This is a genomic window from Pseudomonas sp. ICMP 8385 (assembly GCF_002699915.1).
Taxonomy (GTDB): Bacteria; Pseudomonadota; Gammaproteobacteria; order Pseudomonadales; family Pseudomonadaceae; genus Aquipseudomonas; species Aquipseudomonas gessardii.
In genome coordinates this window covers 225,381-282,379 of record NZ_LKBY01000102.1, presented here as the reverse complement: position 1 = coordinate 282,379, position 56,999 = coordinate 225,381, and the positions used below count along the sequence as shown (strand labels likewise).

At 61.5% G+C, this 56,999-nt stretch carries 52 protein-coding genes (2 of these 52 cut by a window edge); 17 read left to right on the top strand and 35 right to left on the bottom strand.

Going from position 1 to position 56,999, the window contains the following annotated elements; genetic code table 11:
• The 9 genes from AO268_RS17015 to AO268_RS16975 all read right to left on the bottom strand — a co-directional run.
• On the bottom strand, positions 1-658 hold the 5' portion of the coding sequence (locus AO268_RS17015; RefSeq protein ID WP_099169335.1) for a MetQ/NlpA family ABC transporter substrate-binding protein. 152 nt of this gene lie to the left of the window's left edge; the window shows 658 of its 810 coding nt (coding positions 1-658); it begins with the start codon at positions 656-658; the stop codon falls past the left edge of the window.
• A gap of 145 nt (positions 659-803) precedes the next feature.
• A complete protein-coding gene (locus AO268_RS17010) occupies positions 804-2,156 on the bottom strand; it encodes an LLM class flavin-dependent oxidoreductase (protein ID WP_099169334.1) in 1,353 nt (450 codons plus the stop codon).
• Positions 2,156-3,349 carry an SfnB family sulfur acquisition oxidoreductase gene (locus AO268_RS17005; RefSeq protein WP_099169333.1) on the bottom strand — a complete coding sequence of 398 codons (1,194 nt, stop codon included), beginning with the start codon at positions 3,347-3,349 and terminating at the stop codon, positions 2,156-2,158. The genes AO268_RS17010 and AO268_RS17005 overlap by 1 nt, the downstream gene beginning before the upstream one ends.
• Before the next feature lie 23 nt (positions 3,350-3,372).
• A complete protein-coding gene (locus AO268_RS17000) occupies positions 3,373-4,614 on the bottom strand; it encodes an SfnB family sulfur acquisition oxidoreductase (protein ID WP_099169332.1) in 1,242 nt (413 codons plus the stop codon).
• Between the two features lie 183 nt (positions 4,615-4,797).
• Entirely contained in the window at positions 4,798-5,574 is a 777-nt protein-coding gene (locus AO268_RS16995; RefSeq protein WP_076962061.1) for a hypothetical protein, read from the bottom strand.
• Positions 5,575-5,941: 367 nt separating this feature from the next.
• Positions 5,942-6,688, bottom strand: a complete 747-nt coding sequence (gene tcyN / locus AO268_RS16990; RefSeq protein WP_076962062.1) for an L-cystine ABC transporter ATP-binding protein TcyN — start codon at positions 6,686-6,688, stop codon at positions 5,942-5,944.
• A 3-nt stretch (positions 6,689-6,691) separates the two neighbouring features.
• A complete protein-coding gene (tcyL, locus tag AO268_RS16985; protein WP_029299561.1) occupies positions 6,692-7,357 on the bottom strand; it encodes a cystine ABC transporter permease in 666 nt (221 codons plus the stop codon).
• Positions 7,357-8,151, bottom strand: coding sequence for a cystine ABC transporter substrate-binding protein (gene tcyJ, locus AO268_RS16980; RefSeq protein WP_099169331.1), 795 nt, complete (start codon positions 8,149-8,151; stop codon positions 7,357-7,359). The genes tcyL and tcyJ overlap by 1 nt, the downstream gene beginning before the upstream one ends.
• A gap of 443 nt (positions 8,152-8,594) precedes the next feature.
• Positions 8,595-9,587 (bottom strand): D-cysteine desulfhydrase, encoded by a 993-nt coding sequence (locus tag AO268_RS16975; protein WP_076962064.1) that lies wholly within the window; start codon positions 9,585-9,587, stop codon positions 8,595-8,597.
• A 167-nt stretch (positions 9,588-9,754) separates the two neighbouring features.
• On the opposite strand from AO268_RS16975, the gene epsC reads away from it, so the two are divergent.
• Positions 9,755-10,681: a serine O-acetyltransferase EpsC gene (epsC, locus tag AO268_RS16970; protein WP_076962065.1), complete on the top strand. Its 927-nt coding sequence runs from the start codon at positions 9,755-9,757 to the stop codon at positions 10,679-10,681.
• 407 nt (positions 10,682-11,088) lie between these two features.
• Positions 11,089-13,050 carry a choline transporter BetT gene (gene betT, locus AO268_RS16965; protein ID WP_176561386.1) on the top strand — a complete coding sequence of 654 codons (1,962 nt, stop codon included), beginning with the start codon at positions 11,089-11,091 and terminating at the stop codon, positions 13,048-13,050.
• Positions 13,051-13,063: 13 nt separating this feature from the next.
• On the opposite strand, the gene AO268_RS16960 is transcribed toward betT, so the two are convergent.
• The 9 genes from AO268_RS16960 to AO268_RS16920 form a co-directional block, all read right to left on the bottom strand.
• Positions 13,064-13,486 carry a type II toxin-antitoxin system VapC family toxin gene (locus AO268_RS16960; RefSeq protein WP_076962067.1) on the bottom strand — a complete coding sequence of 141 codons (423 nt, stop codon included), beginning with the start codon at positions 13,484-13,486 and terminating at the stop codon, positions 13,064-13,066.
• Positions 13,483-13,728: a FitA-like ribbon-helix-helix domain-containing protein gene (locus tag AO268_RS16955; RefSeq protein ID WP_076962068.1), complete on the bottom strand. Its 246-nt coding sequence runs from the start codon at positions 13,726-13,728 to the stop codon at positions 13,483-13,485. The genes AO268_RS16960 and AO268_RS16955 overlap by 4 nt, the downstream gene beginning before the upstream one ends.
• 85 nt (positions 13,729-13,813) lie before the next feature.
• Entirely contained in the window at positions 13,814-14,650 is an 837-nt protein-coding gene (tauD, locus tag AO268_RS16950; RefSeq protein WP_099169329.1) for a taurine dioxygenase, read from the bottom strand.
• A 12-nt stretch (positions 14,651-14,662) separates the two neighbouring features.
• Positions 14,663-15,490, bottom strand: coding sequence for a taurine ABC transporter permease TauC (gene tauC / locus AO268_RS16945; protein ID WP_099169328.1), 828 nt, complete (start codon positions 15,488-15,490; stop codon positions 14,663-14,665).
• Positions 15,487-16,266 carry a taurine ABC transporter ATP-binding subunit gene (tauB, locus tag AO268_RS16940; protein WP_099169327.1) on the bottom strand — a complete coding sequence of 260 codons (780 nt, stop codon included), beginning with the start codon at positions 16,264-16,266 and terminating at the stop codon, positions 15,487-15,489. The genes tauC and tauB overlap by 4 nt, the downstream gene beginning before the upstream one ends.
• Positions 16,267-16,282: 16 nt before the next feature.
• Positions 16,283-17,260 (bottom strand): taurine ABC transporter substrate-binding protein, encoded by a 978-nt coding sequence (gene tauA, locus AO268_RS16935; protein WP_099169326.1) that lies wholly within the window; start codon positions 17,258-17,260, stop codon positions 16,283-16,285.
• Positions 17,261-17,489: 229 nt separating this feature from the next.
• Complete coding sequence (gene gshA, locus AO268_RS16930; protein ID WP_099169325.1) at positions 17,490-19,073, bottom strand: glutamate--cysteine ligase; 1,584 nt, start codon at positions 19,071-19,073, stop codon at positions 17,490-17,492.
• Positions 19,074-19,288: 215 nt separating this feature from the next.
• Complete coding sequence (locus AO268_RS16925) at positions 19,289-19,672, bottom strand: PaaI family thioesterase (protein ID WP_076962074.1); 384 nt, start codon at positions 19,670-19,672, stop codon at positions 19,289-19,291.
• The gene (locus tag AO268_RS16920) at positions 19,672-22,008 is read right to left on the bottom strand and encodes a Tex family protein (RefSeq protein ID WP_076962075.1); all 2,337 of its coding nucleotides are present in this window, start codon (positions 22,006-22,008) and stop codon (positions 19,672-19,674) included. The genes AO268_RS16925 and AO268_RS16920 overlap by 1 nt, the downstream gene beginning before the upstream one ends.
• 335 nt (positions 22,009-22,343) lie before the next feature.
• On the opposite strand from AO268_RS16920, the gene ompR reads away from it, so the two are divergent.
• Positions 22,344-23,084, top strand: coding sequence for an osmolarity response regulator transcription factor OmpR (ompR, locus tag AO268_RS16915; protein ID WP_032856582.1), 741 nt, complete (start codon positions 22,344-22,346; stop codon positions 23,082-23,084).
• Between the two features lie 116 nt (positions 23,085-23,200).
• Positions 23,201-24,514 (top strand): ATP-binding protein, encoded by a 1,314-nt coding sequence (locus tag AO268_RS16910; RefSeq protein WP_076962076.1) that lies wholly within the window; start codon positions 23,201-23,203, stop codon positions 24,512-24,514.
• A gap of 129 nt (positions 24,515-24,643) precedes the next feature.
• Here AO268_RS16910 and rimK read toward each other — a convergent pair whose 3' ends face one another.
• Positions 24,644-25,549: a 30S ribosomal protein S6--L-glutamate ligase gene (gene rimK / locus AO268_RS16905; RefSeq protein WP_010567113.1), complete on the bottom strand. Its 906-nt coding sequence runs from the start codon at positions 25,547-25,549 to the stop codon at positions 24,644-24,646.
• A complete protein-coding gene (rimB, locus tag AO268_RS16900) occupies positions 25,546-26,028 on the bottom strand; it encodes a retropepsin-like aspartic endopeptidase RimB (protein ID WP_029299782.1) in 483 nt (160 codons plus the stop codon). The genes rimK and rimB overlap by 4 nt, the downstream gene beginning before the upstream one ends.
• Before the next feature lie 282 nt (positions 26,029-26,310).
• Between rimB and AO268_RS16895 the strand changes: the two genes are divergently transcribed.
• Entirely contained in the window at positions 26,311-26,718 is a 408-nt protein-coding gene (locus tag AO268_RS16895; RefSeq protein WP_099169324.1) for an RNA-binding S4 domain-containing protein, read from the top strand.
• 40 nt (positions 26,719-26,758) lie between these two features.
• Here AO268_RS16895 and AO268_RS16890 read toward each other — a convergent pair whose 3' ends face one another.
• The gene (locus AO268_RS16890) at positions 26,759-27,559 is read right to left on the bottom strand and encodes a phosphatase PAP2 family protein (RefSeq protein WP_076962077.1); all 801 of its coding nucleotides are present in this window, start codon (positions 27,557-27,559) and stop codon (positions 26,759-26,761) included.
• A gap of 125 nt (positions 27,560-27,684) precedes the next feature.
• On the opposite strand from AO268_RS16890, the gene hslO reads away from it, so the two are divergent.
• The gene (gene hslO / locus AO268_RS16885) at positions 27,685-28,587 is read left to right on the top strand and encodes an Hsp33 family molecular chaperone HslO (RefSeq protein WP_057437064.1); all 903 of its coding nucleotides are present in this window, start codon (positions 27,685-27,687) and stop codon (positions 28,585-28,587) included.
• A 179-nt stretch (positions 28,588-28,766) separates the two neighbouring features.
• The gene (locus tag AO268_RS16880; protein WP_057437065.1) at positions 28,767-30,308 is read left to right on the top strand and encodes a phosphoenolpyruvate carboxykinase; all 1,542 of its coding nucleotides are present in this window, start codon (positions 28,767-28,769) and stop codon (positions 30,306-30,308) included.
• Positions 30,309-30,461: 153 nt separating this feature from the next.
• Here AO268_RS16880 and AO268_RS33560 read toward each other — a convergent pair whose 3' ends face one another.
• Positions 30,462-30,818, bottom strand: a complete 357-nt coding sequence (locus AO268_RS33560; protein ID WP_099169323.1) for a DUF1493 family protein — start codon at positions 30,816-30,818, stop codon at positions 30,462-30,464.
• A 274-nt stretch (positions 30,819-31,092) separates the two neighbouring features.
• Positions 31,093-31,575, bottom strand: a complete 483-nt coding sequence (locus tag AO268_RS16870) for a hypothetical protein (RefSeq protein ID WP_099169322.1) — start codon at positions 31,573-31,575, stop codon at positions 31,093-31,095.
• 291 nt (positions 31,576-31,866) lie between these two features.
• Here AO268_RS16870 and AO268_RS16865 point away from each other — a divergent pair, with 291 nt between their 5' ends.
• The 3 genes from AO268_RS16865 (at position 31,867) to AO268_RS16855 (ending at position 35,863) form a co-directional block, all read left to right on the top strand.
• Positions 31,867-33,042: a tetratricopeptide repeat protein gene (locus AO268_RS16865; protein WP_099169321.1), complete on the top strand. Its 1,176-nt coding sequence runs from the start codon at positions 31,867-31,869 to the stop codon at positions 33,040-33,042.
• Between the two features lie 428 nt (positions 33,043-33,470).
• Positions 33,471-35,408, top strand: a complete 1,938-nt coding sequence (locus AO268_RS16860; protein ID WP_099169320.1) for a RecQ family ATP-dependent DNA helicase — start codon at positions 33,471-33,473, stop codon at positions 35,406-35,408.
• Positions 35,409-35,431: 23 nt separating this feature from the next.
• Complete coding sequence (locus AO268_RS16855) at positions 35,432-35,863, top strand: acyl-CoA thioesterase (RefSeq protein ID WP_099169319.1); 432 nt, start codon at positions 35,432-35,434, stop codon at positions 35,861-35,863.
• A 145-nt stretch (positions 35,864-36,008) separates the two neighbouring features.
• Here the strand turns inward: AO268_RS16855 and AO268_RS16850 are convergent, their stop codons facing one another.
• The 4 genes from AO268_RS16850 to AO268_RS16835 all read right to left on the bottom strand — a co-directional run bounded on the left by AO268_RS16850 (position 36,009) and on the right by AO268_RS16835 (position 40,926).
• Positions 36,009-36,494, bottom strand: coding sequence for a glycine zipper domain-containing protein (locus AO268_RS16850; RefSeq protein WP_076965053.1), 486 nt, complete (start codon positions 36,492-36,494; stop codon positions 36,009-36,011).
• A 262-nt stretch (positions 36,495-36,756) separates the two neighbouring features.
• Positions 36,757-39,105, bottom strand: coding sequence for an FdhF/YdeP family oxidoreductase (locus AO268_RS16845; protein ID WP_076965054.1), 2,349 nt, complete (start codon positions 39,103-39,105; stop codon positions 36,757-36,759).
• Positions 39,102-39,941 (bottom strand): formate dehydrogenase accessory sulfurtransferase FdhD, encoded by an 840-nt coding sequence (gene fdhD, locus AO268_RS16840; RefSeq protein WP_099169318.1) that lies wholly within the window; start codon positions 39,939-39,941, stop codon positions 39,102-39,104. Before fdhD ends, AO268_RS16845 begins: the two co-directional genes overlap by 4 nt.
• A 115-nt stretch (positions 39,942-40,056) precedes the next feature.
• Positions 40,057-40,926 carry a LysR family transcriptional regulator gene (locus AO268_RS16835; protein ID WP_076965056.1) on the bottom strand — a complete coding sequence of 290 codons (870 nt, stop codon included), beginning with the start codon at positions 40,924-40,926 and terminating at the stop codon, positions 40,057-40,059.
• A gap of 134 nt (positions 40,927-41,060) precedes the next feature.
• Here AO268_RS16835 and lysM point away from each other — a divergent pair, with 134 nt between their 5' ends.
• Positions 41,061-41,501: a peptidoglycan-binding protein LysM gene (lysM, locus tag AO268_RS16830; protein WP_099169317.1), complete on the top strand. Its 441-nt coding sequence runs from the start codon at positions 41,061-41,063 to the stop codon at positions 41,499-41,501.
• A gap of 121 nt (positions 41,502-41,622) precedes the next feature.
• Here lysM and yrfG read toward each other — a convergent pair whose 3' ends face one another.
• Positions 41,623-42,285, bottom strand: a complete 663-nt coding sequence (gene yrfG / locus AO268_RS16825; RefSeq protein WP_076965058.1) for a GMP/IMP nucleotidase — start codon at positions 42,283-42,285, stop codon at positions 41,623-41,625.
• A 91-nt stretch (positions 42,286-42,376) separates the two neighbouring features.
• Between yrfG and nudE the strand changes: the two genes are divergently transcribed.
• Positions 42,377-42,943 carry an ADP compounds hydrolase NudE gene (nudE, locus tag AO268_RS16820; RefSeq protein WP_076965059.1) on the top strand — a complete coding sequence of 189 codons (567 nt, stop codon included), beginning with the start codon at positions 42,377-42,379 and terminating at the stop codon, positions 42,941-42,943.
• A complete protein-coding gene (gene cysQ / locus AO268_RS16815; protein ID WP_076965060.1) occupies positions 42,940-43,776 on the top strand; it encodes a 3'(2'),5'-bisphosphate nucleotidase CysQ in 837 nt (278 codons plus the stop codon). Before nudE ends, cysQ begins: the two co-directional genes overlap by 4 nt.
• 131 nt (positions 43,777-43,907) lie before the next feature.
• Here cysQ and AO268_RS16810 read toward each other — a convergent pair whose 3' ends face one another.
• The 6 genes from AO268_RS16810 to rfbB are packed head-to-tail and all read right to left on the bottom strand — an operon-like array spanning position 43,908 to position 50,454.
• The gene (locus tag AO268_RS16810) at positions 43,908-44,363 is read right to left on the bottom strand and encodes a thioesterase domain-containing protein (protein WP_076965061.1); all 456 of its coding nucleotides are present in this window, start codon (positions 44,361-44,363) and stop codon (positions 43,908-43,910) included.
• A gap of 26 nt (positions 44,364-44,389) precedes the next feature.
• Positions 44,390-45,772, bottom strand: a complete 1,383-nt coding sequence (locus tag AO268_RS16805) for a sigma-54-dependent transcriptional regulator (RefSeq protein WP_076965062.1) — start codon at positions 45,770-45,772, stop codon at positions 44,390-44,392.
• Positions 45,769-47,577, bottom strand: coding sequence for a sensor histidine kinase (locus AO268_RS16800; RefSeq protein WP_099169359.1), 1,809 nt, complete (start codon positions 47,575-47,577; stop codon positions 45,769-45,771). Before AO268_RS16800 ends, AO268_RS16805 begins: the two co-directional genes overlap by 4 nt.
• A 35-nt stretch (positions 47,578-47,612) precedes the next feature.
• Positions 47,613-48,503 carry a dTDP-4-dehydrorhamnose reductase gene (rfbD, locus tag AO268_RS16795; RefSeq protein ID WP_099169316.1) on the bottom strand — a complete coding sequence of 297 codons (891 nt, stop codon included), beginning with the start codon at positions 48,501-48,503 and terminating at the stop codon, positions 47,613-47,615.
• On the bottom strand, positions 48,500-49,375 hold the full coding sequence (gene rfbA / locus AO268_RS16790; protein WP_057437086.1) for a glucose-1-phosphate thymidylyltransferase RfbA: 876 nt from the start codon (positions 49,373-49,375) through the stop codon (positions 48,500-48,502). The genes rfbD and rfbA overlap by 4 nt, the downstream gene beginning before the upstream one ends.
• Positions 49,372-50,454, bottom strand: a complete 1,083-nt coding sequence (gene rfbB, locus AO268_RS16785) for a dTDP-glucose 4,6-dehydratase (RefSeq protein ID WP_099169315.1) — start codon at positions 50,452-50,454, stop codon at positions 49,372-49,374. Before rfbB ends, rfbA begins: the two co-directional genes overlap by 4 nt.
• Positions 50,455-50,652: 198 nt before the next feature.
• On the opposite strand from rfbB, the gene AO268_RS16780 reads away from it, so the two are divergent.
• The 4 genes from AO268_RS16780 to AO268_RS16765 all read left to right on the top strand — a co-directional run bounded on the left by AO268_RS16780 (position 50,653) and on the right by AO268_RS16765 (position 56,184).
• Complete coding sequence (locus AO268_RS16780) at positions 50,653-53,562, top strand: aminotransferase (RefSeq protein ID WP_099169314.1); 2,910 nt, start codon at positions 50,653-50,655, stop codon at positions 53,560-53,562.
• Positions 53,563-53,737: 175 nt separating this feature from the next.
• Positions 53,738-54,616: an N-carbamoylputrescine amidase gene (gene aguB / locus AO268_RS16775; RefSeq protein ID WP_057437091.1), complete on the top strand. Its 879-nt coding sequence runs from the start codon at positions 53,738-53,740 to the stop codon at positions 54,614-54,616.
• A 5-nt stretch (positions 54,617-54,621) separates the two neighbouring features.
• Complete coding sequence (gene aguA / locus AO268_RS16770) at positions 54,622-55,728, top strand: agmatine deiminase (protein ID WP_099169313.1); 1,107 nt, start codon at positions 54,622-54,624, stop codon at positions 55,726-55,728.
• 243 nt (positions 55,729-55,971) lie between these two features.
• Positions 55,972-56,184 (top strand): hypothetical protein, encoded by a 213-nt coding sequence (locus AO268_RS16765; RefSeq protein WP_099169312.1) that lies wholly within the window; start codon positions 55,972-55,974, stop codon positions 56,182-56,184.
• A gap of 122 nt (positions 56,185-56,306) precedes the next feature.
• Here the strand turns inward: AO268_RS16765 and AO268_RS16760 are convergent, their stop codons facing one another.
• Positions 56,307-56,999 carry the 3' end of a TonB-dependent receptor gene (locus tag AO268_RS16760; RefSeq protein ID WP_099169311.1) on the bottom strand. The gene runs 1,380 nt beyond the window's last position, so the window shows 693 of its 2,073 coding nt (coding positions 1,381-2,073); the start codon falls outside the window, past its right edge — the gene reads right to left on this strand; the stop codon is at positions 56,307-56,309.

Genomic DNA, 56,999 nt, shown 5'->3' with positions numbered 1-56,999 from the left:
GGTGGTCAAGGCCATCGAACAGCAGCGCCGACTCGGCATTGAAGGTCTTGGACAGGCGGATATAGGCCGGGTAACCCTGCACTAGGTCGGCATCGTCATAGGCGCGCACCAGTTGCACCGCTTCGACTTGCAGGATTTTGAGCTTTTTCGGGTTGGCGACGATGTCGTCTTCGGTGGCCTTGTAGCCTACGCCCGGCTTGAGGCTGATCAAACCGGCCTTGGCCAGCAGTTGCAGGCCGCGCCCGCTGTTGATCGGGTCGTTGGCGATGGCCACGCTGGCGCCCTGGGGCAGTTCATCGAAGCTTTTGAATTTTTTCGAGTACAGACCCACGTTGTTGATGATCCCCGGCTTGAACGGCACCAGGTCAAAACCGGCGGCGGCCTTGGCGTTTTCCAGGAACGGAATGTGCTGGAAGTAATTCACGTCGATATCGCCGGCGGCGAGGCTGACATTGGGCGCGATCCAGTCGGTGAACTCCACCAACTCGACCTTCAGGCCCTGTTTGCCGGCCTCTTCCACGGCGGCTTCCAGGGGAATGGCGAAGGCCGCCGTGGTGCCGACTTTGAGCGGCGCCTCGGCGGCAAACACCGCCGAGCTGAACAGGCCGAGGGCCAGGGCCAGTGCTTTGACTGGGTGGGACAGCAGTGTTTTGTTCATGGTCGATTTCCAGTCATAAGGTGTTGGGAAAAACAACGAAGATCCAATGTGGGAGCTGGCTTGCCTGCGATAGCGGTGTGTCAGTGGCAACTGCATCAACTGACACACCGCTATCGCAGGCAAGCCAGCTCCCACATTTTTTGGTTCAGTGGCGGTAGGTGGAGCCGGTGTGTTGTTCGGGTAAATGCGCTTCGCGGTGGAAGACCTTTTCTCGCAAGGTTCCGGCCTCATAAGCGGTCTTGTACGACCCCCGTCGCTGCAACTCCGGGATCACTAACTCAATGAAGTCCACATAGCTCTCCGGCGTAACAATGCGCGTCAGGTTGAAGCCATCCAGCCCGGTCTCGCTGATCCAGGATTCCAGCTCATCGGCCACCTGCGCAGGCGAACCCACCAGGGTGATATAGCGCCCGCCCAATGCGTGCTGCTCCAACAACTTGCGCCGGGTCCAGTCGTTGTTCTGCAAGGCTTTGGTGGCCGATTGGATGGCGTTGCTCTTCACGTACTGGATGGGTTCATCCAGCTCGTATTGCGAGAAGTCGAGGGCGGTGGAGGCGCTGAAATGTGCCACGCCGGCCTCGGCACTGGCGTAGCCCAGGTACTCGGCATGCTTGGCCCAGGCCAGTGCCTCGGTGGCGCCGACAATCACGTTGAGGCCCATGAACACCTTGATATCGTCCGGGTTGCGCCCGGCCGCGACCGCGCTGGCGCGCACCTTGTCCACTTGCACCCTGGTCGCGGCCTTGTTCTGCCCGCTGATAAACACGCACTCGGCATGGCGCCCGGCGAACAGCAGGCCGCGCTCGGAACTGCCGGCCTGGAACAACACCGGCGTGCGCTGCGGCGAGGGCTCGCACAGGTGATAACCCTCCACCTGGTAGAACTCGCCATGGTGCTCGACCTTGTGCACCTTGCCCGGCTGGGCATAGATCCGCTGTTGCGGGTCGTTGAGCACCGCGTCGTCTTCCCAGCTGCCTTCCCACAGTTTGTACAGCACCTGCAGGTACTCGTCGGCCTGGTCGTAGCGCCGGTCATGCTCGACCTGCTCGGTGAGGCCCATGGCCTTGGCGGCGCTGTCCAGATAGCCGGTGACGATGTTCCAGCCCACCCGGCCACGGCTCAGGTGATCGAGGGTGGACATGCGCCGGGCGAACAGATACGGCGGCTCGTAGGTGAGGTTGGCGGTCAGGCCGAAGCCGAGGTTTTTCGTTACGGCGGCCATGGCCGAGACCAGCAGCAGCGGGTCGTTGACTGGCAGTTGGATCGACTCCTTGAGCGGCACCTCGACCGAGCCTTGATAGACGTCGTACACGCCAACGATATCGGCGATAAACAAGCCGTCGAACAGCCCGCGCTCCAGCAGTTGCGCCAGTTCGGTCCAGTATTCGACGGTCTTGTACTGGGTCGAGGTATCCCGTGGATGGGTCCACAGGCCATGGTTGATATGCCCGATGCAGTTCATGTTGAAGGCATTGAGCAGGATCTTTTTCTTCGCCATCAAATGGTCCCCCGCAGCGGCGGGTTTTCATCGTTGAGGTAGTAGTTGCCTACCGCGTGGTACTTCCAGCGCACCGGGTCGTGCAGGGTGTGCACCCGGGCGTTGCGCCAGTGGCGGTCCAGGCCATGTTCGGCGAGGGTCGCCTGGCTGCCGGCCAGTTCAAACAGGGTGCTGCCGGCGGCCAGGGAAATTTCGGTGCTCAGGGCGCGTACTTCGGCCACGGCAATCGAGGCCGCGGCGACGGTTTGTGCGGTGCTGTCGGCCTGGGCGCGGTCGAGGTATTCGCCGGCGCGCTCCAGCAGGGCTTCGCTGGCGTGCAGGCGGATGCTCAGGTGGCCGAAGCTTTTCAGGGTCAGCGGGTCTTCGCTGGCCTTGTCATTGCCCGAGTCGATCCACGGCCGGGTCTTGGTGCGCACAAAATGCAGGGCATCTTCAAAGGCGGCGCGGGCGATGCCGGTGTCGATGGCCGCGTGCAGGATCTGCGCCAGCGGGCCCACGGTGGTCGGGCGCTCGAAGGCGCTCTGGAACGGGATCACGTCTTCGGCACCGACCCACACATGGTCGAACACCACCGAGCCGCTGCCGGTGGTGCGCTGGCCAAAGCCGCTCCAGTCGTCGATCACCGTCAGGCCCTGGCTGTCACGCGGCACAAAGGCTAGTTGCTGTACACCGTGTTCATCCACCACCGAGGTGGGAATGCGCTGGGCGTAGATCGCGCCGGTGGCGTAGAACTTGCGGCCGCTGATACGAAATCCGTCACCATCGCGCACAAGTTGTGTCACCCGGTCATGGGCGGTCTTGGTGCCCAGTTCCGCCAGGGCATTGCCAAAGCGCTGGCCGGCCAGCACCTCGGCGTACAGGCGTTGTTGCTGCGCCGGGCTGCCGTTAACGCGCAGTACTTCCAGTGCATAGAAATGGTTCTGCGGGATCTGCCCCAGGGAGGCATCGGCCTGGGCGATCAGGGCGATGACCTTGGCCAGGGTGACGTTGGATACGCCAGCGCCGCCGTAGGCCTTGGGCACGCTGATGCCCCACAGGCCGGAGCGGGAAAAGGCTTCCAGCTCGGCGAGCGGCAGGCGGCGTTCGCGGTCGCGCAGGGCGCTGTCGCGGCGAAAGTCTTCGGCCAGGTCGCTGGCGACAATCAGGGCTTGCTCGTCGCTGGTGATGACCGCGACGGGATGGGAAAGCGTCATGTTTTTCTCCAGAGGTCTGGTCGTCAGATCCAGGAATGCCGGGCCGGCAAGGTTCCATTGAGGTGCCAGGCGCCCACCGCGTGATATTTCCAGCGCACCGGGTCGTGCAGGGTGTGCACCCGGGCATTGCGCCAGTGGCGGTCGAGGTTGAATTCGGCGAGGGTGGCGCGGCTGCCGGCCAGCTCGAACAGCTTCTCGCTGACCAGCAGCGAGACTTCGGTGGTCAGCACCTTGGCTTGCGCCACGGCGATCGAGGCCCGGGCGGCGGAGTGTTCGGTGATGGGCGCGGCGTTGACCTGGTCCAGCACTTGGCCGGCCTTGCGCAGCAGGGCTTCGGCGGCATGCAGTTCGATTTTCAGCTTGCCGATGTCGGCGATCACATAGAGGTCGTCGCTGGCCCGCTCGACCTTGGCATCGATCCACGGCCGCGAGCGTTCACGCACAAAGCTGATGGTGTCGTCGAGGGCGCCACGGGCGATGCCGGCGTCGATGGCCGCCTGGATCAATTGCGAGACCGCGCCCTGGATGCCCGGGGTTTGCCCCAGGCGCCAGGTGGGCACCACCAGCTCGGCGTCCACTGGCACGTTGTTCAGCAGCACGGTGCCGCTGGCGGTGGTGCGTTGGCCAAAGCCCGACCAGTCATCGACGATGCGCAATCCCTGTGTGCCACGGCGCACAAACGCCATGACCTGACGGCCTTCGTCGTCCAGGGCCTTGACCGCGACCCAATGGGCAAACAGCGCGCCGGTGGAGTAGAACTTCTGGCCGTTGATGACAAAGCCGTCACCCTTGGCGCTGATCCGGGCCTTCAGGTCCAGGGTGTTTTTGGTGCCACGCTCCGGGCCGCCATTGCCGATGCGCCAGCCATCCAGGATGCTTTGGAACAGCTGTTTTTTCTGTGCCTCGCTGGCGGCGCCTTGCAGTGCATGCAGGATGCCGAAGTGGTTCTGCGGGATCTGCCCCAGGGCGGGGTCGGCAGCGCTGATAATCGCGAACACCTCGGCCAGGGTCACGAACGACACCTGCGGGCCACCGTACTCACGGGGGATGGAAATGCTACCCAGGCCGCTGCGGGTGAACTGTTCGACTTCGGCCCAGGGCAATTTGCGCTGGCGGTCACGCAGCCCGGCTTGCAGGCGGGCGGCCTGGGCAAGCGCGTGGGCGGCGGCGAGGGCTTGGCTGTCGTTGCGCAGCACCTGGGTGGGCAACAGCAGCGGGGCGATATCCAGATCGCTCTGGAGGGGCGATTGCGCCAAGTTAGACATCGGTGCGCCCCTGCGTGGCGACGCGTAATGCCCTGGCGTTGTACACCGGGGTAATGTTGACCATACCTACCTCACATCCGTGGAAAGCTTAAAATCAGGAATGTCCGGTGGTCCGGTGCATATACCCTAAGCGTGTTTATTTTTTAAATAAACTAACTTTTAGGAATATGCATAGAAGGCCTGTTACCCCGGCTCGCAGGGCGAGCCAGGGCGGCGTGGCTGGTACACCGACAAAGCGTCGGCCGCGCCTGGGGCTTTGGCCTGGGCGATGCTCACGATACGTCCGGGCGCCCAGCGCGAGTTGTTGCCCACGCGGTCGATCACGCAGTAGGTGACCTCCTGGCGCGCGTCGTCCCCCGCTTCGAGGATCAGCGTCGACGGCACCCAGACTTGCACGGGGCGTCCCACCTCGGTGGCCTGGATGGGGGGCAGGTCCAGGCGCGCATCGCCCCAGCGCAGGGTGATTGCATCACCCGTGGCCATGTTCAGGTAAGGCTCGATGGTCAACGGCACGCCCCGGCGGATCTGGCTGGGGTTGACGCCATGGCGGCGGATGGTTTCAGGCAGGCCGACGGGGGCCAGGTTCTGGTTTTCTTCGCCACACAGCACCGATGGCTGGCCGCCCGGGCAGGCGGTCTTGACCTGCACCCGGGTAATCATGGAGCGCGCCGGGCCGCGCCCCACTTGCATGACCCGGTAATGAATGCGTGCGGCGCCATTCTGCACAAAGCTTTCTGGCACCCGCAGGCTGCTGGGCTGGCCGATATCGGCGGCGCTCACGCGCTTGGAGGCGGCAAAGCAGTTGTTCCAGAACAGCTCGATCAAGTCGCCCTTGCCCATGTCTGGGTAGGGGGCGATCTCGACCTGTAGATGGGTGGCGGCCTGCGCATTGATTCCTTGTTTGAGGGCCTGGGGCACTGTCGGCGCGGCGAGCATGGCCAGGGGGGTAATGTGCGTCATAAATAATCTCCTTGATGCAGCCAGCAGCGATCGTTCCGAACCTCGGCGTGGGGTTCAAAAAGGAACGATTTCTTGAAAAGCCAGGATAGGATCCAATCCTCTGGGCCTTAGATAAGAGGGTTGGCCAGGGGGCGTCAATGGCGGCAAAAGGCTAAACGGCGGGTTTGGGATTATTCAGAAGGGTCTGACTGGAAGGGGGGTTAAAGGCGGGTTTGGGTGGTGTGTTTTTCGAGGTGAGTCGCGCCGATCCCTGTAGGAGCGAGCTTGCTCGCGAAGAACGCCCAGACGACACGGTTAATCTGATTCTGCGCGTTATCGTTGACGTTTTTCGCGAGCAAGCTCGCTCCTACAGTAGGTCAGGGTTGTTTTAGTGGGTGAGGAATTTGCTGAGGAACTGCCGGGTGCGTTCTTCCCTGGGGTTGGCAAACAACGCCTTGGCTTCGCCTTGCTCGACGATCACGCCCTTGTCGAAAAAGATCACCCGGTTGGCCACATCCCGGGCAAAGCTCATTTCGTGGGTGACGATGACCATGGTGCGGTTTTCTTCGGCCAGGCTGCGGATGGTTGCCAGTACTTCGCCCACCAGCTCCGGGTCGAGGGCCGAGGTCGGCTCATCGAACAGGATCACCTCCGGCTCCATCGCCAAGGCCCGGGCAATGGCCACCCGTTGCTGCTGGCCACCGGACAGGCGCCGGGGGTAGGCGTCTTCCTTGCCTGCCAGGCCGACCTTGGCCAGCAGGGCACGGCCGAGGCGGTCGGCGGCGTCGTGCGGCATCTTTTTGACCACCAGTGGGCCTTCGATGACGTTTTCCAGCGCGGTGCGATGGGGGAACAGGTTGAAGTTCTGGAACACAAAGCCCACATGCTGGCGCAGGCGCCGCACCAGGCCCTGTTGCTGGTTGAGCGGACGGCTGCCGTCGATCTCGATCTCACCGACCTTGATCCGGCCACTGGTGGGCTCTTCGAGGAAGTTCAGGCAGCGCAGGAAGGTGGTCTTGCCGGAACCGCTGGGGCCGATGATGGCGACGACTTCGCCTTCCTTGACCTCCAGGTCGATCCCGTTGAGCACCACCTGGCCCTTGAATTGTTTGGTCAGTTTTTCAACCACGATCATGCTTCAAGACTCCAGGTCATGCCGGTTGACCCGGTCTTCCAGGCGGTTCTGAAAATGCGCCAGGATGCTCGCCAGGACCCAGTAGATCAGGGCCGCAGACAGGTACATGGTGAAAATTTCAAAGGTGCGCGCCGACACCAGTTGGGCCTGGCGGAACAGCTCGGGCACCTGGATGGTGGCGGCCAGCGCCGTGTCTTTTACCAGGGAAATAAAGCTGTTGCCCAACGGCGGCAGGGCCGTGCGCATGGCCTGCGGCAGGATGGCCCGGCGCAGGGTCTGCGCGCGGGTCATGCCGATACTGGCGGCCGCTTCCCACTGGCCGCGCTCGATGGAGCCGATGGCCGCGCGCAGGATTTCACAGGCATAGGCGGCCATGTTCAGCGAGAAGCCGATCATCGCTGCCGGGATCGGATCCAGCTCGATGCCTACCTGCGGCAAGCCGTAGTAGATCAAAAACAGCTGCACCAGCAACGGCGTGCCACGAAAGAACGAGACATAGACCCGGGCCGTCCAGCTCAAAAGCTTGAAGCGCGACAGGCGCATCAAGGCCAGGCCAAAGCCCAGCAGCAAGCCGAAAAACATCCCGCCGAGGCTGAGGATCACCGTGTAGTACGCGCCCTTGAGCAGAAAGGGCGCGGAGTCGAGCGCGAGTTGGAAACCTGCTTCCATTATTGAGTGACGTCAGCGTTGAAGTATTTCTCGGACAGCTTCTTCAAGGTGCCGTCGGCGCGCAGTTTGTCCAGAGCCTGGTTCACCGCTTCAAGCAGCTCAGGCTCGCCTTTGCGCAGGGCAATCCCGGCTTCCTGGCGCGAGAAGGCTGCACCGGCAGCGGCGGTGTCCTTGGCTTTTTTCGCATATTCCAGGGCGGCCAGGCGGTCGATCAGAATCGCGTCGATGCGGCCGATGCGCAGGTCCTGGAACTTGGTGGGGTCGTCGTTATAGGTCTTGATAATGGCTTTGGGCTGGTTGTCCTTGAGCCATTGCTCGTAGTTGGTGCCCAGGCCCACCCCGACTTTCTTGCCGGCCAGGTCGTCGGCGGTCTTGATGGTGTCGACGTTTTTCGCCAGGGTCAGCGCCTGGATCCCGGAGACGGTGTAGGGCTTGGAGAAGTCGTATTTTTTCTGGCGCTCTTCGGAGATCGTCACCTGGTTGACCACCGCGTCGAGGCGCTTGGATTCCAGGGCGGCGAGGATGCCGTCCCACGGGGTGGCCTGCAGCTTGACCTTGACCCCCAGCTCCTTGGCCAGGGCTTCGGCCAGCTCGACCTCAAAGCCGCTGAGCTTGCCGCTTTCATCGACGAAGCTGAACGGTGGGTAGGTGCCTTCCAGGCCGATCTTGATCTCGCCGGCCTTCTTGATATTGCCCAGTTGCTCGCCGGCAACTGCCTGGCCCAGCAACCCGGCGCCAAGGGCCAGGCCCAATGTGCCAACCAGCAACGTACGACGCAGTACAGAAATAGTCATGACAAGCCCCTGTGTTTTTTATGGTGTGCGAAGCAGGTGACGCAGTGGTCGTATCCTGCCCTAAAAACGCGGTGTGTGGGAGCGCGACTATAGGGCGGCTTTTAAAGTGTTAAAAATAATATAAATTAATTTTTATATTCCATTTTTGAATATGAAGTAGAGATTCAATAGGGGAGTGGGCTTGCCCGCGATAGCCGTGTGTCAGGCGCCCGATTCATCACAGAACCACCGCAATCGCGGGCAAGCCCTAATGCCAGTCAGTTAAGCGGATTCTGCTTTCTGTAGGAGCGAGCTTGCTCGCGAAGGACGTCAACGATAACGCGTGTTTGCTAGGTAACCGCGGCGCTCTCAAGTTCTTCGCGAGCAAGCTCGCTCCTACAAAAAGGCTTAACTGACTGGCATTAGGGCAAGCCCGCTCCCACATTTAATCCGCATGCCTTCAGTCAGAATGCTGAGTCATAGGCAAACAACGCCGGCGCCCCGCCGGTGTGCAGGAAGATGATCGGGCCGTCCTCGAACGCCCCACGCCCGATACCATCGAGCAAGCCGGCCATGGCCTTGCCGGTGTAGACCGGGTCCAGCAACAGGCCTTCTTGGCTCGCCAGCAGCTTGATTGCCGCCAGGGTGCCGGCGTTGGGTTCGCCATAGCGCGGGGCGAAGTATTCGTCCCACAACACCACCTTGAACGCGTCGGGTAGCGCCACCCCCAGCAGCTGTGCGGTGCGCTCGGCTAGGCCTTGGACCTTGGGCCGTTGCGCTTCGTCGGTGCGTGACACGGTGACGCCAATCACCGGCAAGTCCGGCAGCACTTCGCTCAACGCCAGGGCCAGGCCGCTGTGGGTGCCGGCGCTGCCGGAGGCCAGGACCACCGCCGCGAACTGCAGGCCGCTGTCTTCGATCTGCCCGGCCAATTCCAGGCCGGCGCGCACGTAACCCAGGGCGCCGAGGGCGTTGGAACCGCCAATAGGCACCAGGTACGGCTTTTTGCCGTTGTTGCGCAGGCGTTCGGCCAGGGCGTGGAGTTGCTCGTCGGCGTTATCCAGGTTTTCGACCTGTTCGACCTTGGCGTCGAACAGCTCCACCAGCAGGCGATTGCCATTGCCCAGGTAGTTGGGGTCGTCGGTCCCTGTGGGGTTTTCCAGCAGGGCGACACATCCCAGGCCTAGCCTGGCCGCCAGGGCTGCGGTCTGGCGCACATGGTTGGACTGGATCGCACCGGCGGTGATCAGCGTGTCGGCGCCCTGGGCCAGGGCATCGGCGGCGAGGTATTCGAGTTTGCGCAGTTTGTTGCCGCCCATGGCCAGCGGCGTGGTGTCGTCGCGCTTGATGTAGATATCACGGCCCAGCCAGGTCGACAGTCGTTCGAGTTTTTCCAGGGCGGTGGCGCCACCCAGCAGGTCCAGACGATTAAAACGCTCGAGCTGTTGTTTGATCATGGTTACGCACAGGTAATAAGAGATGGGAAGGACTATAGGCAGGGCTTTTTGCCGGGGCAACCGCCAGATGCTTATGCCAAAGTGTTATTAGCATCGCACCATTGGTTCTTAAGGGCCGCCCGGTTGCATACCGTAAAGTGATGGCCATTACCTCAGGAGGGAATACCGTGAGTGATCGTTCCAGTCATTGGCAATTACAGACCATCGTCAGCCAGTTGCGTGGCGCCCGGGATCAGTGGCGTACCCGCAACGGCCGGGTCAGCGGCGAACAGGGCGGGCGCGAGCTACCTTCCCGTGATGCGATGGCGCAGATTCTTGAAGCGCTGTGCGGCGCGCTGTTCCCCATGCGCCTGGGGCCGGTGGATCTGCGCGAGGAAAGTGAGGACTTCTACGTCGGCCATACCCTGGATGTGGCGCTCAACGCCCTGCTCGCCCAGGCCCGCCTGGAGTTGCGCTATGCCGCACGCCAGGGCGGCCGGGCCGACAATGAAGTCAATGCACTGGCCATTCGCCTGATCCAGGACTTTGCCCTGGCCTTGCCGGCGCTGCGCAGCCTGTTGGACACCGATGTGCTGGCGGCCTATCACGGCGATCCGGCCGCACGCAGTGTGGATGAGGTGCTGCTGTGCTATCCGGGGATCCTTGCGGTGATCCACCATCGCCTGGCCCACCATTTGTATCGCGCCGGGCTGCCTCTGCTCGCGCGGATCAGCGCGGAAATCGCCCATTCGGCCACCGGTATCGACATTCACCCAGGCGCGCAGATCGGCCCGAGCTTCTTTATCGACCACGGCACGGGTGTGGTGATTGGCGAAACGGCGATCATTGGCGAGCGGGTGCGCATCTACCAGGCGGTGACCCTGGGCGCCAAGCGTTTCCCGGCGGATGAAGATGGGCAGTTGCAAAAGGGCCATCCACGCCACCCGATTGTCGAGGACGATGTGGTGATTTACGCCGGGGCGACGATCCTGGGGCGGATCACCATCGGTAAGGGCTCGACCATTGGCGGCAACGTGTGGCTGACGCGCAGCGTGCCGGCGGGGGCGAATATCACGCAGGCGAATTTGCAGCATGATGATGGGACGCAGAAATAGCGACGATCTAATGTGTGCGGGCTTGTGTGGGAGCGGGCTTGCCCGCGATAGCGGAGTGCCGGGTTAGAGATATTTGGCTGACCCACCGCCATCGCGGGCAAGCCCGCTCCCACAATTTGACTGTATTCCAAATTCAATCTGCAATCGCTGAACGTTTTGCCTTTCCCGCCCGTCATACCCTTCCTTGAGCTAGTGTAGGAATTACCTACCACTCAGCCCTGCGATTAGTCCCAGACCGCCTATCCATGTTTAACTTGAACGTTCGTTCAAGTTAAACCGGTGGTTCGCTGCCCGCTCACAACAGGAGGCTTACCTTTGCTGAGTCCGTTTTACACAGCCATATCCAACACCTTCGAGGTGCACCGTTCATGAGTGCATCATCTACCCCTTCAAGCGGCCTGGTGCGCATGAATGCGCCGGTGTTTTACTTCGCCGCCAGTTTCATCCTGCTGTTTGGCCTCACCGTCATCGCGGCCCCCGAACAGGCCGGCGCCTGGTTGCTGGCCGCGCAAAACTGGGCGGCCAATACGGTCGGCTGGTACTACATGCTGGCGATGACCCTGTATCTGGTCTTCGTGGTGGTCACCGCGTTGTCTGGCTACGGCAAGATCAAACTCGGTGCCGACCACGACGAGCCCGAATTCAGTTATCTGTCCTGGGCCGGCATGCTGTTTGCCGCCGGGATCAGCATCACGCTGTTTTTCTTCTGCGTCTCGGAACCCTTGACCCACCTGGTGCAACCGCCCCAGGGCGAGGCCTTGAATGCCGACGCGGCGCGCCAGGCCATGCAGGTGCTGTTCCTGCATTGGGGCCTGCATGGCTGGGGGGTGTTTGCGTTTGTCGGCATGGCCCTGGCGTACTTCGCCTACCGGCATAACCTGCCGCTGGCCTTGCGCTCGGCGCTGTACCCGCTGATCGGCAAGCGTATCAACGGCCCCATCGGCTATGCAGTGGATGGCTTTGGCATCATCGCCACGGTGTTCGGCCTGGGGGCCGACATGGGCTTTGGGGTGCTGCACCTCAACTCGGGCCTGGACTACCTGTTCGGCATCGCCCATACCCAATGGATCCAGGTCGGCCTGATTACCCTGATGATGGGCGCGGCGATCCTGGTTGCGGTGGCCGGTGTCGACAAGGGCGTGCGGGTTATGTCCGACATCAACATGCTGCTGGCCTGTGCGCTGCTGCTGTTTGTATTGTTCGCCGGGCCCACCCAGCATTTGCTCAACACCCTGATCCAGAACATCGGTGACTACCTCGGCGCGTTGCCGAGCAAGAGTTTTGATGTGTACGCCTACGATAAGCCCAGCGACTGGCTCGGCGGTTGGACGGTGTTCTACTGGGCCTGGTGGATCGCATGGTCGCCGTTCGTGGGCCTGTTCATCGCCCGGATCTCCCGTGGCCGCACCATCCGCGAATTCGTCTTCGGCGTGCTGCTGATCCCGCTGGGCTTCACCCTGGCGTGGATGTCGATCTTCGGCAACAGCGCGATTGACCAGGTGCTCAACCATGGCATGGTCGCCCTGGGCCAGTCGGCCATCGACGACCCGTCGATGAGCCTGTACCTGCTGCTGGAAACCTACCCGTGGAGCAAGACCGTGATCGCGGTCACGGTGTTTATCAGCTTTGTGTTCTTTGTCACCTCGGCCGACTCCGGCACCGTGGTGCTGTCGACCCTGTCGTCCAAGGGCGGCAATGCCGATGAAGACGGGCCGAAGTGGCTGCGGGTGTTCTGGGGCGCCATGACCGCGCTGGTGACCAGCGCCTTGCTGTTCGCCGGCAGCATCGACTCGCTCAAGTCGGCGGTGGTGCTGACCTCGCTGCCGTTCTCGTTGATCCTGTTGTTGATGATGTGGGGGCTGCACAAGGCGTTCTACCTCGAATCCCAGAAGCAGATCGCCCAACTGCACTCCCTGGCCCCGGTGTCGGCATCCCGCAGGGGCCGTGGCGGCTGGCGCCAGCGCTTGAGCCAGGCGGTGCATTTCCCTTCGCGGGACGAGGTCTACCGCTTCCTCGAAACCACGGTCCGCCCGGCCATTGAAGAAGTGACCGCCGTGTTTGTCGAGAAGGGCCTGAACGTGGTCACCCAGCCCGACCCGTCCAACGACAGCGTCAGCCTGGAAATCGGCCACGGCGAAGAGCATCCGTTTGTCTACCAGGTGCAGATGCGCGGCTACTTCACGCCATCCTTTGCCCGAGGCGGCATGGGCTCCAAAGAGATGAACAACCGTCGCTACTACCGCGCCGAAGTGCACTTGAGCGAGGGCAGCCAGGACTACGACCTGGTGGGCTACACCAAGGAGCAGATCATCAACGACATCCTTGACCAGTACGAGCGGCACTTGCAGTTCTTGCATCTGGTGCGCTGAGGCGCAGGGCTTGCTAGCCCTCATCCCAGGGGTTGATGATTTCAACCCCTGTCTCTGCGAAATCCTTGATGTTTCTTGTGGCAAGGCCGGCCTGCTGCGAGCGGCAAATAGCTGCGATCTGCGCATCGGCCAGGGCTACAGGCTTGCCTGACTGCTCTCTGGCGGTCACTAATTGCGCATATGCAGCCGCTGCATCCGCATCAAATGGCAGTATGTGGTCGGCAAAGTCCTCTTCAAACATTTCCAGTGCTTGAACGGTCAAGTGTTGTTTGCGCTTTCCTTCGGGCAGACGCGCAATACCGTGCAGGATTTCTGCCATGGTAATGGCGCTGATAAACAGGTCTTCATCGGCCTGTTGTTCGATCCAGCGAAGAACTGCGCCTGCCGGTGCGGGTCGCATCAATTCAGACAATACATTGGTGTCGAGCACGATCATTTATCGAACTCCACCGTCCTCACCGATGCGTCGCGCGTTGGCAGGTCCAACTCCACTCCGCCCGCTGGTGCGAAACGCTCCTGGATTCGGCGTCCCAGGCCACGACCGCTACTGATTTTCACCAGCGATTTGCGCAGGATCAGTCGAGCCTCCTCTTCCATGGAGTGGCCGTTATGCGCAGCTTCAATGCGTAGCAGTTCTTTGATGGAGTCATCCAGATTACGGATGGTCAGGCTGGCCATTAGGCATAACTCCTTATGCAATCAATGAAATCATTGAGAGCATAGCCCCTCCAGTTAATCTGGGGTTAGTCCGTTCATCAGCTGTTTAGAACGGCACATCACCCAAAATCGTTGCCCGATGCATCACCCGCCGCTGTGGCCGATAGTCGTCCACGGCGTAGTGCTGGGTCACGCGGTTGTCCCAGAAGGCCACGTCGTTGGTTTGCCAGCGCCAGCGGAGAGTGAATTCCGGGCGCGTGGCGTGGGCGAACAGCAGTTTGAGGATGACCTCGCTTTCGGCCGGTTCCAGCTCGTTGATCTTGCTGGTGAAGCCGTCACTGACAAACAGCGATTTGCGCCCGCTGACCGGGTGCGTGCGGATCACCGGGTGCGACAGCGGCGGGTTCTTTCTGCGGGCTTCTTCCCAGCGGGCCAGGTCTTGGGCGCTGTTGCCGTAACGTTCCACGGGGAATGAGCGGGTGAAGTCGTGGGTCGCCGTCAGGCCGGTCAGAAAGCTCTTCATCGGTTCCGATAACGCCTCAAAGGCCGCAATGCCGCTGGCCCACAAGGTGTCACCGCCAAAGGCCGGCAGCAGCTTGGCACTGAGCACGGCGCCCATGGCTGGAGTGGGCAGGAAGGTCACGTCGGTGTGCCAGATGGCGTTGTCGCGCACGTCGGTGACGGCGGTGTCGAGCACCAGCACTTCAGGTTGCTCGGGCACGTTGGGGTAGATCGGATGAATATGCAGGTCACCGAAACTCGCCGCGAAACGCGCTTGCTGCTGCGGGGTGATCGGCTGGTCGCGAAAGAACAGCACCGAATGCTGGAGCAACGCCTGCTCGATGGCGTCGCGCTGTTCGAGGTTCAGCGCCTGGGTGATATCGACGCCACTGATCTGGGCGCCCAGGGCGGTGCTTAAGGGGGTAACGGTCAGGCGGCTCATGGTGTTCTCTTCTTAGTGTGCCTGGCCATGCCACGGCACTAATTGACGCTGCAGGGCGCGCAGGCCCATTTCCATGGCGAAGGCGATCAGCGCGATCACCAGGATGCCCAGGATCACCACATCGGTGACCAGAAATTGCGCCGCCGACTGCACCATGAACCCTAGACCGCTGGTGGCGGCGATCAGTTCGGCGGCCACCAGGGTCGACCAACCGACACCCAGGCCGATGCGCACGCCGGTGAGGATATCGGGCAGGGCGCTGGGCAGAATCACATGGCGGATCAACTGCGCCCGCGTGGCGCCCAGGGACTGGGCTGCGCGCAATTTGGCCGGGTCGACCGTGCGCACCCCGGTAGCCGTGGCGATCGCTATCGGGGCGAAGATCGCCAGGTAAATCAGCAACACCTTGGACAACTCGCCGATGCCGCACCAGATCACGATCAGGGGCAGGTAAGCCAGTGGCGGGATCGGCCGGTAGAACTCGATCAGCGGGTCGAGAATGCCGCGGGCGATGCGGTTGGCGCCGATGGCAATGCCGATTGGTACGGCGGTCAGCACTGCAAAGCCCAAGCCCAGGCCGATACGCCCAAGGCTGGCGCCCAGGTGCTGCCAGAGGGTGGCGTCCATATAGCCGCTGGTCGCCAGCAGCCAGCCTTTTTGCAGTACAGCAGACGGCGGCGGCAGGAACAGCGGCTCGATCAGCCCGCTGGCGGTCACGGCCCACCACAGTACGAGCAGCGCAACCAGGGTCAGCAGGCTGATCCAGCGCGTGCTCAGGCTGCGGCGCAACGGCGGGGTGATTGGGTTGGCGGCGGTGGCCGGGATTTCATAGCTGCTCATGCGGACACCTGCCGTTGCGAGAACACTTTGCCCAGCACGTGTTCGCGGGTTTCGATAAAGCGTGGGTCGGACTTGATCGCGCGGGCCGACTCGCCGGCGGCGTAACGCTGGCCGAAATCCAGGCTCAGGCGCTCGACGATGTGCCCGGGGTTGGGCGCCAGCAGCATCAGGTCGGTGGCGAGGAAGACCGCTTCTTCGATGTCATGGGTGATCAGGAACACTGGCTTGGCCGTGCGCCGCCAGACTTGCAGCAGCAGCTCCTGCATCTGTTCGCGGGTGAAGGCATCGAGGGCGCCGAAGGGTTCGTCCATCAGCAACACCCGTGGGTCGGCCGCCAGGGCGCGGGCCAGGCCCACACGTTGTTTCTGCCCGCCAGACAGCTGCCAGATGCGCCGGCTGTCAAAGCCGGCCAGGTCCACCAGGGCGAGCATTTCCCGGGCGCGGACGTGCCGCTGGGCCTTGGGCACGCCGGCCAGTTCCAGGCCGAAGCTGACATTGGCCAGCACGTCTTGCCAGGGCAGTAAGGCATCGTCCTGGAACACCACGCCACGCTCGGCACTCGGGCCCTGGACGGGCACGCCATCGAGGGTGATGCGCCCGGCGCTGGGTTCGACGAAGCCGGCAATCAGGTTCAACAGCGAAGTCTTGCCACTGCCGGAAGGGCCGAGGGCCACCAGCAATTGCTGGGGCCCAAGGTTCAAGGAAATATCCGCCAGCACGGGCGTGGTTGCGCCTGGGTACTGTGCGCTGATGCGCTCCAGCTGTAGCAAGGCCATCGCGGTGAACTCCTGATCAGTGGGTGATGAACTGGGCGCTGACGTAAGGGCCGTAGTCCGGCAGCACCGCCTCGACCTTGCCTTGTTCCTTGAGGAATGCGGCGGTGTCGGTCACGGCCTTGGTGGTCGGGGCGCCCAGCAGGGTCACCTGGTCGGCGGCCAGCGGGTAGACATTGCCTTGCAGCAGCAGCGGAATATCGCTGGCCTTGGCGCCAGAGAGCTTCACCAGTTTGTCGACATTGCCTTTGTCGGCCAGCCAGGCTTGTGGGTCTTTACGGTATTGGGCGTAGGCATCGAGGGTGACTTTGGCAAAGGCACTGACAATTTCCGGGTGCTTCTCGGCAAAGTCCTTACGCACGATCCAGGCATCGAAGGTTGGCGCGCCGAATTTGGCCAACTCGCCGGAGGTGATCAGCACTTTGCCGTTTTCCTTGGCCACGCCCAGGGCCGGGTCCCAGACATAAGTGGCATCGATATCGCCACGTTTCCAGGCGGCAATGATGGCCGGCGGGGCGAGGTTGAGCACGGTGACTTTCGATGGATCAATGTTCCAGTGCTTGAGCGCGGTCAACAGGCTGTAGTGGCCGGTGGACACGAACGGTACGGCGATTTTCTTGCCGACCAGGTCCTGCGGGCTATTGATCCCGGAACCGTTGCGCGCCACCAGGGCTTCGGCACCGCCGATCTGGGTGGCGACGAGGAAGGTCTGCACCGGTACTTTGCGGGTGATGGCCGCCGTCAGCGGGCTGGAACCGAGGTAGCCGATCTGCACGTCGCCGGAGGCGATGGCGGCGATGATATCGGCGCCATTGTCGAATTTGCGCCAGTCGATAGTGGCGTTTGTGGCTTTTTCATAAGCGCCGTCGGCCTGGGCGACTTTGGCCGGGTCAACGGTGGTCTGGTAGGCGATGGTCACGTCGGCCGCCTGGGCAAACAGGCTGGCGCCGGCCAGGGACAGGGCCGCCAGGAGGCGTAAAGGGGAAGGGCGTCGCATGGAAAAGCTCCTCATCAGGCGGCCGAGGGTCGGCGTGTGATGAGACTAAATGATCTAAGAATCCTAAAATAAATAACATTTTAGAATTAGCTTATGAGGAGAAAAGTGGAAGCAGCCCTGCAGGGCAATGAAATTAATGTGGGAGCTGGCTTGCCTGCGATAGCGGTTTGGCAGCCGACATCGTATTTGGATGTGGCGGCCTTATCGCAGGCAAGCTCCCACAGGGGGGTTAGTTACTGATCGCCAGGATGCTCGCCTGGTACGACCCGACAAACACATCAAAGTCACCCACTTCGTTCTGCTCCAGCTCTGCCTGCTGGGCCAGCGAACTGCGGGCCAGTTCCTCAAAGCGCGCCTGCTCGTCTGCCGGCAACGGCTCGCTACGGAAGTGCTCGGCATGCACTTCGCTCTGACGCAGGGAGAACTGGGCAAAGCTCTGCTTGTGCTCGCGCATCGCCGCCAGCACCTGGGCCGACGGGGTCAGGGACGCATCCTGGACCTTTGCCAACTGGGCATCCAGCGCCTGGCTGTGTTCATTGAGGCCCTGGCTCTGGTCCAGCAGTGCGGCCAGCGGGGCGATTTTTTCCAGCAGTTCGGTGGCCCATGCCTTCATTTCCACGGCCTGGCCACAGCGCTGCAATTGCAGGCCCGGACGCCGGCCTTCCTTGACCACGCTGAGGAAGTTCGACGTGGCATTGCCGCACTCGTTGTTTTCAAACAACGGGCTGTCGTTCAGCGCGCAGTACAGCAGGAAGGCGTCGAGGAAGCGCGACTCCGGCAAGTCGATGCCCATCGGCAGGAACGGGTTGATATCCAGGCAGCGTACTTCGATGTACTGGATACCACGGGCCATCAGTGCCTGGATCGGCCGTTCGCCGGTGTAGGTCACGCGTTTGGGGCGGATATTGGAGTAGTACTCGTTTTCGATCTGCAGGATGTTGGTGTTGAGCTGGACCCACTCACCGTCCTTGTGGGTGCCGATTTCGACATAAGGCGCGTAGGGCGTTGCCACCGCTTCGCGCAGGCTGTCGGTGTAGCTGAGCAGGTCGTTGTAGCAAGGGGTCAGGCCGGCCTGGGCGTTGCTCTGGTAACCCAGGTCGCTCATGCGCAGGCTGGTGGCATACGGCAGGTACAGGGTGTCGGCATCGAACTGTTCCAGTTGATGGGAACGCCCGCGCAGGAAACCTGCATCCAGGGCCGGCGAGGCACCGAACAGGTACATCAGCAGCCAGCTGTAGCGGCGGAAGTTGCGGATCAGCGCGATATAGGCCGTGGACTGGTAGTCACGGTCGGTGCCCACGAAGCCTTCGGTTGCCTTGAGCAACGGCCACAGTTCTTCCGGCAGGGAAAAGTTGTAGTGGATGCCGGCGATGCACTGCATGGTCTTGCCGTAGCGCAGGGCCAGGCCCTTGCGATACACGTACTTGAGCTGTCCGATGTTGGAGGTGCCGTAGTAGGCAATCGGAATATCTTCCTCGGCCGGCAACGGGCACGGCATCGATGGACTCCACAGGTACTCGTTGCCGAGCTTGCTGTAGGCAAAACGATGAATCTTGTCGAGGCTGCGCAGGGTATCTGCCGGGTTGGGCAAGGCCGGCGTGATGAACTCCAGCAGCGACTCGGAATAGTCGGTGGTGATCGATTCATGGGTCAATGCGGCGCCCAGGGCCTCTGGATGCGGCGTTTGAGCCAGGCGGCCTTCGCCGGTGACACGCAGGCATTCACGCTCGATGCCGTGCAGGCAATGCTCAAGCAAAGAGAGGTGTTCGCGCTTGCCGAGCAGTGCCAGGCGGCAGTTGAGAAGTTCGCTCAAGTTGGATTCCTTCACGCGTCAGTCGCCCCAATATGGGGGTGGGCAAGACGGTCTACAAGGGTGAAGTTAAAACTGGCGTTTTCGCCTGGTTTTCGAGCCGGAATAACCTGCTCTGAAAGTGCCTACTTCATTCCCTGAATTTGGCTATTGCGCAGGAAGAAAATTCCGACGCTGTTTTTGCAGCGCCGAAATTAACCCAAATTGATGACTGGGAGCTATAGGACAGCGAAGGTGCCTTGTGCTTTTGCGACGAGTCTTTCGCCCTGATACACCTCGGCCTCGACCACCAGCGTGCGCCGGCCGGGGTGGATGACCCGGGCGGTGCACAGCACATCACCGTCGGACACCGCACGGATGTAATTGATTTTGCACTCGATGGTCGCGCTCTGCTGGTCGAAACCGTGGGTGCTGGAACAGGCCAGCCCCATGGCAATGTCCACCAGGCTGAAAATCGCCCCGCCATGGAGCTTGCCCGCGCGGTTGCGCAAGTGTGGCTCAAGGCTCAGGGCTACCTCGGCAACGCCCTGGTCCAGGCGTTGCAGGTGGCAGCCGAGCAGTTCGCTGAAAGCGCTGTGGGTCAAGCCGGCTGGCAGCTCCATCAGCGCTTTTTCAGTTGCTTGGCGTTGGCGAACAGCGAAGCCATGGCGTTATTGGCCGGGGCTGCGGTGGCGGTTTCCTTGCGCGGTGCAGTGTTTTCCGAACGGTTTTGCGACTGGCGCGGGGCTGAACCCGGGCGTGCGCCACGGGCCCCGTCGATTTTCTCGCCGGGGGTATCGCTCATGCGCATCGACAGGCCCACGCGTTTGCGCGGGATATCGACTTCCATGATCTTGACCTTGACCACGTCACCGGCCTTCACCGCTTCACGGGGATCTTTGATGAACTTCTCCGAAAGCGCGGAAATATGCACCAAACCGTCCTGATGCACGCCGATATCCACAAAAGCGCCGAAGTTGGTCACGTTGGTCACCACGCCTTCGAGGATCATGCCCAGTTGCAGGTCCTTGAGGTCTTCGACGCCTTCCTGGAACTCGGCGGTCTTGAACTCGGGACGTGGGTCGCGGCCGGGTTTTTCAAGCTCTTGCAGGATGTCGGTGATGGTTGGTACGCCGAAGGTTTCGTCGGTGTACTTCTTCGGGTCCAGGCGCTTGAGGAACCCGGCATCGCCGATCAGCGAGCGGATATCGCGGTCGGTTTCGGCGGCAATGCGTTGCACCAGTGGGTAGGCTTCCGGGTGGACCGCCGAGGCGTCCAGCGGGTTGTCACCGTTCATTACACGCAAGAAACCGGCGGCCTGCTCGAAGGTTTTTTCGCCAAGGCGTGCGACTTTTTTCAGCGCCGCACGGGTCTTGAACGCACCGTTTTCATCGCGATGGGTGACAATATTCTGCGCCAGGGTAGCGTTGAGGCCGGAAATCCGTGCGAGCAAGGCGACCGAGGCGGTGTTGACGTCGACGCCGACCTTGTTCACACAGTCTTCCACCACCGCATCCAGGCCGCGCGCCAGTTTCAGCTGCGACACATCGTGCTGGTACTGGCCGACGCCGATGGATTTAGGGTCGATCTTCACCAGCTCGGCCAGTGGGTCCTGCAGGCGGCGGGCGATGGACACTGCGCCACGGATCGATACATCGAGGTCCGGGAACTCCTTGGAGGCCAACTCCGACGCCGAGTACACCGAAGCGCCCGCTTCGGAGACCATGACCTTGGTCATTTTCATGCCTGGGTATTTTTTGATCAGCTCCAGGGCCAGCTTGTCGGTCTCGCGGCTGGCGGTGCCGTTGCCGATGGCGATCAGGTCTACCGCGTGCTTGGCGCACAGGGCGGCCAGGATGGCGATGGTCTGGTCCCACTTGTTGTGGGGCACGTGCGGATACACGGTGGCGTGGTCCAGCAGCTTGCCGGTGGCGTCGACCACGGCGACCTTGCAACCGGTGCGCAGGCCCGGGTCCAGGCCCAGGGTTGCACGCGGGCCGGCCGGTGCGGCCAGCAGCAGGTCGTGCAGGTTGTGGGCGAACACGTTGATCGCCTCGGTCTCGGCGCCGTCGCGCAACTCGCCCAGCAGGTCGGTTTCCAGGTGGGTGTAGAGCTTGACCTTCCAGGTCCAGCGCACGACTTCACCGAGCCATTTATCCGCAGGACGATTCTGATTCTGGATGCCGAATTGTTGACCGATCATGCCTTCGCACGGGTGCATGGTGCCCGGCAGTTCGTCGCCGACTTTCAGGGCGGAGCTGAGAATGCCTTCGTTGCGCCCGCGGAAAATGGCGAGGGCGCGGTGGGACGGCATGCTCTTGAGCGGTTCGTCGTGCTCGAAGTAATCGCGGAACTTGGCGCCTTCCTCCTCTTTGCCGGCGATCACGCGGGCGCTGAGGGTGGCTTCCTGTTTCAGGTAGTTACGCAATTTTTCCAGCAGGTTGGCGTCTTCGGCGAAGCGCTCCATGAGGATGTATTTGGCGCCTTCGAGGGCAGCCTTGACGTCGGCCACGCCTTTTTCGCCATCGACAAAGCGCGCTGCTTCGGTTTCCGGGGCCAGGGATGGGTCGTTGAACAGGCCGTCGGCCAGCTCGCCGAGGCCGGCTTCCAGGGCGATCTGGCCCTTGGTGCGGCGTTTCTGCTTGTACGGCAGGTACAGGTCTTCGAGGCGGGTCTTGGTGTCGGCGAGCTTGATATCGCGTTCGAGTTGCGGGGTCAGCTTGCCCTGCTCCTGGATGCTGGCGAGGATGCTGATGCGCCGTTCGTCGAGTTCTCGCAGGTAGCGCAGGCGCTCTTCCAGATGCCGCAGCTGGATATCATCGAGGCTGCCGGTCACTTCTTTACGGTAACGGGCGATGAAGGGCACCGTGGAGCCCTCATCCAGTAGAGCGACGGCCGCTTCGACCTGTTGTGGGCGTACACCGAGTTCCTCGGCGATGCGGCTGTTGATGCTGTCCATAAAACCACCTGAAATTCTTGAAAGCAGTGCGCAGGCCCGCAAAACAAGGCCCTGCGCAGCTGGTTGAGCGGCCCGACTGGCGCCGCTGCCTGGGTCAAGAGGCAGCCTATTGACCCTCGAAATCGAAATAATCACGACAAGCAGATGAAAAAAACACCAGGCCGGCCATGGCACTGCCCGGCACTGAGGCGCGGCATTATAACCAGCGTTCCGTCCTTGGGGGGATTGCGCCGGGAGCAGGCGCACTGGTGGTTGGAGAAAAATCTGCTAACAATGCGTACCGTGCGTATAACGGCAGCTAAGCCATAATGCGCGCCAGATAAGAGGAGCATCCAATGAGCAGCACTGCACAAACTGCTGAAGGCGAAAAAATTCTCATCGTTGATGACGATCCGGGGCTGAGCAGCCTGTTGGAGCGGTTCTTTACCTCCAAGGGCTACCGTGCCCGCGCGGTGCCGAACACCGAGCAGATGGACCGCCTGCTGGGGCGCGAGGTCTTCAACCTGGTCGTACTCGACCTGATGTTGCCGGGTGAAGACGGCCTTACGGCCTGCAAGCGTCTGCGCAGCACCAACAACCAGATCCCGATCATCATGCTGACCGCCAAGGGCGATGAGCTGAGCCGGATCAAGGGCCTGGAACTGGGCGCCGACGATTACCTGGCCAAGCCGTTCAACCCCGACGAGCTGATGGCCCGGGTCAAGGCTGTATTGCGTCGCCAGGCGGCTCCCGTACCGGGCGCGCCAGGCAGCGAAGACGAAAGCGTGACATTTGGTGACTACGAACTGTCGCTGGCCACCCGTGAGCTCAAGCGTGGCGAAGAAGTGCACATGCTCACCACCGGTGAGTTCGCGGTGCTCAAGGCGCTGGTGATGAACGCTCGTCAACCGCTGACCCGTGACAAGCTGATGAACCTGGCCCGTGGTCGCGAATGGGACGCCCTGGAGCGCTCCATCGATGTGCAGATCTCCCGTCTGCGCCGGATGATCGAGCCGGACCCGTCCAAACCGCGTTATATCCAGACAGTGTGGGGCGTGGGTTACGTGTTTGTGCCGGATGGTACGGCAACCAAGTAACCGATGATTTGCACATGCGGGTATTCTGGCGTTTGACCCCAAGGGGTCGGCCGGATGCCCGGCGTCTGCAATTCTGCGAGCGTGGCTCGCTCTTGCCAGGTGTCTAGCTGTCTTCTATGAAAACCCCGCTGTGGTTCCCCCAAAGTTTCTTCTCCCGCACCCTGTGGCTGGTGCTGATCGTCGTTCTGTTTTCCAAGGCGCTGACCCTCGTTTACCTGTTGATGAACGAAGACGTGCTGGTGGATCGGCAGTACAGCCATGGTGTTGCGCTGACATTGCGTGGCTACTGGGCTGTGGATCCCGAGAACCGCGAAAAAGTCGCCAAGGCGTCGACGTTGACCCGCGTCGATGGGGCTGGCGTGCCGGAAGGCGAGCAGCATTGGCCTTACAGTGAGATCTACCAGCGTCAGATGCAGGCTGAACTGGGTGAGGACACCGAGGTGCGCTTGCGCATGCATGTCTCACCAGCCCTCTGGGTGCGCGCGCCGAGCCTGGGCGATGCCTGGATCAAGGTTCCGTTGTATCCGCACCCGTTGCGGGGGCAGAAGATCTGGAACGTACTCGGTTGGTTCCTGGCCATCGGCCTGCTTTCCACCGCCTCGGCCTGGATCTTCGTGCGCCAGCTCAACCAGCCGCTCAAGCGCCTGGTGTTCGCCGCCAGGCAACTGGGGCAGGGGCGCAGCGTGCGCCTGCCGATCAGCGATACGCCCAGCGAGATGACCGAGGTCTACAGCGCGTTCAACCAGATGGCCGAGGATGTCGAACAGGCCGGTCGTGAACGCGAGCTGATGCTGGCCGGGGTCTCCCACGACCTGCGCACGCCGCTGACACGCTTGCGCCTGTCCCTGGAACTGATGGGTAACCACACCGACCTGACCGATGACATGGTCCGTGATATCGAGGACATGGATGCGATTCTCGACCAGTTCCTGGCGTTTATCCGCGATGGTCGCGATGAGGTGGTGGAAGAGGTGGACCTGACCGACCTGGTGCGCGAGGTCGTGGCGCCCTATAACCAGAATGGCGAGCAGGTGCGCATGCGCCTGGAGCCGATCCAGCCCTTTGCATTGCGCCGGGTCTCGATGAAGCGCCTGCTGAACAACCTGATCGGCAACGCCTTGCATCACGCGGGCACCGAGGTGGAAGTCGCCGCCTATGTGTCCGGTGACACCAACGCGCCTTACGTGGTGCTGAGTGTCATGGACCGTGGCGCCGGGATCGATCCGGCGGAACTGGAAGGCATTTTCAACCCGTTCACCCGTGGCGACCGTGCCCGTGGTGGCAAAGGCACCGGCCTGGGGCTGGCGATTGTGCGGCGGATTGCTTCGATGCATGGCGGCAATGTCGAACTGCGCAACCGTGCCGATGGCGGGCTGGAAGCGCGGGTGCGCTTGCCGTTGGGGCTGATGTTGCCAAGGGATGCGGTGTAAACCACTGCAAAACTCAAATGTGGGAGTTGGCTTGCCTGCGAAAAAATCTGACAGTGATGTTGAATGTTAGTCAGTCATCGCAGGCAAGCCAGCTCCCACTCGGGTTTGTGCTGCCTTAAAGAGAGTATTTCAGCCCTTGCCCTTGGTGCGGGTCATGTTTGGCCCGCTGTTCTTCTCCAGATGCTGAATGATGATCCCGGCCACGTCCTTGCCGGTGGTGGTCTCAATCCCTTCCAGGCCCGGTGACGAGTTCACTTCCATCACCAGTGGCCCGTGGTTCGAGCGCAGGATATCCACGCCCGCCACACTCAAGCCCATGACCTTGGCTGCACGCAGGGCGGTCATGCGCTCTTCCGGGGTGATCTTGATCAGGCTGGCGCTGCCACCACGGTGCAGGTTGGAGCGAAACTCCCCTGGCTTGGCCTGGCGTTTCATCGCCGCAATCACCTTGTCCCCCACCACGAAGCAACGGATATCGGCACCGCCGGCTTCCTTGATGTACTCCTGGACCATGATGTTCTGCTTGAGGCCCATGAACGCCTCGATCACCGACTCCGCCGCCGTGGCGGTTTCACACATCACTACGCCAATGCCCTGGGTACCTTCCAGCACCTTGATGACCAGCGGGGCGCCGTTGACCATTTCGATCAGGTCGGGAATGTCATCGGGGGAATGGGCAAAGCCGGTCACCGGCAAGCCGATCCCCCGGCGCGACAGCAATTGCAGGGAGCGCAGCTTGTCCCGGGAGCGGGCAATGGCCACCGACTCGTTGAGCGGAAACACTCCCATCATTTCAAACTGACGCAGTACCGCGCAGCCGTAGAACGTCACCGAGGCACCGATGCGCGGGATCACCGCGTCGAAGCCTTCCAGTGGTTTGCCCCGGTAGTGGATCTGCGGCTTATGACTGGCAATGTTCATATAGGCGCGCAACGTATCGATCACCACCATCTCATGGCCCCGTTCGGTGCCGGCCTCGACCAGACGACGGGTGGAATACAGACGCGGGTTACGCGACAGCACAGCGATCTTCATGCAACACCTGTGGCAGCAATAGTAGAGACCGGGAACACCGGCTTGTCTTGAACGTACTTGAGCCCCGGGTTGACCACTAATTGGCCGTCGATCAGGGCTTTGGAACCTAGCAACAGGCGGTAACGCATGGTTTTGCGGCAAGCCAGGGTGAACTCCACCCGCCATACCCGATCACCCAGGGCCAGGGTGGTGCTGATGACGTAGCGCACCTGCGCCTGGCCGTTGGAGCTTTTAATGGTTTTCATCGCCACCAGCGGCGCTTCGCAGCGCCGGTGACGCAGTTGCACCACGCTGCCCAGGTGCGCTGTGAAGCGCACCCATTTTTCACCGTCACGCTCAAAAGGCTCGATCTCGGTGGCATGCAGGCTGGAGGTACTGGCCCCGGTGTCGATCTTCGCGCGCAGGCCCGCCACGCCTAAATCAGGCAGTGCCACCCACTCACGCAGACCGACAACGGTCAAATGGTCAAATGTCTTCAATGTGAACAACCGGCAATCAGAAATATTTCGACGTCAGACGACACTAGCGTCCTACTGCTCATGGATTGTGACAACCCAGGAACGTTGACGAGCGCTTGGCGCCGAATTCGCGGTATTCACGCAGAATATTCACCAAATGGCGACAGATATCTTCACGCCATAAAAAACCACGGCTGAAGGGAAACTGCCTGACACCTGGCGTATCTTAGGTGAGCCTTGGCGTTTGTGCGTCGTAGGGGGGCGACTGTTAAGTTGCGACATTTTTCAGAGCGAGGAATTCCAGTGGCTCAAAAGCAGGAAGAGGACGAAAAAGTCCGGTTGGACAAGTGGCTGTGGGCCGCACGTTTCTACAAAACCCGGGCCTTGGCCAAGGCCGCCATCGAGAGTGGCAAGGTGCATTGCCGAGGCGAGCGCTGCAAGCCAGGCAAGGAGCCGCGCATTGGCGACGAGTTGCAGATTCGTGTCGGGTTTGATGAGAAAACGGTGGTAGTGGAGGCGCTTTCCATCGTTCGTCGCGGCGCTCCCGAAGCGCAGGCACTGTACAGCGAGACCCCGGCCAGTATCGCCAAGCGCGAAAATGCCGCGGCCATGCGCAAGGCCGGCGCATTGGGCATGAGCACCGATGGCAAGCCGAGCAAGAAGCAGCGCCGCGACCTGTTCAAGTTTCGCGGTAGCGGCAATGATGATTGAGAAGGGGCAGCAGGAGCCGGCCAGGCTCCTGCACCTGGGCTCAGGCGTTGCGGATCACGCTTAGGCGATTGATCACCGGTACCCGTTGCAACACTGTAAATACCGGTTGGGTCCTGTGTAGCAGCCAACCCGCAACCTTCGCCGCAAACGGCGTGCAGTAACCCCACCCCAGCGCCAACAGCGCCAGCAGTACGCCACCGATATAGTCGTCCTGCCCCCAGTGCGCACCCGCCACCAGGCGCGGCATCATGAACAGCAGCGCCAGGCCCCAGATCAGCACAACCTGGCCGATCCGCTTGGCAAACACGCTCATGAACATCCCCCAGATCAACAGCACTGAGGCGTGATCACCGGGGAAGCTCTGGCTGGAGCGGTCCTTCAATTCCCAGGTTCTTTCCAGGTCAGGGAAGTAGTCGCTCATATGGATCGCCCCGCTGATCACCATCGACGGGCTATTGTGTTGCCAGCCCATCTGCGCCGCGAGCTTGGAAAACAGCATGCGGATAAACAGCAGTAACAGCAGAATCGCGAGAAAACCGAAAAACGCCTGGCGCACTTCAAACGCCTTGAACACCCATTCGCCGCGGATCAGCAGCGTCAGCAGGATCACCCCGACCACGGCATCAAAGGGGCGCAGGCTGGCTACCGCCCACACATGCAGCCAGGCCGGGTTGCTGGCCAACGGGTCGTTGAGTAGATGGAACAGCCATTCGTCGAATATCACGCAAAGCATCTGGCCTGCGGGCCATAGCCAAAAACACAGCAGCCCCAGAGCGAGTAAATTGCACAGGGCCAATCGCCCGAGGTTCCACTTGGCTTGGAACAAACCCGGATTGTTCATAAACTGTTTCCTCTTCGCTCTGAAACTCTTCACCTGTCGGCATAAAAGCGCACCAAATTGGTGCTAAAGCGCATAATTTTAGAAACATTGTCATCATTTTGTCATCAATTCAGATACCCAGACCTATGACTGATCTACCGGATACCGACTTCACCCAACGTTTCCTCTTTGACGACAACGACGCCCGTGGCGAACTGGTTGCCCTTGAGCGCAGCTATGCCGAGGTCCTTGCCAAACACCCCTATCCAGAGCCTGTCGCGCAGTTGCTTGGCGAACTGATGGCCGCCGCGTCGTTGCTGGTGGGCACTATGAAGTTCGATGGCTTGCTGATTCTCCAGGCCCGCTCCGAAGGCCCGGTGCCCATGCTGATGATCGAGTGCTCCAGCGAGCGCGAAATCCGTGGCCTGGCCCGTTATGACGCAGACCAGATCCCGGCGGACGCGACCCTGGCCGACCTGATGCCCAACGGCGTGCTGGCGTTGACCATCGACCCGACCGTTGGCCAGCGTTACCAGGGCATTGTCGATCTGGACGGTGAAACCCTGTCTGACTGCTTCACCAACTATTTCGTCATGTCCCAGCAAGTGGGCACCCGCTTCTGGCTCAACGCGGACGGCAAGCGCGCCCGTGGCCTGCTGTTGCAACAGCTGCCGGCGGACCGGATCAAGGACGAGGATGAGCGCGAAGAAAGCTGGCGCGGCCTCACGGCCCTGGCCGGTACCCTGACCGCTGAAGAGCTGCTGGGCCTGGACAACGAAACCATCCTGCACCGCCTTTACCACGAAGAAGAAGTGCGCCTGTTCGATGCGCAATCGCTGCGTTTCCATTGCAGTTGCTCGCGCGAGCGTTCGGGCAATGCCCTGGTGAGCCTGGGCCTGGAAGATGCGCAGAATCTGGCGGTGGAGCACGGTGGCAGAATCGAGATCGACTGCCAGTTCTGCAACCAGCGCTACCTGTTCGACGCTGCCGATATCGCCCAATTGTTCGCTGGCGCTGGCGTTGACACCCCTTCGGGCACCCATCACTAAAACGTTTAAGCACAGGTAAATCACCTGACAAACGCCGGATTAGAGGTGTTCTGACGGGAGGGCCCTACTTTTTTTGGGCTTTTCTGGCATAATCCGGCCCACTTTTTTCGCGGTAGTAGTGCGCAACTTTCTACTACAAAACGTTTGGAGCACTCGGCCATAGGCCGACGGGGAACCTCATGACGCAAGCCAATAACGCCGTATACACCGATCTGAGTGTTGACGATCTGGTCAAAGAAGCCCTGCAACGCGGTGAAGGCGTGCTTGCCGATACTGGCGCGCTGGTTGTTGAAACCGGTCACCGTACCGGTCGTTCGCCGGTCGACCGTTTCATCGTTGAAGAGCCGTCTACCCAGGCCGCCATTGCCTGGGGCCCGATCAACCGCAAGTTCCCGGCCGACAAGTTCGATGCCCTGTGGGCTCGCGTCGAGGCTTTCAACAACGCGCAAGAGCATTTCGTTTCCCACGTGCATGTAGGTTCTGCCGAAGAACATTACCTGGCCGTGAAAATGACCACCCAGACTGCCTGGCAGAACCTGTTCGGTCGTTGCCTGTTCATCAACCCGGCCCAGTACAACCCGGCCGGGCGTGAAGAGTGGCAAGTGCTCAACGTGGCCAACTTTGAATGTGTGCCTGAGCGTGACGGCACCAATTCCGATGGTTGCGTGATCCTCAACTTCGCCCAGAAAAAAGTCCTGATCGCTGGCATGCGTTACGCCGGCGAGATGAAAAAAGCCATGTTCTCGGTGCAGAACTTCCTGCTGCCGGCCGCGGACGTGCTGCCAATGCACTGCGCTGCCAACATCGGTGAAGAAGGCGACGTGACCTTGTTCTTCGGTCTGTCCGGTACGGGCAAGACCACCCTGTCCGCTGACGAAAGCCGCTACCTGATCGGCGACGACGAACACGGTTGGGGCGAAGGCGTGGTGTTCAACATCGAAGGCGGTTGCTATGCCAAGTGCATCGACCTGTCCGAGAAGAACGAGCCGGTCATCTGGAAAGCCATCAAGCACGGCGCCGTCCTGGAAAACGTGGTGATCGACGATGCCAAGCACGCCGACTACACCAATGTCAGCCTGACCCAGAACAGCCGCGCCGCGTATCCACTGGAGCACGTTGCCAAGCGTTCCGAGAAGAACCTGGGCGGCGAGCCAAACGCCGTGATCTTCCTGACCTGCGACCTGACTGGCGTGCTGCCACCGGTGTCGATCCTCAACGAAGAACAGGCGGCCTACCACTTCCTGTCCGGCTACACCGCACTGGTGGGCTCGACTGAAATGGGTTCGGGCAGCGGCATCAAGTCGACCTTCTCCACTTGCTTCGGCGCGCCGTTCTTCCCGCGCCCGGCTGGCGAATACGCCGAGCTGCTGATCAAGCGCATCCGTGGCTTCGGCTCCAAGGTCTACCTGGTCAACACCGGCTGGACCGGCGGTGGCTACGGTGTCGGCAAGCGCTTCAACATCCCGACCACCCGCGCGGTGATCGCAGCGATCCAGAGCGGCGCGTTGATCGGTGCGCAAACCGAGCACCTGGACACCATCAACCTCGACGTGCCATTGGCCGTACCGGGCGTTGAGACCGGCCTGTTGAACCCACGTAACACCTGGGCTGACAAGGCTGCCTACGACGAAGCAGCCAAGGCCCTGGCCGGCCTGTTCGTCGAGAACTTCAAGAAGTTTGAAGTCAGCGACGCGATCAAGGCAGCGGGTCCGAAGTTGTAAGATTCGCTAGCTGTTAAAAAGCCGCCCCTCGTGGGCGGCTTTTTTGTGCGCGGGGAAATCTCGATGAGCGTAGAGCAGGGCGGCAAAAAGGCCCGGATTGGCGCAGGTCGGCATGTGGGAGCGAGCAAGCCCACATTAATGATTCAGTGTTCTTCAGCTCAGGTTTTCCAGTGTCTGCGTATCCCAGCTATGAGTCTTGATGGCCAGGTAGAGCATGCCGATAGTGAGCGGCATCTTTTCTCCCCGGCCTTTGGCGCGGTGCTTGAGGAACACATCGAACACCGGCGGGTTGAAGTAGCGATAGGCATCATAGTCACCCAGGTCGAGATCAAATGCCTGCTCCAGGGCCTCCATAAATTGCCTGGCTTCCGCGCCGTCGCAGCCGAGGTCGAAGTTGAGCGAGGTTTTAAGGCGGACGGTTTTGTGCTTGGGCAGGCCGATTTCTTCGTGCAGCAATTGCAGGAGCTGCTGCATCACGGGGTCTTCGGGGAAGTGGGGGGGCAGGTTCATGGTGGGGGCACGCAGGAGTGGGTGAGGGGGATGGTCGTGGTGATGGCGGTATTTGTTGCGGGTGAGAAACAGTGCCAAGCCTATCAAGAAGAGGGCGAGGGGGAGGAGTTGAATGCTGAGAATGATAGCCACGTAAGGTAGCCAGAATGTCAGGATCAAGCCGCTTACGATAAACGTGACAGCAAAACGCTTCCTGAGTGTGCAGTCGGTGATTTTGTAATGCAGTAATAGATAAAAGGCGAAGAAGATCGCCGTCTGTAGATAGAGTATTTGACTATGGCTCATCTGAGTACACATGCAATGAGAGGCTTGAGCGCTGGGGGCCAATTCCCCCGCTGACCCGAGCCTCTAGGCCGATGATGATGTCTGCACGCTGGAAGTTGCGGAGCTGGCGGGATATCAAATCGCTGGTGGCATTTTCGATCAGTGATTCTGCCTTGCTGGAAATGATCCCAATTGGGGCTGCAACCGCACCTGAAATAGCTTCTTTGATGACGTTATTGCGGCGGTTCAGGTTCTCTGCCTGTTTTCTGGTCAATGGTTTTGAAATGACCACTGTCATGAGGCACGGAAGAGCTTGGGCGAGCATTCGCTCGTACAGACTTTGTAGGCGCAGGCGAACCTCTGGCGCAAAGGCCTTTGCCTCTAGCAAGCAAAGGCTGGCAAGTGCTTGCTTGTTATCGGGCCGTACAGTGAAACGAATCACGCTGAACGTGACGCCGTAATGGCTGATGTACTGAGTCCTTTCCAGGTTCACGGTGTTTTTGCCGAGAAGGTTGCGAGAACGCTAGTTTCGGCCAGGCTTGGCTGATTCTGTAGAGGGCTGGATGGGCACTGGAGGCAATTTGGGAAGCGTATGGTGCTCGGCTTGGCGATTTCCTACGGAGGCTTCCGATGCTTGAGGTTTGACTGTGAGGCCCCCACGCAGCGGTGGGACAAAAGCATGTCACATTTTGTATAAAATTCCGGCAAAGCACCTGAATTCAGCGTATGTTTCACCGCAAAATCTTGTAGGGCGATTCCGTCCACTACTTAAAGGGAGTTAAGCATGGGTTTGCTTCGTGTCGCTTCGGCGATGTCATTGTGTGCAGTGGCGTTTTCTGTCCAGGCCGAGCAGTTGCCAATTGAAGTACTCAGTGCGGTGGTCAAGGACCAGAAAATCGCTGACGCTGAAGTCTTGCTGCAACGCAACGGCGCACAGAATGTGGTGGGGCGCACCAATGCCCAGGGCCAGGTCACCCTCACCAGCGAAGTTGCCGATGGCGCTGACAACCTGCTGATCATCAAGAAGCCCGGCTACTCCAACCTGGTGGTCAAGTGCCCGTGCAAAGGCATGACCTACGCCATCAGCCCGGTGATGGAAAACCTCGACGGCCTGCGTGTGGTGCTGACCTGGGGGCAATCGCCTTCGGATCTCGACTCCCACATGATCTTCCCCGGCAACAACATCTACTTCAACAGCAAGACCGGCACCGATGCCGAGCTGGATGTGGATGACACCGACAGCTACGGCCCGGAAACCATCACCCTGCAGAAAAAACACTACGGCGAAAGCTACGTGTACGCCGTGCATGACTTCTCCAACCGCACCAATACGGGCTCCACGGCACTGTCCGAGAGCCAGGCCAAGGTGTTTGTGTACATGGGCCAGTCCCTGGTCCGCACCTACTACGTGCCGGCCAACCGCACCGGTAACCTGTGGACCGTGTTCCGCATGACCGGCAGCGGCGACTTCCAGGACATCAATACCTTCACCGGCGTGCTGGTCGAGGCCAAGGATGTGCTCAACGAAGTCAAACCCCTGCTCAACGACAACGTTGCCGTGGATGCCGTGGTGGTCAGTTCTGCAGTCCAGGGTGATGCGAAAAAGCTGAACCTCAAAGGCGAAGCAGCCTACCAGGCCGGTAATCTGGACCAGGCGATCGACTACTTCCGTCAGGCGATCGAGCTGGATAATGCCTTCGGCAAAGCCTACGGCAACCTCGGCCTGGCCTATCAGAAAGCCGGCAACACCGCCGAGTCGATCTGGGCCAACCGCAAGGCGATTGCCCTGGCCAGCGGCCCGACAGCCGCCACCGTGCGCGCCGGTTCCTACTACAACATCGCGCGGATCTACGAAGCGGCCGGGCAGTTTGCCGATGCGCTGCGTCACTACCAGTTGGCCAAGGAACAGAAGGCCAACCCGGTGTATGACAAAGCCATTGAGCGTGTGCAAAACCGCTGATCGAGCGGTAGAAAAGGTCTGAAAATGTGGGAGCGGGCTTGCCCGCGATAGAGGTGTAACAGTCAACAGAGGTATCGACTGGGGCACCGCCATCGCGGGCAAGCCCTAATGCCAGTCAGTTAAGCGGATTCTGCTTTCTGTAGGAGCGAGCTTGCTCGCGAAGGACGTCAACGATAACGCGTGTTTGCTAGGTAAACGCGGCGCTCTCAAGTTCTTCGCGAGCAAGCTCGCTCCTACAAAAAGGCTTAACTGACTGGCATTAGGGCAAGCCCGCTCCCACATTTGTTTTGGGGTGTTCTGTAGATTGTCGGTTCAACCTCACAGCCTGTGTATCATCCTGTCTCTCTTTTCTTCGCGACCTTTCTCGATCCGCTGAAAATACCGGGCTATGTTTTAGGCCTGTTCAGCGGTCAATGGAGTGACAGCTTATGCACGACACCCTCCAGCAGGTCTTTGGTTATCCACAGTTTCGCCCTGGCCAGGAAGCGGCTGTCAGCGCCGTGCTGGCCGGTCGTTCGGCGGCGGCGATCTTTCCCACCGGTTCCGGTAAATCCCTCTGTTACCAGCTCTCTGCCGTGTTGCTGCCGCACCTGACACTGGTGGTATCGCCGCTGTTGGCGTTGATGCAGGACCAACTGGGCTTTTTGCAGCGCCATGGCATTTCGGCCGGCAGCATCGATTCGACGCAAAGCCGTGAGCAGGCCAATGACGTAATGGCCCGCGCCCGCTCTGGTGAGTTGAAGATCCTGATGATTTCCGTGGAGCGCCTGAAGAACGAGCGCTTTCGCAATTTTCTGCAAAGCGTTTCGATTTCGTTATTGGTGGTGGATGAGGCGCACTGTATTTCCGAGTGGGGCCATAACTTCCGCCCGGACTACCTCAAGCTCCCCGACTACCAGCGCCAGTTCAAGATCCCCCAGGTGCTGCTGTTGACTGCCACCGCGACGCCCAAGGTGATTGCAGACATGCAGGCCAAGTTCGCCATCGCCGCCACAGACGTGATCACCACTGGCTTCTATCGGCCCAACCTCAACCTGCTGGTGGAGCCCGTCAGCGGCGCAGACAAGCGCCGGCGCCTGGTGGAGTGGATGGGCGAGCGGGCCAACCAGCCAAGCATCGTCTATGTCACCTTGCAGAAGACCGCCGAGCAGATCGCCGAGCACCTGAATCGCCATGGCATCCCGGCCGAGGCCTATCACGCAGGTTTGCCCCATGATCTGCGTGAGGGCATCCAGCGCCGGTTCATGGGCGGCCAGTCTACGTGTATCGTCGCGACCATTGCCTTCGGCATGGGCATCGACAAGAGTGATATCCGCAACGTCGTGCATTTCGACCTGCCCAAATCCATCGAGAACTACAGCCAGGAAATCGGGCGGGCCGGTCGCGATGGTCAGCCTTCCGAGTGTCTGGTGCTGGCCAACCGCGACAGCCTCAATGTGCTGGAGAACTTCGTGTACGACGATACGCCGGAGCAGGAAGGCATCCGGCGGGTGCTGGAGGAACTGCTGGCGGCCCGGGAGGACGGGCAATGGGAGTTTCTGCTGCGCTCCTTGGCGGAGCTGAGCAATATCCGCGAGCTGCCGCTCAAGACCTTGCTGGTGCAACTGGAACTCAAGGGGGTGATTGCCCCGCGCTATGCGTTTTATGCCGAGTATCGCTTCAAGTACCTGGTGGAGCCGGAGGTGTTGCTGGCGCGTTTTTCCGGTGAGCGACAGCAGTTTGTCGCCGCAATCATCCAGGTGTGTAAGCGGGCCAGGAGTTGGGCTACCGTGGATTTCGACGCGCTTTATCAACAGCACCAGGCCGAGCGTGGCCGGGTGGTCAAGGCGCTGGACTATTTCCAGGAGTCGGGGCTGATTGAACTGGAGAGCAAGCAGATGACCGAGGTCTACAGCCTGCTCGATACCGGGTTTGAGCCCCAGGCCTTGAGCGCCGAGTTATACACAGGCTTCAAGCAGCACGAAGCCACGGAAGTGGCGCGCATCCATGGGATGCTGGCGTTGTTCGCCAGCGAGCGCTGCCTGGGGTTTCGGTTGGCCGAGTATTTTGGCGACGCAGAGGCGCCCCGTCAGTGCGGGCATTGCTCGGTGTGCCATGGCCAGGTCGCCCATCTGCCGTCGCCTCCTGGTCTGGCGCCACTTGTGGATAAAAACTTCCAGGGATTGTGCGCGGATTTTATCCACAGGCATCATCAGTACACTGGCAGCTTGCCTGGGGCTGAACGCCTGACGCGGTTTTTATGCGGGATCAGCGTGCCGTTGTTTACCAAGCTCAAGGCGCGGGGGATTCCAGGGTTTGCCGTGCTGGAAGGGTATCCGTATGCCGAGGTGCGGGATTGGGCGCAGGCCCATCTGAACGACCTGTAAATCCATTTCAACGAGACTTGTCCATGCCCGATTCAATGCCGCAGCGTGCCGATTACCGCCACTTCCAGCCGATCATTACGCGCTGGCACGACAATGACGTGTATGGGCATGTGAATAACGTCACCTATTACAGCTTCTTCGACACGGCGGTGAACACCTACCTGATTGAGCAGGGCGGGCTGGATATCCATGAGGGCGAAGTGGTGGGGTTTGTGGTGAGTTCGGCGTGCGACTATTTCGCCTCGATTGCCTTTCCCGACCATATCGATATCGGCCTGCGGGTGGGCAAGTTGGGCAACAGTTCAGTGCAGTACGAGTTGGCGGTGTTCAAGGCCGGCGAAGATGAGGCCTGTGCGGCGGGGCGGTTTGTGCATGTATTTGTGGACCGGGCGACGAACCAGCCGGTGACGATTCCGGGAATGTTGCGCGAGGCGTTGCAGCGGTTGGTGATCTGACCCCGAACTCGCAAACGCCACCCAAGCAAATGTGGGAGCGGGCTTGCTTGCGATGGTGGCCGGTCAGTCAATACATTGGGCGACTGGCACACTGTCATCGCGAGCAAGCCCGCTCCCACATGGGTTCTGCAGAGTTCTCTAAATCTTACCGGTGACGGTTGTGATGTTTGTTCTTGCGATGACCATAGGCATGGCCGCGACCAGGGTGGTCATCACGGTAGTACCGACGATCATCACGATCGCGCCCACGATAGCGACGGTCGTCGTCATCGCTCTTGTTGCCCATATAGTTACCCAGTGCGCCGCCTGCGCCACCGCCTGCTGCTGCGCCGATCAAGCTGCCGGTGCTACCGCCGACACTGCGCCCAACCACGTTGCCGCCCGCCGCGCCCAGTGCGCCGCCAATGGCCGCTTCGCCACGGCTGCGTTTGTCTGCGCCGACTGCGCTACCGCCGGCGCCGCCCAGGGCTGCACCAATGGCCGAGCCGGTATTGCCGCCGATCTGCTGGCCGACGACCGAACCTAGAACCCCGCCCAATGCGCCGCCTACACCGGCTTCGGTGGTGCCACCGGCCATGGCTGCGCCACTTACCAGGCCAAGGGACAACAAGAGAATCGAGGAAAACTTCATAGGGGAACCTCAAGAGGATGACGGCGCGCTCCTGAGGTTGTAGTGATATTCTTACAATCGAATTCCGACCAGTGGTGTGGGTTGTATACAATTAGCTAAGTTACTGTTTTTGTTAGGGAACTTAAGTCGTTTTTGCCGGTCTTTAGCTACTTCGCAACGGCCGCGATCTAACGCATCCAGTGACGCTCCGCGTCATCAAAAGCAGACGCAGAGCGTCCGGGGCGGCATTCCCACGCGGAGCGTGGGAACGATCAGGCAACGATCAGGCCGTTCGGGCCATGATCAAGCCATTCTCACTGGCCGCTTCCAGGCGAATCGCCACGAACTTGGAAGTCGGCGTATGGCTACCCTCCCCAGTGCTTTCCAATGGCACCAGCGGGTTGACCTCCGGGTAGTACGCCGCCGCCTGCCCCGCCGGAATATCGAACGCCAGCAAGGTAAAACCCTTGACCCGCCGTTCGCGGCCATCATCCCAGATCGATACGATATCGGCCTTCTGCCCCGGCTTGAAGCCCAGGCGGATGATGTCGGCTTCATTGACGAACAGCACGTCGCGCTGGCCCTTGACCCCACGATAACGATCATCCAGGCCGTAGATAGTGGTGTTGTACTGATCGTGGGAACGCATGGATTGCATGATCAGGTCGGGCAACTGGCCAGTGGCGCGGGTGCGTTCATGCACCAGGTCCTTGGGCAGGATGTTGGCGCGGAAGTTGGCGCGGCCTGACGGGGTATTCCAGCGGCGGGCGCCGGCGCTGTTGCCCAGGTAGAAACCGCCTGGGTGCTGCACACGCTCATTGAAATCCTTGAAACCGGGAATGGTGTCGGCGATCAAGTCGCGGATGCGACGGTAGTCGGCCACCAGCCAGTTCCAGTCCACCGGCTTGCTGCCCAGAGTGGCAGCGGCGATGCCGGCGAGAATCGCCGGTTCCGACTTCATCAGCGTCGACAGCGGCTGCAACTGGCCGTTGGAGCCGTGCACCATGCTGAACGAATCTTCCACCGTCACCGCTTGCGGGCCATCGGCCTGGATATCGATGTCGGTACGGCCCAGGCACGGCAGGATCAAGGCCTGTTTGCCGTGGGCCAGATGGCTGCGATTGAGCTTGGTGCTGATCTGCACCGTCAGGTCGCAATTGCTCAAGGCCTGGAAGGTGCGAGGGCTGTCGGGCGTGGCTTGGGCAAAGTTGCCCCCCAGGCCGATAAACACCTTGGCGCGGCCTTCGAGCATGGCGTGGATCGCCTCGACCACGTTATGCCCGTTGTCACGGGGCACCTTGAACTGGAAGCGGCGCTCCAGGGCATCGAGGAAGGCCGCGGGCGGCCGTTCGTTGATGCCCATGGTGCGGTCGCCCTGCACGTTGCTGTGGCCCCGCACCGGGCACAGGCCGGCACCGGGGCGGCCGATGTTGCCGCGCAGCAGCATCAGGTTGGCGATTTCCTGGATGGTCGGCACCGAATGCCGATGCTGGGTGATACCCATCGCCCAGCACATAATCACGTTCTTGCCTTTGGCGTACATGCGCGCCGCTTGCTCGATCTCCACCAGGCTCAGGCCGGACTGCTCGACGATTTCATCCCAGGAGGTGTCGTCGATCCTGGCCAGGTAATCGAGCACATTGATCGTGTGTTCATTGAGGAACTCGTGGTCGAACACGGCCTCCTTGCCTTCGGCCTGGGCCTCGCGCTCCCACAGCAGCAGAAACTTGGCCATGCCGCGCAGGATGGCCATGTCGCCCCCCAGCGCCGGGCGGAAATACGCGGTGTTGGTCGGCTTGTCGCCGTTGGTGAGCATTTCCAGCGGATGCTGCGGGTGTTGGAAACGCTCCAGGCCACGCTCTTTGAGCGGGTTGATACACACCACCTGGGCCCCGCGTTTCACCGCTTCGCGCAGTGGTTCGAGCATACGCGGGTGGTTGGTGCCGGGGTTCTGGCCCAGGACGAAAATCGCGTCGGCATGTTCAAAGTCATCAAAGGTCACGGTGCCCTTGCCGACCCCCACGCTTTGCGCCAGGGCCACGCCGCTGGCTTCGTGGCACATGTTTGAGCAGTCCGGGAAGTTGTTGGTGCCGTAGGCGCGCACGAACAGTTGATACAGGTACGCGGCCTCATTGCTGGCGCGGCCCGAGGTATAGAACTCGGCCATGTCCGGGCTTGGCAGGGCTTGCAGGTGTTTGCCGATCAGGTCGAAGGCCGATTCCCAGCTGATGGGCTTGTAGCGGTCGGTCTGGGCGTCATAGCTCATGGGCTCGGTCAGGCGGCCCTGGTATTCCAGCCAGTAGTCGCTTTGCTCCAGCAGCGCGCTGACGCTGTGTTTGGCGAAGAACGCCGCATCCACCCGGCGCTTGGTGGCTTCCCAGTTGACCGCCTTGGCGCCGTTCTCGCAGAACTTGACCATGCCGCTTTCCGGCGAGTCACCCCAGGCGCAACCCGGGCAGTCGAAGCCGCCGTTCTGGTTGGTCTTGAGCATCATGCGCAGGTTTTTCAGCGCGTTGTCGCTGGTCAGCCACGCCTGCGCCACGCTGATCAGCGCGCCCCAGCCGCCTGCCGGGCCTTTATAGGGCTTGTAGCGCGGGGTGGGGGTTTGGTCGGCTTGGTGATGATTGCTCATGGCTGGTACTCCATCGCAGGGCTGTAGACCCGCGGCGCGCTTTTTTGCGGCAGGTGGATGAGATTGAGGTTGTGCCGGCGCGCCCATTGCAGGGCCAGGCCGGTGGGTGACGACAGGCTGACCAGGGTCTGGATGCCCGCGCGCAGGATTTTCTGGATCAATTCCAGGCTGCAACGGCTGGTAACAATGGCCACGCCGCCGGCGGTCGGGATACGCTGGCGGACCAGGGCACCGATCAGTTTGTCCAGGGCGTTATGCCGGCCGATATCTTCGCGGCCCAGCAGCAGTTCGCCCTGGTTATCCATGAACACCGCCGCATGCACTGCGCCGCTGTATTGGCCCAGAGGCTGAAAGGCGCTGATGCGCTGGCGCAGGCCCTCCAACCAGGCAGCAGGCGGCAACGGTGCGCCAGGCAGCACCTGAAGGTCCGGCAGCGCCTGCTCCAGGGCTTGCACGCCACACAGGCCGCAGCCGCTGGTGCCGGCCAGTTGCCGGCGCTGCTGCTTGAGGTTCCAGAAGGCGCGGCTGGAGATTTGCACCTGGGCGTACTGGGCCGCGCCTGCGCCGCTCAGTTGCAGGTCATAGAGGTCGCTGATGTCGCTGATGATGCCGCTGCCCAGGCTGAAACCGACAATAAAGTCTTCAAGATCGGTGGGCGTTACCAGCATGACGGCCTGGTTGATGTCGTTATAGGCAATCGCCAACGCGACTTCCTCGGCCAGCGCGGTGCTGGCCAATTCCGTATGGTCGAGGTTGCAGTATTGATAACTCTGGCTGGCGGCAGGCGCGGGCGTTGTCAGGGCGGGCGCCGCGCATGCTGGGCGCTGGGCGTTCATCAAGTCTAGTCACCGGCGAAGTGTTCAGAGTGAAGACTAGGCGCGACAAAGGGTCGCGTCTAATCGTCAGTACTGATCTACCGATAGATGACGTCGATCAAGGCTTTACCAGCGATTACTGATAAAGCGCGAAACACGCCTCGGCCAACGCCGAGCGCGGCGCGCTGCGGCGCATGATCAGCCCCAGTTTGGCCAGGGTTTGCGCGTTTTCGATCGGTTGCAGGCGCAGGTGTTCGGTCAGGGCATCGAGGCCGCCGTCCAGGGGCATCACCGCACAACACAGGCCGCCGTGCACCGCTTGCAGCAACTGATGGACGGCATCGGTTTGCAGCAGGGGTTGCGGCGTCAGGCCCCGGCTGTGGAAGTTATGGTCGATGGACTGGCGAAAGTGCATGCCACTGGTGAGCATGCCCAGGGGCAGTTCGATCAGCGCCTCCCAGCTCAGGGGTTTTTCGCCGAAGCTGAAGAATCGTTGGTCGTACAGCAGGCCCATGCGGGTTTCGTCCAGGGCCAGGGAGTCAAAGCGCTCGGCGTCCAGGCGCTCAAGGTAGGACACGCCCAGGTCCAGGCGATTGCTCGCCAGTTGTTCGAGGATTTGCTCGGAGCTCAGGGCCGATAGCTCAAAGCGCAGGCTGGGGTGTTGCTTGTGCAGTTGTTGCATCAAGGCCAGCGGATCAAAGCTCGACAGCGGCACCACGCCCAGGCGCAACGTCCCCACCAGGTTACCCCGGCAGGCCGCCGCTTCGGCCTGCAGGCCGTCATAGGCTGCCAGTACCGTACGCGCCCAGGCCAGCACCCGCTCGCCGGGGGCGGTAAAGCCCTCGAAACGCTGGCCGCGATTGACCAGCGGCAGCTCCAGCTCTTCTTCCAGGCTGCGCAGGCGCATCGACAGGGTCGGCTGGGTAATGTGGCAGCGCGCGGCCGCCTGGCCGAAGTGACGGGTTTCGTCGAGGGCGATGAGGAATTTCAGCTGTTTGATGTCCACCTTCGCTCCAGGGCTCTTATTCCAATGGCGCAGGGATTCTAGCGCGTTTGCGTCATTGGTCGGACTGGAACCAAGGCCTGTAAGACTGGTCTAGTCTTTGGCATCTGGAAACCCAATCCCAAGGAGAGCGCACTATGAGTCTTTTTAGCTTTATCAAAGAAGCCGGCGAGAAAATCGTTGATCTGTTGACGCCGGGTAATGCAAACGCGAGCGAGCAGTTGAAGGAGCACGTTGCCAAGGTCGGCCTGGGGAATCCGAATGTACAGACCACCGTGGATGGCGACAAGGTGACGGTGACCGGTGAAGTCGCCAGCCAGGAAGAGAAAGAGAAGATTCTGTTGGCGCTGGGCAATATTGCCGGCGTGGCGACTGTGGATGACCAGATCACTGTGTCGGGCCCTGCTGTTGCAGCTGCCCGCTTTGTCGTGGTGAAAAAGGGTGACACCCTGAGCGCGATCTCTTTGGCGGTCTATGGCGATGCCAATCAGTACAACAAAATCTTTGAGGCCAACAAACCAATGCTCAAGGATGTGAACAAAATCTACCCAGGGCAGACTCTACGTATTCCAGAGTAATACCCCGGCCTAAATGTGGGAGCGGGCTTGCTCGCGATAGCGGTGCGTCAGTCAGCAAATCTAGCTCTGACCCACCGCTATCGCGGGCAAGCCCACTCCCACAGGTGTGTTGCATATAGTTTTAGAGCCCGCTGATCAATTCCCGGTAATCCCCGACCGCATCGAACTCCGCCGTATCCTTCGGCCCCTTGCGGCTGTCCGGCTGTTTGACCGCCAGCAAATGCCCCACGCCAAAATCCCGTGCACTGCGCAGAATCGGCAGCGTATCGTCGATAAACAGGCTGCGCGCCGGGTCAAAATCGATATCCGCCTGCAACGCATCCCAGAACTGCGGGTTTTCCTTGGCAAAACCATAGTCGTGGGAGCTGATCAGCCGCTCGAAATACGGCGCCAACTCGATGCGCTCCAGCTTCAGCGACAGCGAGTCGCGGTGGGCGTTGGTGATCAGGATCACGCGCTTGCCGGCCTGTTTGATGGCTGCCAGGAAGGTATCGGCGTCCGGGCGCAGGGCGATCAGGTGGGCGGTTTCCAGCTTGAGTTCGCGCACCGGGATCTTCAGTTCGGCGCTCCAGAAATCCAGGCAATACCATTGCAACTGGCCGGCATTACGCTCGAACAGCGGCTGCAACTCCATCTCGGCCATGGCCTGGCTCACCCCGTGCAGTTCGGCATAGCGCCGCGGCAGGTGTTCCATCCAGAAGTGGTTGTCGAAATGCAGGTCGAGCAAGGTGCCGTCCATGTCCAGCAGGACGGTATCGATAGCGGACCAGGGCAGTGGCGGCATGATGGGTTCTCAAGCAGGTAAGTAAATATATCCGACACAGACAATCGGAAAAGCCACGGTATAGTAACCCGATCACGCCAAGGAGCCCTTTATGCGCCAGAAACCCACCGTCCTCGCCCGCGAAATTGTCGCCAGTAGCCGTTTGTTCCGCGTGGAGGAAGTGCAATTGCGCTTTTCCAATGGCGTTGAGCGGACCTACGAGCGCCTGGTGGGCCGGGGTGCAGGGTATGGCGCGGTGATGATTGTGGCGATGATCGACGCTGACCACGCGTTGCTGGTGGAAGAATACTGCGGTGGCACGGATGAGTATGAACTGTCGTTGCCCAAGGGCCTGATCGAGCCGGGTGAAGACGTGCTGGCGGCGGCAGACCGTGAACTCAAGGAAGAGGCGGGCTATGGCGCACGGCAGTTGGAGCACCTGACCGAACTGTCCTTGTCCCCCGGCTATATGAGCCAGAAAATCCAGGTGGTGCTGGCCACCGAACTGTACGAAGAACGCCTGGAAGGCGACGAGCCCGAGCCGATGCGCGTGGACCGGGTCAACCTGCGCGAGCTGGCGCAACTGGCGCAGAACCCGCAGTTCAGTGAAGGCCGTGCCCTCGCCGCGCTGTACCTGGTGCGGGACCTGCTGACCCAGCGCGGAGCCTACCTGCCATGAGCGAATTGTTCCTCGGCCATGCCTATATTGCCCCGGTGATTGAACTGGCCCGCCAGGCCGGCGAGGTCATCCTGCCGTACTGGCGCGCCGATGTGGCCGTGACGGCCAAGGCGGATGATTCGCCGGTCACCGCCGCCGACCTGGCCGCCCACCACCTGATTCTCGCCGGCCTTACTGCGCTGGACCCAAGCATCCCGGTGCTGTCGGAAGAAGATGCCGATATCGACCAGAGCGTGCGTGCCGGTTGGCAACGCTGGTGGCTGGTGGACCCGCTGGACGGCACCAAGGAGTTTATCAGCGGCAGTGAAGAATTTACCGTCAACATCGCCTTGATCGAACAGGGGCGGGTGGTGTTTGGCGTGGTGTCGATGCCCACCAGTGGCCGCTGCTACTTCGGCGGCGCCGGCCTTGGGGCGTGGCGTTCCGACGTGAATGCCACGCCCCGACCGATCCAGGTGCGCCAGAAGCCGGCGGTGGGCGAGGCGTTCACCGTGGTTGCCAGCCGCCGCCATACCAGCCCCGAACAGGAACGCTTGCTCGACGGCTTGAGCCAAGGGCTGGGGGCGTTGAAGCTGGCCAATATCGGCAGTTCCTTGAAGTTCTGCCTGTTGGCCGAAGGCAGCGCCGATTGCTATCCGCGCCTGGCACCGACGTCGCAGTGGGACACCGCCGCCGCCCAGGGCGTGCTGGAGGGTGCTGGCGGCGAAGTGCTGGAGTTGAATGGCCAGCCGTTCAGCTACCCGGCGCGTGAGTCGCTGCTGAACCCGTTCTTCCTGGCCTTGCCGGCCAAGGCCGCCTGGCGCGAGCGCTTGCTGACTCTGGCCCGTTCTTGAAGGCAATGCAGATCAAATGTGGGAGCTGGCTTGCCTGCGATGGCGCGGTGTCAGGTTAGATATAGTTGACTGACCCACCGCCATCGCGGGCAAGCCCGCTCCCACACAAGCCCGCAACCCACATTGGTTGCCTAGCGGTGCAACACGTACTGCCCGGTAAACGCTACCGCCTGCTCTTCACTGCCCTCATTCACAATCCACGTCTGCAGGGCTAGCCGTGCCCGGCCATGGCGCTGGTAGGTCGCCAAGAATCGCTTCCACACCTTGTCTTCCGGCGCCTGGCAAATCGCCGTGGCGTCCTGGGTGACAGGCAGCGGATAGCTGATCTGCCCTTCCTGAATCACGATATGCCCGTCTTCAATCCCTTCCTCGCGCAGCTGTAGGTGCAGCCAGCCCCAGCCGGCCAAGACCGCGCCGCAATACAGGCTGCCGCCGAACATGGTGCTCTTGTGGTTGATATTGGCTTGCAACGGTAAGTGCAGGCGCAGTTGCCGGTCCTGCCAGTCGAGCACCTTGAGGCCCATCTCCCGGGTCAGGGGGATGTCATGGTGCAGAATGGATTCCAGGTAACGGCTATCGCGGCTCATGGCGGTCTCTTGGCGGGCGTGAAAGGTCATTCGTCATCGGTGTGGGCGTTGCCGCTGTCGGCAAAATTCAGCCCATGTTTGCGCAGCTTGTCATGCAGGGTTTTACGCGGCACCCCCAGGGCCTCGGCCAGGCTGCGCACCGAGCTGTGGGGGCGGCCGAGTTCGGCGGCGATCAAGGCTTTTTCAAAGTGTTCGACTTGCTCGCTCAAGCCCCCGGTGGACATCGGTACGCCGGGCGCTGGGCCGTCGGGTGTGCTGTCCAGGGCCAGCTCCAGGCCGAGGGCGAAGCGTTCGGCGACGTTTTGCAGCTCCCGTACGTTGCCTGGCCAATTATGGCGCAACAGCATTGCCCGTTGGCCGGGCTGCAGTTCATGCAGCGGCAGGCCGTGGCGGCTGCTGGCCTCGTCGGCGAAGTGCTGGAACAGCATCAAGGCATCTTCGCCACGCTCGCGCAGGGGCGGAATGCGCAGCGGCGCGACGTTCAGGCGGTAGTACAAGTCAGCCCGAAAGCGCCCCTGGTCGGCGGACTGGCGCAGGTCTTCCTTGGTTGCGGCGATGATGCGGATATCCAGGGGGATCTGCTGATTACCGCCTAGGCGCTCGACCACCCGCTCCTGCAACAGGCGCAGCAACTTGACCTGCACATCCAGGCTCATGCTCTCGATTTCATCGAGGAACAACGTGCCGCCGTTGGCAAATTCAAACTTGCCAATCCGCCGCTTCTGCGCACCGGTAAACGCTCCCGGCTCATGGCCGAACAGCTCGCTTTCGACCACGGACTCGGCCAGGGCGCCCGCGTTGATGGCGACAAACGGCCCGGTGCGGCGGTTCGACAGGTCGTGCAGGGCACGCGCCACCACTTCCTTGCCGGCGCCGGTTTCGCCGAGGATCAGCACGTCGGCGCGGGTTGCCGCCAGCGCGCCAATCTGCTCGCGCAGGCGCAGCATCGGTGCCGACTGGCCCACCAGGCGTGTGCTCAGTTGCTGGCGATCACTCAGGGCCAGGCGCAGGCTGCGGTTGTCCAGCACCAGTCGGCGCAGGTCCAGGGCGCGGCGTACGCTGTCGAGCAGGGCGTCGCTGGCGAAGGGTTTTTCGAGGAAGTCATAGGCGCCGGCGCGCATCGCCTGCACGGCCAGGGGCACATCGCCGTGGCCGGTGATCAGCAGCACCGGCAGCTCCGGGTCCTGGCCGTGGAGTTCGGTGAGCAGCTCCAGGCCGTCCATGCCGGGCATGCGGATGTCGCTGACCACCACTCCCGGCCAGTCCCGCGACAGGCGCGCCGTGAGGCCGGTGGCCTCGCCAAGGGGCAGGACTTTCAGCCCGGCCAGGTCCAGGGTCTGGCACAGTGCCTGACGCAGGTGTGGATCATCGTCGATCAACACCACCTGAATCTGGTTATCGATACTCATACACTGCGGTCCTCGGACGGTTGCAGACTGACGCCGGGTGCTCCGGCGCGCAGTTTCAAGGTTATCAGTGCGCCGCCTTCCTTGTGGTTGGCAAACAACAGTTCACCGCCAAAGGCGCGCATCAGGGTGTCACAGATGGCCAGGCCCAACCCCAGGCCCTGGGTGCGGGTCTTGGTGGTGTAGAAAGGCTCGCCGGCGCGACCCAGGGCTTCCATGCAGAACCCCGGCCCATTGTCGCGAATGTACAGGTTGACGCCCTGCTCGGTGGATTCGGCACTCAGCCACAATTTGCGCGGCGGGCCTTTTTCGGTCAGGGCGTCCAGGGCATTGGCCAACAGGTTGCCCAGTACCTGGCGCAGGCGGGTTTCGCCGGCCTCCACCCACAGGGAGGCTTCTGGCAAGTCGCGGATCAGTTCCACTTCCATGGCCCGCCGGCGCTTGGCCAGCAATGCCAGCGCGTCGTCCAGGGCCGGTTGCAGGGCCACGCTTTCCGGGGCATGCCGGTCGCGACGGGCAAAGGCGCGCAAGTGGGCGATGATCGAGGCCATGCGCCCGGTCAGTTCGCTGATCAGCTTGAGGTTGCCGCGGGCGTCGTCGGTGCGCTGGTGGTCGAGGAGAATCCCGGCGTTTTCTGCGTAACTGCGAATGGCCGCCAGGGGCTGGTTGAGCTCATGGCTGATGCTGGCCGACATGGTGCCCAGCGCCGACAGCTTGCCGGCCTGCACCAGGTCGTCCTGGGCGCGCACCAGTTCTTGCTGGGCATTTTCGCGCTCCAGCACTTCCTGGCGCAGGCGGCGGTTGAGGCCTTCGAGGTCGCTGGTCCGTTCGGCCACGCGCATTTCCAGCTCGCGCCGGGCCTTGGCTTCAAAGGCGATGCGTTCCAGGTAGTGGCGACGGCGCTGCATCATCAGGCCGAGCAGCAGCATCAGCACCAGCAAGGTGGCACCGCCGACCGCGACCACCGTACGCACGGGGCGGTCGATCAGAGTGCGCGGGGCAAGGATTTCTACATTCCAGCCGGTTTCAGCGATTTCGGTGGATTGGCGCAGCCAGGCGTTGGGGTTGAAGTTCAGGGGCTGCGGATCGCGGGTCGGGTAGGGCTGGATCGCGATAATCGCCTGGCGCTCGGCCTCGGTCAGGGGCCGGGTCGCGCGAAAACGCCATTGGGGGCGTGAGGTCAGGATCACCACGCCGTTGTGGTCGGTGACCAGCAGTTGCTCGGGGGTCTGGCCCCACAAGCTTTCGGTGTGGTCCAGGTCGACCTTGACCACCAGCACGCCAATCACATGCTCATCTTCGCGCACCGCAGCGGCGAAGAAGTACCCGCGCTTGGCCGAGGTGGTGCCCAGGCCGAAGAAGCGCCCCAGGCGCCCGGCCATCGCTTCACTGAAATAAGGCCGAAAGGAAAAATTGCGGCCGACGAAACTGTCCTGTTTGTCCCAGTTCGAGGCGGCCAGGGTCTTGCCGCGGGTGTCCATCAGGTACATCACTTCCACGCCTGCCTGGGCCGCCACCTGCTTGAGCAACTGGTTGGCGGCGACCAGGTTGGTGCTGACGTGAGGCGCTGCCAGGGCCGTGCGCAGGGCCGGCAGGTCGCCAAGGATCTGCGGCAGCACTTCGTAGCGGTGCAGGGTGCCCAGCAGGTTGGCGACGTACAGGTCGAGGGTCTGGCGGTTCTGCCCGGCCAGTTCGCTGCGATAGTAGCGCTCGGCCAGATGCTCCAGCGGCCACAGCAGCGGTGCCAGGCACAACGCCAGCAAGGCCAGGCTGCGCCAGCGGGGTCTTCGCGGAAGGGGTGGAGTCATGTAAGTCTGCGCCTGTGGGTACAGGCGCATTATGCCTAGTGCTGCTGTGCAAGACACTCGCGCAATGCTTCACGCCACTGCGGTTGGCCGACTTGCCATTGTTGTTGCAGGCGGCTGCAATCCAGGCGCGAGTTCAACGGGCGCTGGGCGGGCGTCGGGTAGTCGCTGGCGGGAATCCCTTCCAGTGTGGCGCAGGCCTTGCCTTCGGCCAGCAGTTGCTCGCCAATGGCCTGGGCAAAGCCGAACCACGAAGTCTCGCCCTGGGCCGTCAGGTGGTACACGCCCCAGTCCCCGGCCTGCCCAGCCTGCCAGCGCTCGATCAGGGCACGGGTGCTGTTGGCGATGGTCCCGGCCCAGGTCGGTGCGCCGATCTGGTCGGCGACGATGCGCATCTGCGGTTTTTCCTGGAGCAGGCGCTGCATGGTCAGCAGGAAATTCTTGCCGTGGCCCGAATACACCCAACTGGTCCGCAGGATCAGGTACTGACCACCCACCGCCGCAATGGCCTGTTCGCCCGCCAGTTTGCTCTGGCCGTAGACCCCCAACGGGTTGGGCTCATCGTCTTCGGTGTAGGGCGCAGGCTTGCTGCCGTCGAACACGTAGTCGGTGGAGTAGTGGATCAACGGGATGCCCAGGGTCTTGGCTTCCTCGGCCAGGATACCGGGCGCCGTGGCATTGATCGCGAAGGCCACATCGGGCTCGTTCTCGGCCTGGTCGACAGCGGTATGCGCCGCCGCATTGATGATCAGCCCCGGGCGATGGCTGCGTACCTGTTGGCGGATCTGCCCGGGGTTGGCCAGGTCGAGCTGGTCGCGACCGAGCACGACCAGTTCACCCAGGCCCTGGAGCCGCTGTTGCAGCTCGCGGGAAACCTGGCCGTGTTGGCCGGTGATGAGGATTTTCAACGGTGTACCGCTCACATTCATTGGGTTTCCCCTGCGAGGGAGAACAGGTATTGGCCATAGCCAGTCTTGCCGAAGTATTTGGCCCGCTCCAGCAGATGGTCGCGGTCGATCCAGCCGTTTTCGTAGGCGATTTCTTCGAGGCAAGCCACTTTCAAGCCCTGGCGGTGCTCGATGGTCTGAACATAGATCGAGGCTTCCAGGAGGCTGTCATGGGTGCCGGTATCGAGCCAGGCGAAGCCACGGCCGAAGCGCTCGACATGCAGGTCGCCACGCTTGAGGTAGGCATTGTTGACGTCGGTGATCTCCAGCTCGCCGCGTGGCGATGGCTGCACGGCCTTGGCAATCTTGACCACATCGTTGTCATAGAAGTACAGGCCGGTCACGGCGTAGCTGGACTTTGGTTTGGCGGGTTTCTCTTCGATGGAAAGGGCGCGGCCTTCACCGTCGAAATCAATCACGCCGAAGCGCTCCGGGTCTTTGACCCAGTAGCCGAACACCGTGGCGCCGGATGGACGCTTGGCGGCGGCGCGCAGTTGCTCGCTGAAATGCTGGCCGTGGAAGATGTTGTCGCCCAGGATCAGGCATACGGGGTCATTGCCGATGAACGCTTCGCCGATCAGGAAGGCCTGCGCCAAGCCATCGGGCGAGGGTTGCTCGGCATAGCTGATCTGCACGCCGAACTGGCTGCCGTCGCCCAGCAGGTTGCGATATTGCGGCAAGTCTACCGGCGTGGAGATCACGAGGATCTCCTTGATTCCGGCGAGCATCAGCACGGAAATCGGGTAGTAGATCATCGGTTTGTCGTACACCGGCAGCAACTGCTTGGAAACCCCCAGAGTAATGGGGTGCAGGCGCGTCCCGGAGCCGCCGGCCAGTACGATTCCCTTCATCATGCAATCAGGTCCTTCACTTCGGTGTTGCCGAGGCGTTCGCCCTGATAACTGCCGTCCTGGACCCGGCGGCACCATTCCAGGTTATCGAGATACCACTGCACGGTCTTGCGCAGGCCGGTCTCGAAGGTTTCTTCCGGGACCCAACCCAGCTCGCGCTCGATCTTGCTGGCGTCGATGGCGTAGCGCTGGTCGTGGCCTGGGCGATCCTTGACGAAGGTGATCAGGTCGGTGAACTGGGCAACCCCGGCCGGCCGCTGTGGCGCCAGCTCTTCGAGCAGTGCGCAGATGCCACGCACTACGTCGATGTTCTTCTGCTCGTTGTGCCCGCCGATGTTGTAGGTTTCGCCTACCACACCTTCGGTGACCACTTTGAGCAGCGCCCGGGCGTGGTCTTCGACAAACAACCAGTCGCGCACTTGCAGGCCATCGCCGTACACCGGCAGGGCCTTGCCCGCCAAGGCGTTGAGGATCACCAGCGGGATCAACTTCTCGGGAAAGTGGAACGGCCCGTAGTTGTTCGAGCAGTTGGTCAGCAGCACCGGCAAACCATAGGTACGCTGCCAGGCGCGGACCAGGTGGTCGGACGCGGCCTTGCTCGCAGAGTAAGGCGAGCTTGGCGCGTAAGGCGTGGTTTCGGTGAAGAGGTCATCCACACCATGCAGGTCGCCATACACTTCGTCGGTGGAAATGTGATGGAAGCGGAAGGCGCTCTTGGCCGGTTCTGCCAACTGTTGCCAATAGGCGCGAGTGGCTTCAAGCAGGCTGTAGGTGCCGACGATGTTGGTCTGGATAAAGTCCGACGGACCGTCGATGGAGCGGTCGACATGGGACTCGGCCGCCAGGTGCATGATGGCCTGGGGCTGGAAGCGCGCCAGCACTGTGCTGACCGTGGCCTGGTCGATGATATCGGCCTGGACGAACTCATAGCGGGTGTTGGTCGCGATGCTGGTCAGCGACTCAAGATTGCCGGCGTAGGTCAGTTTGTCGAGGTTGAGCACTTCATGTTCAGTGTTTTGAATCAAATGGCGGATCAGTGCGGAGCCGATAAAACCGGCGCCACCGGTAACAAGAATACGCATGTCGAGAGGCCTTTTCCTTAGACGGACATTGAGCGAATGGGGCATAGCTTGCGGGCTTGCGGTGGGCGGTGCAAGGGGCGGTGGTCAGATTGGCCCGGCTTGCGCGCTCAAAGAAGACAATCACAATGGGTTGGGGTTGCATCGGACCTATTAACAATGGCGATATAAGCACCGGACAAAAAAACCAGGGGCCGTCACATGTTGCTCGATACATTGATCCACCGCGCCAGTCTGCCGTGCCCGCAGGTCGGCCCGGAGCACGCCTTGCAGTTGCTTGAGCAGCATTACGGCCTCAGTGGCACGCTACAGTCCTTGGGCAGTCAGCAAGACCTCAATTACCGGGTCGACAGCGACCGTGGCCGCTTCGTCCTGAAAATCTGCCGTGGCGAGTACGCCGCCGTTGAGCTGCAGGCCCAGCACGCGGCCCTTGGGCACTTGCAGGCCCACGCTGCGGTCCGGGTGCCCAGGGTCATCAGCACCCTCAACGGCGAGCAACTGCTGAGCGTGACGGTGGCCGGGCAGGCCGTGCACCTGCGGTTGCTGGACTATATCGACGGCCAGCCGCTGACCCACCTGCCGCACCTGGACCGTGACGTGATCGCTGGTTTTGGCCACCTGTGCGGGCAGATGAGCCAGGCCTTGGCCGGTTTTGCGCATGGGGGCCTGGAGCGCACCCTGCAATGGGACCCGCGCCATGCCTTGGACCTGATCGGCCATTTACTGTCGACACTCGACACCCTGGCGCAGCGTGCGGCCCTGGAGCGGGTCGCGGTACAGGTCGAGCAACGCCTGCGGCCTTTGGTCGATCAGTTGCCCTGGCAGGCCGTGCATCTGGATATCACCGACGACAACGTGGTGTGGCAGCGCGACGCCGAGCAGCACTGGCAGGTGCAGGGGGTGATCGATTTCGGTGATCTGGTGCACACCTGGCGGGTTGCGGACTTGTCGGTGACCTGTGCGGCGTTATTGCACCACGTCGAGGGCGACCCGTTTGCGATCCTGCCGGCGATCCAGGCCTGTCACGCCCTGACCCCTTTGCAGCCACAGGAGTTGCAGGCGCTGTGGCCGCTGATCGTGGCCCGTGCGGCAGTATTGGTGCTGAGCAGTGAGCAGCAGCAGCGCCTGGACCCGGATAACACCTACCTGTTGAAGAATGCCAAGCATGAGTGGGAAATTTTCCAGGTTGCCCTCTCGGTGCCGTTTGAGTTGATGGAGGCGGCGATCCTGGCGTGCGTCGGTGCCAGCCTGGCGCCGCTGGCCAGCGAAGGCTTTGCCCCGCTGCTGCCGGGGTTGGTGGGGCGCGAGTTTGCGCTGATCGATCTGGGCGTACTCAGCCCGCATTTCGAGGCCGGCAACTGGGAAGCCCCCGGCATCGACCAACAGCTCTTGCAGCAAGCGGCCGCGGTGCATGGCCTGGCGGCCAGTCGTTATGGTCAATATCGCTTGTCCCGCACGCGCCCCGACTGCGCGGCCGAGCCCGATACCTTGGCGCTGCACGTCGAATTGCAGGCGCCCCGGGGCACGGTTGTACAAGCGCCGTTCGCCGGTACCCTGCGCAGCACTGCCGATGGCGGATTATGTGTGCACAGTGCGCAACTGAATGTACGGCTGTGGGGGCTGGAAACCGCGTTACCGCCCGGCGCAATGGTGCTTAAGGGCCAGGTCCTGGGTGAGGCTGGTGGCCTATTGACGGTGCAGTTGTGCCGGGCCGATCTTGAGCCGCCGCTGTTCTGCACACCGTCCCGCGCGGCGGCCTGGCAGGCGTTGTGCCCGTCACCGGCGACGCTGCTGGGCCTTGCCTGTGATGCCGAGCCGGAGCTGGATCCAGACACCTTGCTGGCCCGGCGCGATGCCAGCTTCGCCCGCTCGCAGAAATACTATTACGTTGACCCGCCGCGCATCGAGCGTGGCTGGCGCAACCATCTGATCGATATGCAGGGCCGTTCCTACCTGGACATGCTCAACAATGTCGCGGTGCTGGGCCACGGCCATCCGCGCATGGCCCAGGTGGCGGCGCGGCAGTGGTCGCTGCTCAACACCAACTCGCGTTTTCATTACGCTGCGATTGCCGAGTTTTCCGAGCGTCTGCTGGCCCTGGCGCCAGGTTCCATGGACCGCGTGTTCCTGGTCAACAGTGGCACCGAGGCCAACGACCTGGCGATCCGCCTGGCCTGGGCCTACAGTGGCGGGCGCGACATGCTCAGTGTGCTGGAGGCCTATCACGGCTGGTCGGTGGCGGCCGATGCGGTGTCCACCTCGATCGCCGACAACCCCCAGGCCTTGAGCAGCCGGCCGGACTGGGTGCACCCCGTGACCGCGCCCAATACCTATCGCGGTGAATTCCGTGGCCCGGACAGTGCGCCGGACTACGTGCGCAGCGTCGAGCACAACCTGGCGAAAATCGCCGCCAGCCAGCGCCAGTTGGCGGGTTTTATCTGTGAGCCGGTGTATGGCAATGCCGGCGGTATCTCCCTGCCGCCGGGCTATTTGCAGCAGGTGTATGCCCTGGTGCGCGCCCAGGGCGGGGTGTGTATCGCCGATGAAGTGCAGGTTGGCTACGGACGCATGGGCCATTTCTTCTGGGGCTTTGAAGAGCAGGGAGTGGTGCCGGACATCATCACCATGGCCAAGGGCATGGGTAACGGCCAGCCCCTGGGCGCAGTGATTACCCGCCGGGAAATCGCCGAAGCGCTGGAGGCCGAAGGGTATTTCTTCTCATCCTCGGGCGGCAGCCCGGTCAGTTGCCGGATTGGCATGGCGGTGCTGGACGTGATGGAGGAAGAAAAACTCTGGGAAAACGCCCAGGTGGTCGGCGGGCATTTCAAGGCGCGGCTGCAAGCGTTGATCGAGCGCCATCCGCTGGTGGGGGCGGTGCATGGCTCGGGCTTCTACCTGGGGTTGGAGCTGGTGCGGGATCGGCAGACCCTGGAGCCGGCCACACAAGAGACCGCGAGGTTGTGTGAGCGCCTGCGGGAGTTGGGGATTTTCATGCAGCCGACCGGGGACTATCTGAACATTCTCAAGATCAAGCCGCCGATGGTCACGTCTAAACGCAGCGTGGATTTCTTTGTCGACATGCTGTCGAAGGTGTTGGATGAAGGGCTGTAACCCCTTCGATATTTGAACTCGATTGTTATCGGGATAATTTTGCATTTTTTAGACGGTTGGATGCTTGCATGCTTTAAAAGCCGATTTTTATCCGCTATAAAGTCCTCCAGCATTCCCCTTTCTGTCATCGGCCCCGGTTTATCCTGGCCGCTGGCCACCGCCCAGGAGATGATTCATGAGCCGTATCGTTACCGTCGCCGCTACCCAGATGGCTTGTTCCTGGGACCTCGAAGCCAATATCGAGACCGCTGAAAAGCTGGTCCGTGAGGCCGCCGCCAAAGGCGCGCAGATCATCCTGATCCAGGAGTTGTTTGAAAGCCCGTATTTCTGCCAGAAGCCGAACCCGGACTATCTGCAACTGGCCACCTCGGTTGACGATAACGTGGCCATCAAGCACTTCCAGAAAATCGCCAAGGAACTGCAAGTGGTGCTGCCGATCAGCTTCTTTGAACTGGCCGGCCGTGCGCGTTTCAACAGCATCGCGATTATCGATGCCGACGGCTCCAACCTCGGGATTTATCGTAAAAGCCACATCCCGGATGGCCCTGGCTACCACGAAAAGTACTACTTCAACCCGGGCGATACCGGCTTCAAGGTGTGGAACACCCGCTACGCGAAAATCGGCGTGGGCATCTGCTGGGACCAGTGGTTCCCGGAATGCGCCCGCAGCATGGCGCTGCAAGGCGCGGAGATCCTGTTCTACCCGACCGCCATCGGCAGCGAGCCACACGACAAGACCATCTCGTCCCGTGATCACTGGCAGCGCGTGCAACAAGGCCATGCCGGCGCCAACCTGATGCCGCTGATCGCCAGCAACCGTATCGGCAACGAAGAGCAGGACGGCTACGACATTACCTTCTACGGCTCGTCGTTCATTGCCAACCAGTTCGGCGAGAAGGTCGAAGAACTTAACGAAACCGCAGAAGGCATCCTGGTGCACAGCTTCGACCTCGATGAGCTGGAGCACATCCGCAGCGCATGGGGCTCGTTCCGTGATCGTCGGCCGAACCTGTACGGCGCGCTCAAGACCCTCGACGGTTCCCTGGAGTCCTGATCGCCATGACCACTTTGCACAGCACGCCTCGCGCTGATGGCTTCTATATGCCCGCCGAGTGGGCCCCCCAGACCCAGACCTGGATGATCTGGCCCGAGCGCCCGGACAACTGGCGCCTGGGCGGCAAGCCGGCGCAGGCGGCCCATGTGGCGGTGGCCAAGGCCATTGCGCGTTTTGAGCCGGTGACGGTCGCGGTTTCCGCCGGCCAGTACGAAAACGCCCGGGCGCGCCTGGATGTGCCGAATATCCGGGTGGTGGAGATGTCCAGCGACGATGCGTGGGTGCGCGATAGCGGGCCGACCTTCGTCATCAACAATCAGGGCGAAGTGCGTGGCGTGAACTGGGATTTCAACGCCTGGGGCGGGTTTGACGGTGGCTTGTATGCACCGTGGAACCGCGACTCCCAGGTGGGCGGCAAAATCCTCGAGATCGAGCGCAGCCCGCGTTATCGCACCGAGGGTTTTGTGCTTGAAGGCGGTTCGATTCACGTCGATGGTGAAGGCACCCTGATCACCACCGAGGAATGCCTGCTCAACCGCAATCGCAACCCGCATCTGGATCGTGGGCAAATCGAAGCGGTACTCAGCGCCAACCTGGCTGTGGATAAGATCATCTGGTTGCCCGACGGCCTGTTCAACGACGAAACCGACGGCCATGTGGATAACTTCTGCTGCTACGTGCGCCCGGGCGAAGTGTTGCTGGCCTGGACGGACGACCCGCAAGATCCTAACTATGCACGCTGCCACGCAGCCATGGACGTGTTGCAAAACAGCACGGACGCCAAGGGCCGCGCGTTTACCGTGCATAAAATGCCGATCCCGGGGCCGTTGTACGCCACTGAGCAAGAATGTGCCGGTGTCGACCCGGTGGACGGTTCCCAGGAGCGTAATCCGACCGTGCGCTTGGCCGCCTCCTACGTCAACTTTCTGATCGTCAACGGCGGCATTATCGCGCCGAGTTTTGATGACCCGCTGGACAGTCGCGCCCAGGAAATCCTCCAGGGCCTGTTCCCGCAGCATGAAGTGGTGATGGTGCCGGGCCGTGAACTGTTACTGGGTGGCGGCAATATCCACTGCCTGACCCAACAACAGCCCGCGCCGCACAAAAACTGAGTGCACTTGTAACAGGCGATTTCGTTGCACAGCGACTGATCGCCGGCAACTGCTCCGGGTAAGAGCAGCAAGCCCATGGCCCGTCGGGGTCGTGGGCTTTTTTGTGTCTGCAAGCCTGTAAACCGGGGGCATTGGCACAGCTCTTGTATCGACGTTGGGACCGTGAGCGGGGTTTGTGACTGCGCAGTTCTGTCATAAACCTTGAGTAAGTTAGCCGCTCAAGCAGTAGGAGAGAGCGCTGAAATGAATGCCGATATCAACCTGGTCTATAAATGCACGCGCCATCCTTTGGTCGTGCGCGGTGACGCGATTCACACGCTGGCACTCTGGTTGAAGGCAAACGGCTCGCGACGGATCCGGCAGACTGACCCGCGACGTGTGATAAGGGAGCGTTACCCGGCGGGGTTGTTCAGCGAGGATGAAGTGCAGGCGCTATGCGAGTTGATCCAGGACTGATGGGCACTGATATCCAAATGTGGGAGCGGGCTTGCTCGCGATTGTGGTGTATCAGTCATATATGCATCAACTGACACACCGCCATCGCGGGCAAGCCCGCTCCCACATGAACCGCATGTGGGTTAGAAGTTGTACGTCCCCGTTACCACCAGGCTACGCGGGTCACCAAACTGGATCTGGTTGGCACTGGTTGCCGAGGCGTAGTACGTCTTGTCGCTGATGTTGTTCAGCGCCGCCTTTACATCCCATTCCTTGTGCCGGAAGCCGGCCAGGGCGTCCCAGCGGCCATAGCCCGGCAACACCACGGTATTGGCATTATCGGCATAACGGTCGCCCACCAGGGTCAAGCCGGTTTCGGCATACCAGCCCATTTCCGGTTTCCAGGTGACGAACAGGCTGGCGTTGCGCTTGGCCACGTCGCTGATGCGTTTGCCTTCAAAGCCATTGTTGTCTTTTACCACCTTGGCATCCTGCACGCCGACGCCGCCACGCACATACCAGTTGCCGATGACTTTGCCGGTGGCCGTCAACTCGATACCCCGGGAACGCTGGAGACCGCTGAGCAGGGTGATCAGCGGTTTTTCCGGGTCACGGGTGCGGCGGTTGTACAGCTCCAGTTCATACACGGCAAGGGTGGTGCTCAGGCGGTCGTCGAGCCAGTCGCTCTTGACCCCAATTTCCTTTTGCTTGGTCAGCTCGGGGCTCAGGTCGTTGGCATTGCCGGGGGCATTCGGGGTGATGCCGATCAGGCCGCCACCGGTGGGGGAGAACGTCTTGCTCCAGGACGCGTAGAACGAATGGTTCTCCACCGGCGT

Bases quoted from the DNA above. Each gene is read 5' to 3' on its own strand.
- AO268_RS16890 (WP_076962077.1), bottom strand. From the start codon at position 27,559: ATGAACAATCCGGGTTTGTTCCAAGCCAAGTGGAACCTCGGGCGATTG.
- ompR (WP_032856582.1), top strand. From the start codon at position 22,344: ATGAGCAGCACTGCACAAACTGCTGAAGGCGAAAAAATTCTCATCGTT.
- rfbD (WP_099169316.1), bottom strand. From the start codon at position 48,503: ATGAATGTGAGCGGTACACCGTTGAAAATCCTCATCACCGGCCAACAC.
- hslO (WP_057437064.1), top strand. From the start codon at position 27,685: ATGACTGATCTACCGGATACCGACTTCACCCAACGTTTCCTCTTTGAC.
- AO268_RS16855 (WP_099169319.1), top strand. From the start codon at position 35,432: ATGCCCGATTCAATGCCGCAGCGTGCCGATTACCGCCACTTCCAGCCG.
- AO268_RS16925 (WP_076962074.1), bottom strand. From the start codon at position 19,672: ATGGAGCTGCCAGCCGGCTTGACCCACAGCGCTTTCAGCGAACTGCTC.
- rfbA (WP_057437086.1), bottom strand. From the start codon at position 49,375: ATGATGAAGGGAATCGTACTGGCCGGCGGCTCCGGGACGCGCCTGCAC.
- cysQ (WP_076965060.1), top strand. From the start codon at position 42,940: ATGAGCGAATTGTTCCTCGGCCATGCCTATATTGCCCCGGTGATTGAA.
- fdhD (WP_099169318.1), bottom strand. From the start codon at position 39,941: ATGAACGCCCAGCGCCCAGCATGCGCGGCGCCCGCCCTGACAACGCCC.
- tauC (WP_099169328.1), bottom strand. From the start codon at position 15,490: ATGAGCAGCTATGAAATCCCGGCCACCGCCGCCAACCCAATCACCCCG.
- tcyL (WP_029299561.1), bottom strand. From the start codon at position 7,357: ATGGAAGCAGGTTTCCAACTCGCGCTCGACTCCGCGCCCTTTCTGCTC.
- tauA (WP_099169326.1), bottom strand. From the start codon at position 17,260: ATGCGACGCCCTTCCCCTTTACGCCTCCTGGCGGCCCTGTCCCTGGCC.
- AO268_RS16960 (WP_076962067.1), bottom strand. From the start codon at position 13,486: ATGATCGTGCTCGACACCAATGTATTGTCTGAATTGATGCGACCCGCA.
- lysM (WP_099169317.1), top strand. From the start codon at position 41,061: ATGAGTCTTTTTAGCTTTATCAAAGAAGCCGGCGAGAAAATCGTTGAT.
- betT (WP_176561386.1), top strand. From the start codon at position 11,089: ATGAATGCGCCGGTGTTTTACTTCGCCGCCAGTTTCATCCTGCTGTTT.
- AO268_RS16845 (WP_076965054.1), bottom strand. From the start codon at position 39,105: ATGAGCAATCATCACCAAGCCGACCAAACCCCCACCCCGCGCTACAAG.
- AO268_RS16920 (WP_076962075.1), bottom strand. From the start codon at position 22,008: ATGGACAGCATCAACAGCCGCATCGCCGAGGAACTCGGTGTACGCCCA.
- AO268_RS16780 (WP_099169314.1), top strand. From the start codon at position 50,653: ATGTTGCTCGATACATTGATCCACCGCGCCAGTCTGCCGTGCCCGCAG.
- AO268_RS16800 (WP_099169359.1), bottom strand. From the start codon at position 47,577: ATGACTCCACCCCTTCCGCGAAGACCCCGCTGGCGCAGCCTGGCCTTG.
- aguB (WP_057437091.1), top strand. From the start codon at position 53,738: ATGAGCCGTATCGTTACCGTCGCCGCTACCCAGATGGCTTGTTCCTGG.
- AO268_RS16955 (WP_076962068.1), bottom strand. From the start codon at position 13,728: ATGGCCAGCCTGACCATCCGTAATCTGGATGACTCCATCAAAGAACTG.
- rfbB (WP_099169315.1), bottom strand. From the start codon at position 50,454: ATGCGTATTCTTGTTACCGGTGGCGCCGGTTTTATCGGCTCCGCACTG.
- AO268_RS16880 (WP_057437065.1), top strand. From the start codon at position 28,767: ATGACGCAAGCCAATAACGCCGTATACACCGATCTGAGTGTTGACGAT.
- AO268_RS16910 (WP_076962076.1), top strand. From the start codon at position 23,201: ATGAAAACCCCGCTGTGGTTCCCCCAAAGTTTCTTCTCCCGCACCCTG.
- AO268_RS16860 (WP_099169320.1), top strand. From the start codon at position 33,471: ATGCACGACACCCTCCAGCAGGTCTTTGGTTATCCACAGTTTCGCCCT.
- AO268_RS16865 (WP_099169321.1), top strand. From the start codon at position 31,867: ATGGGTTTGCTTCGTGTCGCTTCGGCGATGTCATTGTGTGCAGTGGCG.
- AO268_RS33560 (WP_099169323.1), bottom strand. From the start codon at position 30,818: ATGAACCTGCCCCCCCACTTCCCCGAAGACCCCGTGATGCAGCAGCTC.
- nudE (WP_076965059.1), top strand. From the start codon at position 42,377: ATGCGCCAGAAACCCACCGTCCTCGCCCGCGAAATTGTCGCCAGTAGC.
- AO268_RS16810 (WP_076965061.1), bottom strand. From the start codon at position 44,363: ATGAGCCGCGATAGCCGTTACCTGGAATCCATTCTGCACCATGACATC.
- AO268_RS16995 (WP_076962061.1), bottom strand. From the start codon at position 5,574: ATGACGCACATTACCCCCCTGGCCATGCTCGCCGCGCCGACAGTGCCC.
- AO268_RS17000 (WP_099169332.1), bottom strand. From the start codon at position 4,614: ATGTCTAACTTGGCGCAATCGCCCCTCCAGAGCGATCTGGATATCGCC.
- AO268_RS17010 (WP_099169334.1), bottom strand. From the start codon at position 2,156: ATGGCGAAGAAAAAGATCCTGCTCAATGCCTTCAACATGAACTGCATC.
- rimK (WP_010567113.1), bottom strand. From the start codon at position 25,549: ATGAAGATCGCTGTGCTGTCGCGTAACCCGCGTCTGTATTCCACCCGT.
- AO268_RS16765 (WP_099169312.1), top strand. From the start codon at position 55,972: ATGAATGCCGATATCAACCTGGTCTATAAATGCACGCGCCATCCTTTG.
- aguA (WP_099169313.1), top strand. From the start codon at position 54,622: ATGACCACTTTGCACAGCACGCCTCGCGCTGATGGCTTCTATATGCCC.
- AO268_RS16850 (WP_076965053.1), bottom strand. From the start codon at position 36,494: ATGAAGTTTTCCTCGATTCTCTTGTTGTCCCTTGGCCTGGTAAGTGGC.
- tauB (WP_099169327.1), bottom strand. From the start codon at position 16,266: ATGGCCTTGCTACAGCTGGAGCGCATCAGCGCACAGTACCCAGGCGCA.
- tauD (WP_099169329.1), bottom strand. From the start codon at position 14,650: ATGAGCCGCCTGACCGTTACCCCCTTAAGCACCGCCCTGGGCGCCCAG.
- AO268_RS16975 (WP_076962064.1), bottom strand. From the start codon at position 9,587: ATGATCAAACAACAGCTCGAGCGTTTTAATCGTCTGGACCTGCTGGGT.
- yrfG (WP_076965058.1), bottom strand. From the start codon at position 42,285: ATGCCGCCACTGCCCTGGTCCGCTATCGATACCGTCCTGCTGGACATG.
- tcyN (WP_076962062.1), bottom strand. From the start codon at position 6,688: ATGATCGTGGTTGAAAAACTGACCAAACAATTCAAGGGCCAGGTGGTG.
- AO268_RS16805 (WP_076965062.1), bottom strand. From the start codon at position 45,772: ATGAGTATCGATAACCAGATTCAGGTGGTGTTGATCGACGATGATCCA.
- tcyJ (WP_099169331.1), bottom strand. From the start codon at position 8,151: ATGACTATTTCTGTACTGCGTCGTACGTTGCTGGTTGGCACATTGGGC.
- AO268_RS17005 (WP_099169333.1), bottom strand. From the start codon at position 3,349: ATGACGCTTTCCCATCCCGTCGCGGTCATCACCAGCGACGAGCAAGCC.